The organism is Nocardia sp. NPDC060249, assembly GCF_042728755.1.
Lineage (GTDB): Bacteria > Actinomycetota > Actinomycetes > Mycobacteriales > Mycobacteriaceae > Nocardia.
Map to the genome: position 1 here is coordinate 762,958 of NZ_JBHXAQ010000001.1, position 57,671 is coordinate 820,628.

Genomic DNA, 57,671 nt, shown 5'->3' on the forward strand with positions numbered 1-57,671 from the left:
ACGCCGAGCCTCGGCGGCCACCGCGATTCGGCCGACCCGGTCGAACAGATGCGCAGGCAGCTGGCTCGCCTCGGTATCGAGGTCGAGCCGGAACCGGTCATACCGCCCGCGGTAGGGCGCGGCAGGGGCACGGCCGATGGACTCGTCCGGTCGGCTCGTGACACACGAGCCGACCCGGACGCGGAAAGGATTCGGTCGGGTGCGGGCGATCCGCAGCGCGCGCACCCGACCGGATTCACCGATGGTGACAAACCACCGCATTTCGCTGCGCGGGTTGGTGATGATCATGAAGAGTGGGGGAGCGTGGGTCGGCGACGACCCCGCGGCGCACGACGCGAACGCAAGTCCGCGCGGCGCGACGAAGTCTCCCTGTCGACCGTCGTCGGTGGTGACGACGGACGGCAGGCGGATCCGGTGGCGGCCGGATCCCAGCCGGGAGAGCCCGACAGGCGGGCCGGCACACGCCGGCTCGCCCCGGGCGACCGTCCCGATGCGACCCTGGAACAGGCCAAAGACGTGTGCCTGCGACTGCTCTCGGTGCGTGCTCGCAGCCGCGCCGAATTGGAGAAGCGCCTCGGCGAGAAGGGGTTCCGCCCCGAGGTGACCGAGGCGGCCCTCGAACGGTTCACCGAAGTGGGCCTGATCAACGACACCTCCTTCGCCGAACAGTGGGTGCACGAACGCCACACCTATTCCGGCCGGGGCAAGAAGGCTCTCCAGCGTGAGCTGCGGGAGAAGGGCGTCGCCCCCGGTGCTGCCGAACAGGCACTGTCGATGGTGACCGACGATGCGGAACACGCCCGCGCCGCCGACCTGGTCTGCCGCAAACTCCGTGCCATGCCCGCGGACCTGGACCGCGACAAAGCGGTCCGCCGCCTCGTCGGCATGCTCGCCCGCCGCGGCTACGACCAGTCCACCGCCTTCGCCGTCGTCACCGCCGAACTCGACGAAGCGGGGTTCGAGCGCGCGCCGACCCCACCGCGTCCCGTCGGCACGGCCGGACTGTCCCGTGGCGAGCAGCCGGCGGCGCCGCAGGTGGACGATGCCTCGCCGTGGGCACGTCGCCCACTTTCTCGCGGCGGACGGGGGCAGCGCGCGGTGGACGCCGACGCCGCGCACGGCGACACCGCCGAGACGGCGGGTGTTCGTCGCCCGACTCCCGGCGACGAGCAAGACGCGATCGACCTGGTCCGCCGCAAACTTCGTGCCATGCCCACAGATCTGGACCGTACGAAGGCCACTCGCCGCTTGGTCGACATGCTCTCCCGCCGCGGATACAGCCCATCCACGGCGTTCGCCGTGGTGAAAGCGGAACTGTCGCAGGGGGAACGGTGAGGTGCGCGCGGAGGGGGCCGACCGCACCGACCGGTCCGGGGCCATCGGGTGGCGTCCGAGGGCGAGCGTTGTGATGCGGCGAGGTTTTCGGCGGCGGGGATGAGCGCCGAACTGCCGCAGGGGCCGTGCGCGGCGCGTAGGATGATCACGCTTGGCGAAACCTGGTTTCGCGCAAGCTGATTCGCCCTATCGGTGATCACGCGGGTGTGGGGGCAGGATGTTTCACTCTGATTCGGGGTGGGAAATCCGGGGAGCAGGGCCGTAGGCGGCCGCCGAACGACGGGGAGGTGGACCCTGGACGCGTTGTGGTCGTTCGTGGTGAACCGGCGGGAGCAGTTGCTGGTCGATTCTTATCTGCACGTGTCGGCGGTGGTGCAGTCGCTGGTGCTGGCGACCGCGATCGCGGTGGCGCTCGGGGTGCTCGTGTACCGGAGTCCGCTCGGGTCCGCTGCCGCGACCGCGACGGCGGGGGCGATTCTGACCGTGCCCTCGTTCGCGTTGCTCGGGCTGCTGATCCCGTTTCTCGGGCTCGGTGTCGGTCCGACGATCGTGGCCCTGGTGCTCTACGCGCTGCTGCCGATCCTGCGCAATACGGTGCTCGGGTTGTCGTCGGTGGATCCGGCGGTGACCGATGCCGCGCGCGGTGTCGGGATGAACCGGTTGCGTCTGCTGACCACGATCGAACTGCCCCTGGCCTGGCCGTCCATTCTCACCGGCATGCGGGTCAGCACCCAGATGATCATGGGCATCCTGGCGCTGGCGGCCTACGCGAAGGGCCCCGGTCTCGGCAATCTCATCATCGCCGGGCTCGGTCGCCTCGGTAGCCCGAACGCGGTGCCGCAGGCGCTCACCGGCACCGTCCTCATCGTCGTGCTCGCTCTCGCACTCGACGGCGTCCTGGTTCTGCTCGGACGGCTCACTATTCCGAGGGGAATTCGTGACTGACATCGAAACCACCAAGGCGGCAGGCGCTTCCGCGGTCTCCGGGGTCGAGATCGTCCTCGACCGGGTCACCAAACGCTATCCCGAACAGCCCGAACCCGCGGTCGAGGAGGTCTCCATGACCATCCCGGCCGGGGAGATCGTGGTGCTGGTCGGCCCGTCCGGCTGCGGCAAGACCACCACCATGCGAATGATCAACCGGCTGATCGAACCCACCTCGGGCACCGTTACCATCGGCGGCCGCGACGCCGGCGCCATCGACGCCGACGAATTGCGCCGCGGCATCGGCTATTCGATCCAGCAGGCCGGACTGTTCCCGCACATGACCGTCGCCAAGAACATCGCCACGGTGCCCGGCCTGCTCGGCTGGGACCGCCGCCGCACCGCCGAGCGCACCGACGAGATGCTCACCCTCGTCGGCCTCGACCCCGGCACCTACCGCAACCGCTATCCCCGCCAGCTCTCCGGCGGACAGCAGCAGCGCGTCGGCGTCGCCAGGGCACTGGCCGCCGACCCGCCCGTGCTGCTCATGGACGAACCCTTCGGCGCGGTCGATCCGATCACCCGCGGGCTCCTGCAAGACGAATTGCTCCGGCTGCAAGGTGAACTCGGCAAGACCATCGTCTTCGTCACCCACGACTTCGGGGAAGCGGTGAAACTGGGCGACCGCATCGCCGTCCTCGGCGACCGCTCCCGCATCCTGCAATACGACACCCCCGCCGCCATCCTGGCGGCTCCCGCCGACGAGACGGTCGCCGGCTTCGTCGGCGCCACCGCCACCATCGACCGCCTCGGCCTCACCGTCCTCGCCGACCTCGACCTGGACCAGGGCATCACTGCCACCGACGAGACCACCCCGACGGCCTTCACCACCGCCCTGCGTGACGCGGACCGCGCCTGGGGCATCGTCGTCGACGCCCAGCGCCGCCCGCTCCGGCGAGTGACGACCGACGAACTCGCCCACGCGGATTCGCTGCACGAACTCGGCACCCCGATCGGCGCCACCCTCCCCGCCGACGCCACTCTGCAAGACGCGCTGGCCGCGCTGCTCACCGAACGCACCGCCTCCGCCGTCGTCGTCGACAACACCGGGACCTACGCCGGAACAGTCACTGTCGACACCCTCATCAACCACCTCGCCGCGACCGAATCGGCATCGGCATGAGGACCGAATCGCATCGAAGGCCGATCTCGGGCGAACCCGCGGTGCCTGCGGGCCGGCCCGTGCATGATCGGGGTCCACACAGGGTGTGCCTGGTTCTCGCTGGTCCGGCGAGCCGAACCACCCCGATCCCGGGTGTAGGTGGCGTCGGAGCGCCGTGGTCAGCGCTACATTCGCTGGTCGAATCGGGCCCGGTGGGGAGATCGATATCGTGACGAATTCTGTTGCCGCCTCGCCACGCTCGATCGTCGACGTCCCCGCCGCGACTGCCGTCCCCGCCACCCAGCGGCGCGCGGAATACCTCCGCCTGCTGGCTCAACCGGTACTCGTGCTGATCCTCACCGTCGGGGTGCTGGTCTGGGCGTTCCGGCGCGATCTCACCGTCACCCAGCAGGCCAGCATCAGCGTGAGCAATGTCGCCCAGGTGACCTGGCAGCACATCCTGATCACAGCGGCGGTCGTGCTCATCGTCGTGGCGCTGGCCGTTCCGCTCGGGACAGTGCTCACCAGGCACCGATTCCGCCGTCTCGCACCGTTCTTCGTCGGCATCGCCAATATCGGGGCATCCGCTCCGGCGATCGGGCTGATCGTGCTGTGCTACCTGGTCACCCGCACCACCGGTTTCTGGGTGGGTGTCGCGCCGATCGCGTTCTGCTCGCTGCTGCCGGTGCTGCGCAACACGATCCTGGGCTACCAGGAGGTCGACCCCGCCCTGATCGACGCGGGACGGGGACAGGGCATGTCGGCGGGACTCGTGTTGCGCCGCATCGAATTCCCCCTCGCGGTGCCCTACATCCTGGCAGGACTGAGAACCTCCCTGGTGCTGGCCGTCGGCACCGCCACCCTGTCGTTCATGGTGAGCGCGGGCGGGCTCGGCATTCTCATCGACACCGGCTACAAACTGCGCGACACCGTGACCCTGACGCTCGGCGCGGTGCTCGCCGTCGCGCTGGCGCTGTTCGTCGACTGGCTGGGCGCACTGGCCGAACAGTTCCTCGGCCCGAGGGGGTTGCGGTGAGGTTCACCGGATTGTTGCGCGGGCTCGTCCCGGTGCTGAGCGTGCTGGTGCTCGCGAGCTGTGGTCTGCAGTCGGGCGGTTCGGTGCCGCTGCCCGTGGGGCCGGGCAGTATCGAGCCGGTGCCAGAACTCGACGGCGTGGCGGTCACGGTGGGCTCCAAGGACTTCACCGAGGCCAACATCCTCGGCTACATGATCGAATTCGCGCTGACGGCCGCGGGCGCGAATGTGCGTGACCTGACCAATATCCAAGGCTCCAACAGCCTGCGCGACGCGCAACTGAACGGCCAGATCGACATCGCCTACGACTACACCGGCACCGGCTGGATCAACTATCTCGGCAAGGAGAAGCCGATCCCGACCGAGGCGGCTCAGTTCGATGCGGTCCGCGAGGCCGACCTGGCCGAACACAACATGGTCTGGGCGGCGATGGCACCGATGAACAACACCTACGCCCTCGTCACGAGCAAGGGCACCGCCGAGGAAACCGGCGTGCGCACGCTGTCGGACTACGCGAAACTCCTCGCGAAAGATCCTGGCGCGGCGGCCACCTGTGTGGGCACCGAGTTCAACGTCCGCCCGGACGGCTATCCCGGTCTCGCCGCCGCCTACGGGATCGACCCGGGCAAGGCCCAGCGCCAGATCGTCCAGGACGCGCTCGTCTACCAGGCCACCGCCGACGCGAAGCAGTGCCGCTTCGGCTCGGTCGCCGCCACCGACGGCCGCATCCCCGCCCTCGAATTGGTGCTGCTCGAAGACGACAAGGCCTTCTTCCCGAAGTACAACGCGTCGCTGGTCATGCACCGCGACTTCGCCGACGCGCACCCCCGGGTCGTACAGGTGATGGCGCCGATCTCCGCCCGCCTCACCAATGAGGCGATCACCGAACTCAACCGTCAGGTCGATATCGACGGTCGCGAACCCGCCGATGTCGCCCGTGACTGGATGGTCGCCGAGGGCTTCGTCACGGCCGGCTGACCCCCTGCGCCGGTTTGCCGAACTGTTACCAGCGCCTGCCCGAGATGTCCGGAACGCGTGGGTCGCTCACACCAACGGCTCAGCTTCTCGGGCCATGATGGACGACGGTAGAGACAACCGGAAACCAGGACGCGCAGTGCTGGGGTGCCCGCGTCCAGACTGGGAGGCTGACCCATGACCATCGAATTCCGCAAGGTGACCGTCCTCGGCACGGGGGTGCTCGGATCCCAGATCGCCTTCCAGAGCGCCTTCCACGGGTTCGACGTCACCGCCTACGACATCGACGACGCGGCGCTCACCGCCGCCCGCACCCGATTCGACGAACTCGCCACCGTGTACCAGCAGGACGTGGCAGGCGCCGACGCGAGCAACACCACGGCGACCGCGGCGGGCATCACCCTGACCGCCGACCTGGCCATCGCGGCGGCCGAGGCCGACCTCGTCATCGAGGCGGTGCCGGAGGTACTCGCGATCAAGCGCGACCTGTACGGCAAGCTCGGTGCGCTCGCGCCCGAACGCACCGTGTTCGCGACGAATTCCTCGACGCTGCTGCCCAGCGACATCGTCGACTACACCGGGCGCCCCGATCGGTTCCTGGCGCTGCACTTCGCCAACCACGTCTGGAAGTTCAATACCGCCGAGGTGATGGGCACCGAGCAGACCGATCCGGCGGTGTTCGCCGCCGTGGTCGCGTTCGCGAAGGCGATCGGCATGGTGCCGATCGAGTTGCACAAGGAGAAGGCGGGTTACGTTCTCAACTCGCTGCTGGTGCCGTTCCTGAATTCCGGAATCGAGCTCGCCGCGGGCGGATACGCCGAGCCCGCCGCTGTCGACGAGACCTGGCGCATCGCGACCGGCGCGCCCATGGGCCCGTTCCAGATCCTCGACATCGTCGGCCTGACCACTCCGTACAACATCCTGATCAACGGCAGCGACGCCCACAAGAAGCTCGCGGCCTGGCTCAAGGAGAACTACATCGACAAGGGCAAGCTCGGTGCCGCCACCGGAGAGGGGTTCTACCGCTACAGCGCATAGTCCCGCTCGACCTTGCCGGATCGGACAGAGGAGACGGATGGACTACAGCAGTGGCAATTACGAAGCGTTCGCCCGGCCGCGCAAACCCGAAGGGGTGGACGGCAAATCGGCCTGATTCGCCGGTGCCGGGCTGGCCTCGCTCTCCGGCGCGGCGTTCCAGTTCGCCGAGACCACCCGCGACTGCTCAAGAAGCTCGACGGCACCGAGATCGGACCGCTGCTGCGCGAATTCGGCCTCATCGGCGAGGACTAGGAAACACCGGCGGGGCCCGATCCACCCTGGGATCGGGCCCCGCCGGCGTCGGTGCGCGCCTACTTCTTGGTGATGTCGACGCCCGGCGCGGCGTCGGTGAGAATCGAATCGGCCGCCAGCACCGCGGCGCCGCCCTTCTTCCGGGAACGCAACCGCTTCTCGAGGGCGGTGGCCAGGAAGCTCAGCGCCATGTTGAGCGAGATCATGATCAGCGCGATAACGATCAGCGCGGGGATCGTGTTCTGCAACGACGCGCCCTCTTGCTGACCCGACCGCACCAGTTCCACATAGGTGATCTGGTAACCCAGCGCGGTGTCCTTGAGGACGACGACCATCTGCGAGACCAGTGCGGGCAGCATGGCCGTGATGGCCTGCGGCAGCAGGATCAGCCGCATGAGCTGGTTCTTGCGCAGACCCAGCGCCATGGCGGCTTCGGTTTGCCCCTTGGGCAGGGACTTGATGCCCGCGCGCACGATCTCGGCGATGACCGCGGAGTTGTAGATGATCAGCGCGATGACCACCGCGGCCAGCGCCAGCTGATCCGAGGGGAACAGGTCGTAGTCGCCGAACACCGCGAACAGGAAGATCATCAGGATCAGCACCGGGATCGCCCTGGCGAGCTCGACGATCGTGCCCGCGACCCAGCGCACCCACGCGTGGTCCGACAGGCGCAGGATCCCGAAGATCATGCCGAAGAACACCGAGCCGATGATCGAGATCACGGCGGCGGTGAGGGTGCCTTCGAGACCGGGCAGGAGATAGGTTTCCCAGATCTCGGACTCGAGGAACGGCTTCCACTTGGCCGCGGTGAACTGGCCCTTGTCGGCGAACGCGTCGTAGATCCACCAGCCCGCGCCGACCAGCACGACGACGACCAGAACCGAGTACAGGTTGTGACGCAGCCGCGCGCGGCGCCCGGGAGCGTCGAACAGAACCGAAGCGCCGCTCATCGTGCCACCTCGTATCGCTTGGCCAGCCAGCCGAACAACAGCCCGGTCGGCAGGGTGAGGACGACGAAGCCGAGCGCGAAGATCGCACCGATGGTGAGAATGGCGGCTTCGTTCTCGATCATCGCGCCCATCAGGTACGCGGCTTCGGCGACGCCGATGACGGAGGCGACCGTCGAGTTCTTGGTCAGCGCGATCAGCACACTGCCCAGCGGTGCGATGACGGCCCGGAAGGCTTGGGGCAGCACGATCAAACGGAGGTTCTGGGCGAATCCGAAGCCCAGCGACCGGCCCGCCTCGGATTGGCCGAGCGCGACGGTGTTGATGCCCGAGCGCAGCGATTCGCAGACGAAGGCGGCGGTGTAGACGCTCAGCCCGATGATCGCCCAGCGATAGTTGATGACTTTGATCTCGTCACTGCCGAGTTTCCACCCGAGGGTGCTGTACAGGCCGAGCGAGGTGAATACCAGGATCAGGGTGAGCGGAGTGTTACGGAAGACCGCTACGTACGCCGCGCCGACCCAGCGCGCGACCGGGATCGGGGACACGCGCATGCCGGCGACGACGGTACCGATGACGAGCGCACCGATCGCGGAGAAGAAAGTGAGTTTGATGGTTACCCAGAACGCATCGAGGATTTGGTTGTCATACCTCGAGATCAGGTCGAACACGGACGCGCGTCCTCCGATCGGTGTGAAGGCCAGCAGGACAACACCGCATCGGTGACCCGGGAATCCCCGGGCCACCGATGGTCAGTGGTTGATCAGTAGCGGTCGATGGTCGGCGGCGCGGGCACCGCGATGCCGGTCCCCGCGAAGTTCTTCTCCTGCGACGCCTTCCACGAACCGTCATCGATCATCGCCTGGATGGCGTCGTTGACCTTGCCGCGAAGCTCCGAATCGCCCTTCTTCAGGCCGATGCCGTACTTCTCGGTGGTGAAGGGCTTGTTCACCAGTTTGAAGGTGCCCGGCGACTGCGCGGCGTAACCGGCGAGGATGACGTTGTCGGTGGTGACCGCGTCGATCGCACCGCTACGCATCGCCTCGATGCACAGCGAGTAGGTGTCGTAGGTCTGCAACTGCGCCTGCGGGTAGTTCTTCTCGATGTTCTGAGCCGGGGTGGAGCCCTTCACCGAGCAGACCTTCTTGCCCGCGAGGGAATCGGGGCCGGTGATGTCGGTGTTGGCGGCGGGGACGAGCAGGTCCTGGCCCGCGATGTAGTAGGGGCCACCGAAATCGACCTTCTCCTTGCGCTTGTCGTTGATCGAGTAGGTGGCCACGACGAGGTCGACCTGACCGTTCTCGATCAGCGTCTCGCGCTGCGCCGACGGCGATTCCTTGAAGGTGAGGTTCTCCGGCTTCACGCCGAGCTTGTCGGCGACGTACTTGGCGACGTCGACGTCGAAGCCGCTGTAGGTGCCGTCGGTGTTGCGCAGGCCCAGACCCGGCTGGTCGAACTTGATGCCGATGGTCAGCTTACCGTCCTTGGCGTTGTCCAGGGCCGACTTGTCGCTACCGCCACCACAACCTGCGGTGACGGTGACTGCCAATGCCAGTGCCGCGGCGCCGATTCCGACGCGCATCGCACGATTGATCCTCATGGTTTTCCTTCTCCTTGTGACAATGGTGCTGCGAGTCAGTGACTGAGAATTTTGCCGAGGAAGTCCCTGGCACGTTCGGATTTCGGTGCGGTGAAGAATGTTTCGGGCGCGGTGTCCTCGACGATCTCACCGTCGGCCATGAACAGCACGCGATCGCCCGCACGGCGGGCGAAGCCCATCTCGTGGGTGACCACGAGCATGGTCATGCCTTCTTTGGCCAGCGCCACCATCACGTCGAGCACCTCGTTGACCATCTCGGGGTCCAGCGCCGAGGTCGGCTCGTCGAACAGCATGACCTTGGGATCCATCGCCAGTGAGCGGGCGATCGCCACGCGCTGCTGCTGGCCGCCCGAGAGCTGGGCCGGGTACTTGTCGGCCTGGTTGGCGATGCCGACCCGCTCGAGCAGGGCGAGGGCGTGCTTGCGCGCCTCTTCCTTCTTCTTCCCACGGACCTTCGTCGGCGCCAGCATGACGTTCTCGAGGATGGTCTTGTGCGCGAACAGGTTGAACGACTGGAACACCATGCCCACCTCGGCGCGCAGCGCGGCGAGAGCTTTGCCCTCGTCGGGCAGTGCGACGCCGTCGATGGCGATGTCACCGGAGTCGATCGGTTCGAGGCGATTGATGGTGCGGCACAGGGTGGATTTCCCCGAACCCGACGGGCCCAGGACGATCACGACCTGCCCACGGGGCACTTCGAGGTGGATATCGCGCAGGACATGGAGCTCACCGAAGTGTTTGTCCACGTTGCGCATCGAGATCATCGGCGGAGCAGCGGTGGTGGCTGCGGCGTCGGCGTTCCCGTTCGCGGGTGCGGCGTCGTCGGTCATGGTCAGAAACCTTATGTCCATTCTGGAGAATTGCCCGGCTTTCGAAGACATGCCGTGACGGCACGCCGAAACGACACCTGCTGGTAACCCGGCGGCTGCCCGTTACCTTTGCGTATTATTCCGCGAACGCAACCGTGACGCGCATCACAGTCAGGGCCCCCCGTACCCTGGACTGGTGGATTCGACGGTTCAGAACGCGACTGAGGGCGCGCCTACACGCAGCTATGAGGTTCGCACATTCGGCTGCCAGATGAACGTGCACGACTCCGAACGTTTGTCCGGGCTGCTCGAGGACGCGGGCTATACCAAGGCCGCCACCGGGGAGACGCCCGATCTGATGGTGTTCAACACCTGCGCGGTGCGGGAGAACGCCGACAACAAGCTCTACGGCACGCTCGGTCAGCTGGTCCCGGTCAAGCAGGGCCGCCCCGGCATGCAGATCGCCGTCGGCGGCTGTCTGGCGCAGAAGGATCGCGAGACCGTGGTGCGCAAGGCGCCGTGGGTCGACGTGGTGTTCGGCACCCACAACATCGGCTCGCTGCCGGTGCTGCTCGAGCGGGCCCGCCACAACGAGCAGGCGCAGGTGGAGATCCTCGAATCGCTCGAGGCGTTCCCGTCGACGCTGCCCGCCAAGCGGGAGTCGGCCTACGCGGGCTGGGTGTCGATCTCGGTGGGCTGCAACAACACCTGCACCTTCTGCATCGTGCCCTCGCTGCGCGGCAAGGAAGTGGATCGCCGCCCCGGAGACGTGCTCGCCGAGGTGCAGGCCCTGGTCGACCAAGGCGTGCTGGAAGTGACCCTGCTCGGTCAGAACGTCAACTCCTACGGCGTGAACTTCGTCGATCCCGAGCAGCCGCGCGACCGTGGCGCGTTCGCGCAGCTGCTGCGCGCGACCGGACAGATCGAGGGTCTCGAACGCGTGCGGTTCACCTCACCGCATCCCGCGGAGTTCACCGACGACGTGATCGAGGCGATGGCGGCCACCCCGAACGTCTGCCCGCAGCTGCACATGCCGCTGCAATCGGGTTCGGATCGAGTGTTGAAAGCGATGCGCCGTTCCTACCGCAAGGAGCGCTTCCTCGGCATCATCGACAAGGTGCGCGCCGCGATGCCGCACGCGTCGATCACCACCGACATCATCGTGGGCTTCCCCGGCGAGACCGAGGAGGACTTCCTCGAGACCCTCGACGTGGTCCGTCGCGCCCGCTTCACCAGCGCTTACACCTTCCAGTACTCCAAGCGTCCCGGCACTCCGGCCGCCGACCTGCCCGATCAGCTGCCCAAGCAGGTCGTGCAGGAACGCTTCGAACGGCTGATCGCCCTGCAGGACCAGGTGTCCTGGGAGAACAACCAGGCGCTCATCGGCACCGAGGTGGAACTGCTCGTCGCCGAGGGTGCGGGTAAGAAGAACGCGGTGACCGCGCGGATGAGCGGCCGTGCGCGCGACGGCAGGCTGGTGCACTTCCGGCCCGGCGACGTGACCGGCATCCGTCCAGGCGACATCGTCACCGTCGACATCACCGAGGCGGCGCCGCACCACCTGATCGCCGACAGCGCGGTGAAGTCGCATCGGCGCACCGCCGCCGGTGATGCACACGAACGCGGCATCACGCCCAAAACCGCGCCGATCGGTGTCGGTCTCGGGCTGCCCCGGATCGGCGCACCGGTCATCGAGACGGTCGAGAGCGGCTGTTCGACGGGGTGCGCGTCGTGAGCGACGACGAATCTACTACCGGTCGTAGTGGGTCGGATGCGAACGGTGCGTCCGGTGATGGCACAGTGGGACCCGCCAACGACCAGCCTGTGGACAGGAGCGGACACGCGGTGAACCCGGCGCGCAACGACGAGGATTTCGAACAATTCCGCGGTGAACTCGACGCGGTCGAGCGCCGCATCGCCGGTGAGATCGACCCCGGCGCGCGAGCGCTGGTGGTGGCGGGCGCGGTCTTCGCGCTGCTGATCTCGCTGGTCCTACCGACCGCGGGCACCGCGCGTGGCTTCGACGTGCTGCTCGACACCGACGCCGCGGGGGTCGAACACATCGGCTTGCCGTCGCGGATCTTCGTGTGGCTGGTCATCGTCTTCGGTGTCGGCTTCTCGCTGCTGGCGCTGACCACCCGTCGCTGGGTACTGGCCTGGATCGCCTGCGCGGGATCGGCCGTCGGCTCGGTGTTCGGTGTGCTCTCGATCTGGCACCGCCAGACCCCGGGGCTCGGCAACTACGTGGGCGCGGGTCCGGGTATCGGTCTCATCCTGGGGACCCTGGCGATCATGGTGCTCACCTTCCACTGGGTCCGCGTCGTGTGGAGTCGCACCGCCGTGCAACTGGCCGCGGAGGAACAGCGCCGCACCGCGGCCCGCGAAGCCGAGGATCGCGACCGCAAGCGCCTCAGCGGCGAATAGTCCTGCGAGACAAGAAAACCCCCGACCGGATCGGTCGGGGGTTTCTTGCTGTCCGGCTCAGAGATTGCTGACCGCGCCCTCCGCGGCTTCGGCCCATTCGCGCCACTGCTGTGCCTGCTCGAGCGCCTTCTCCGCGTCACGCTTCTTGCCCGCCGCGGTGGCCTTGGCGGCCTGCTCCTCGAACTGGGCGACCCGCTCACGGAACTGCGCGGCCCGCGCGACGGCCTCGGGATCGGAGCGACGCCACTGCTGATCGGCCGCGTCACGGACCCGCTTCTCGATGGCGCGCAGCTTCGCTTCGAGCTCCTGCATGCGCTCGCGGGGGACCTTGCCGATGGCGTCCCACTTGTCCTGCAGCTCGCGCAGCGCGTTGCGGGCGGCGTCCACGCCGTTGGCCGGGTCGATGTGCTCGTAGGCGGCCAGCAGTTCCAGCTTGGCGGCGGCGTTGTGATCGAACTCGGCGTCGCGCTCGCTGACCGCCGCGTTGCGGGCGGCGAAGAACACGTCCTGGGCGCTCTTGAACCGCCGCCACAGCGACTCGTCAGCCTCGCGCGGTGCCCGGCCCGCGGCCTTCCACTCGGTGAGCAGGTCGCGGAACACCGCGGCGGTGCCGGTCCAGTCGGTGGAGTCGGCCAGCTCCTCGGCGCGCACGCACAGCTCTTCCTTGCGCGTCTTGGCGGTGGCGCGTTCGCGGTCGAGATCGGCGAAGTGGGCGCCGCGCCTGCGGTTGAACGCCTCGCGGGCCTTGGAGTAGCGCTTCCACAGCGCGTCGTCGACCTTGCGGTCGACCCCGCGGATCGACTTCCACTCGTCGAGGATCTCGCGCAGCCGGTCGCCCGCGGCCTTCCACTGGGTGGAATCGGCGGCGATCTGCTCGGCCTCGGCGGCGAGGGCTTCCTTGCGCTCGGTGTGCTCGTGGCGGGCGCGGTCCTTCTCCTCCTTGGCGTGCGCGGCGGCTTCCTCGGAGTGTTCGGTGATCACCTGCAACCGGGCGGCGAGTCCGTCGATATCGCCGATGACGGCCGCCGTCGGCAACGTCTCGGCCAGTGCCAGCGCGGCGGCCTTGGTCTTGCGGGCGTCGGCGCCCGCGGCCAGCCTGGCCTCGAGCAGCGCGACCTCGGTGGCGAGATCGTCGAAGCGGCGGCCGAAATGCGCCAGGCCCTCGGCGACGTCGCCCGCCTGCCAGGAGCCGACGATTCGTTCGCCCTCGGCGGTCCGGACCCAGGCGGTGCCGTCCTCGTCGACGCGACCCCACTTGCTCGGGTCGGTGGCACTCGGCACGATGACGGCGTGCGGGTGCGGTTGATCGGGGCCCGGCGCCGGTTTCACGGCATGGGGTTTCGGCGGACGCGGAGCATTCCCGCCGGGCTTGGGGGTACCGGACGGTCGCGGGGCCGGACCTGGGGTGGGCTTCGCGGTTCCGTTGCTGTCGGTCATTGCTCTCCGTCCCTGCCGCGCGTCACGGCTGCCTGGTTACGCCCTAGCACATCCCATTGAACCCGGTTCGAGCCGCGGAAACCATCGATCCGGAGGATCGAATAGCGGATTTCCTGGGATTTCGTCCCGGACGACGTGGGTAGTCGCACCTGAAAACATTAGCAATCTCGGCGCGCATCACTACGCCGGACACTCGCAGACCCCCGCGCGCTCGCGCCGCGCCGGATGTGGGCCCCGGTGCGCGCTGCGGCTACGGTTACCGCGTGTTCTCGATAGCGGCCCTGGTCCCGTCGCCGCCGATGCTGGTGCCCGAACTGTGTGGGCGAGTCCCGGTGTCCGGCAGCGATCCCGACGATCCGACCGTGGTGCTGCGCGCGGCCGCTCTCGACGCCGCCGCGGCCCTCGCCGCAGCCGCCGATCGGTGGATCGTCGTCGGGGTCGGCAGCCATGACCGAACCTACGGTTCGGCGACCAGGGGGACCTTCCGTGGGTTCGGCGCCGATGTCGTCGTCGGGCTCGGCCCGGTGGGCGAGCAAGCCGGTCCAGCAGACGCTCAGCTTCCCCTTCCGGTACTGGTCGCCGGATGGTTGCGGGAGCAGGTCGCGCCCCGGATCTCGGTGCGGGCCCGGCTGTTCGCCGCGGACACCTCGGCCACCGATTGCGTGGCGGCGGGCGCCGCGCTGCGCGCCGCGCTCGACAGCGAGCAGGACCCCTGCGCGTTGCTCGTCGTCGCGGACGGTGCCGCGACCCTGACGGTCAAGTCGCCCGGCTATCTCGACGAGCGGGCCACCGCGGTTCAGCACGACCTCGACGCCGCGCTGCGCACGGGTTCACGGGCGGGCTTGGCCGCGCTCGAGCCGGACCTGTGTGCGGCGCTGCTGGTCGACGGACGCGCCGCCTACCAGGTACTCGGCGGTCTGTTCGCCGCCGATTCGGCCGATCCGCGGGTCCGTACCCTGTACCAGGGCGCACCCTATGGCGTCGGCTACGACGTGAGCGTGTGGCAACCGGGCGGACGGGAAGGAATCGACGAGTGACGAGCAGACCGATCGCGGTCGTCGGCCCCACCGCCACCGGGAAATCCGACCTCGCACTCGATCTCGCCGGCGAACTCGGCGGCGAGATCGTCAACATCGACGCGATGCAGCTCTATCGCGGCATGGACGTCGGCACCGCGAAACTGCCGCCCGACCAGCGACGCGGCATCCCGCACCACCTGCTCGACGTACTCGACGTCACCGAGACCGCGACCGTCGCCACCTACCAGAGCGCGGCCCGCGCCGTCGTCGAGGACATCATGGCGCGCGAGAAGACCCCGGTCATCGTCGGCGGTTCGATGATGTACGTGCAGGCGCTGCTCGACGAGTGGGATTTCCCGGCCACCGATCCCGAGGTCCGCGCCCGCTGGGAAGCGCTCCTGGACGAGGGCGGGGTGCAGGCGCTGCACGCGGCGCTGCGACAGGCCGACCCGGTCGCCGCGGCGACCATTCTGCCCACCGACGGCCGGCGCATGGTGCGCGCGCTCGAGGTGGTCGAACTGACTGGTCGCCCGTTCGCCGCCTCGGCCCCGACCATCGGCGCCCCACGCTGGAACACCGCGATTCTCGGCGTCGACCGGGAGACCGCCGCGCTCGACGCCCGCATCGAGACCCGCACGGCCCTGATGTTCGAAACCGGTCTGGTCGACGAGGTCCGCGCACTGATCGAGCGGGGCCTGCGCGACGGCCAGACCGCCCGCCGCGCGATCGGCTACGCCCAGGTGCTGGCCTACCTCGATGACGAATACGACCTCGACCACGCCCGCGAACGCACCCTGATCGGCACCCGCCGCTACGTGCGGCGGCAACGGTCGTGGTTTCGCCGCGACCCCCGGGTCTCGTGGGTCGACGGCGCCGATCCCGAGCTCGCCGCGACCGCGCTGGCCCTGCTCTCCGAAGCGAATACCGACCCGATAGGACGGACAGCGCAGTGACCCGACGAGTGAGTACCCGCAACGCCTCGGTGCAGGTGTGGCAGGCCTACCTCAACAACCGGACCAAACGTCATCGTGACGGCCGGTTCCTCGTGCAAGGCGTGCGCCCGATCACGCAGGCGCTGGCCAATGACTGGCCGCTGGAAACCATGCTCTACCGGCTCGGTGGCCCTGAGCTGTCGAGCTGGGCGCGCGAGATCCTCGACACCGCCGACGTGCCGCAGGTGGGCCTCGTCCCCGAACTCATGGCCGAGCTGGGGGAGAAAGCCGCGAGCGCGCCGGAGATCGTGGCGGTCGCGGTGTCGCGACACCCTGACCTGGCCGACTACGCCCCCGGCGAGCCGGGGGAGGATGCCCCGGTCGTCGTCGTGTTCGATCGCCCGAACTCGCCCGGCAACCTCGGCACCCTGATCCGCTCGGCCGACGCGTTCGGCGCGTCCGGCGTGATCGTGACCGGCCACGGTGCCGACCAGTTCGACCCGCAGGCCGTGCGCGCCTCGACCGGCTCGCTGTTCGCCGTACCGGTGCTGCGCGCGGCGGGCCCCGGTCAGGTCCTCGAATTCCGTGACCGTCAGGTCGCGCGCGGCATCCCCACTCGTATCGTCGGCACCGATGAACACGCGCCGGGCACCGTCTACGACCACGACTTCACCGAGGCGACGATCCTGGTCGTCGGCAACGAGACCACCGGCATGAGCTCGGCTTGGGTCGACGCGTGCGACGACCTGGTCACCATCCCGATGGGCGGCACCGCCAGTTCGCTCGGCGCGCCGTCGGCGGGGGCGATCAGCCTCTACGAGATCGCTCGGCAGCGGCGTACCTTCGCCCGGTAACGAACCCGTCGACGGCGCAGAGGACAATGGCGGACGTGTCCGACATCGAATTCAGCAAGGGCCACGGCACCCAGAACGACTTCGTGGTGCTGCCCGACCTCGAGGTGCGCCTCGACCTGACGGCCGACCGCGTCGCCGCACTGTGCGATCGGCAGCGTGGCCTCGGCGCCGACGGGGTGCTGCGCGTGGCGAAGGCCGGTGCGTTGCTCGCCGCCGGTGTGCTGCCAGCGCTGCCCGAGGGTGTCGGCGCCGACGACTGGTTCATGGACTACCGCAACGGTGACGGGTCGATCGCCGAGATGTGCGGCAACGGGGTGCGGGTCTTCGCGCACTACCTCAATGCCACCGGGCTCGAACAGCGCGCCGAGTACGTCGTCGGCAGCCGTGCGGGCGCCCGTCCGGTCGTCGTGCACGCCGCCGGTCCGACCGACGGTGAGGTCACGGTGGACATGGGCGTCGTCCGCGAACTCGGCCCGTCCACCGCGACCCTGGCGGGCTGGGCGCTGGCCGGAATCGGCATCGATGTCGGCAATCCGCATCTGGCCTGCGTGGACGACACCATGACCGTGGACGCGCTCGCCAAGCTCGACCTGAGTGTTTCCCCCGGCTTCGACCCCGACCTGTTCCCGCACGGGGTGAACGTCGAGATCCTCACCGCGCTCGCCGCCGACAACACCGTCGACATGCGCGTGTACGAACGTGGCGTCGGCGAAACCCGTTCCTGCGGCACCGGGACGGTGGCCGCCGCCGCGGCCGCGCTGACCGCCGCAGGTGTGTCGATCGGCACCGGATCCGGCGAGGTCACCGTGCGTGTACCCGGCGGGCAGGTGCGCGTCGGGATCGCTGACGCCCGCGCCTGGCTGCGCGGTCCTTCGGTACTGCTGGCCTCGGGAACGCTGTCGCGGTCCTGGTGGGACGCGCAGGAGCAGCGATAACCGCGTGCACGCTGTCACCCGGACGTGGCAGCATGGAGAACGTATGACGAAACCAGTAGAACCCACAGAATCCACATCGGCCGAGCACCCCACCGCGGCCGATCCCGACGACGCCGCCGAGCGCGGTGACGTCGATGATGCGCTGGCCCGCCACGCGGCCCGCATGAAACAGCCCGGTTGGGCGGCCGATCCGACCGTCGGTGAGATGCAGCTCGACGAGCGCAGCTCGCTGCGACGCGTCGCCGGTCTGTCCACCGAGCTCACCGACATCACCGAGGTCGAGTACCGCCAGCTGCGCCTCGAGCGCGTCGTGCTGGTCGGTGTCTGGACCACCGGCAGTTCCGCTCAGGCGGACGCGAGCATGGTCGAACTGGCCGCGCTCGCCGAAACCGCGGGCTCGGAGGTGCTCGAGGCACTGATCCAGCGCCGTGACAAGCCCGACCCGGCCACCTACATCGGTTCCGGTAAGGCCGAAGAGCTGCGCACGGTCGTTCTCGACACCGGCGCCGACACGGTGATCTGCGACGGTGAACTCACGCCCGCGCAGCTCACCGCGCTGGAGAAGGTCGTCAAGGTGAAGGTCATCGACCGCACCGCGCTGATCCTCGACATCTTCGCCCAGCACGCCACCTCCCGCGAGGGCAAGGCGCAGGTCGCGCTGGCGCAGATGGAGTACATGCTGCCGCGCCTGCGTGGCTGGGGCGAGTCGATGTCCCGTCAGGCAGGCGGCCGGGCGGGCGGCGCCAGCGGTGGCGTCGGCACCCGCGGTCCCGGTGAGACGAAGATCGAAACCGATCGCCGCCGCATCCGCGAGCGGATGGCCAAACTGCGCCGCGAGATCCGGGAGATGAAGACCGCCCGCGACACCATGCGCGCGCGCCGCACCGAGAGCGGAGTGCCCTCGATCGCGATCGTCGGCTACACCAACGCGGGCAAGTCCAGTCTGATGAACGCGCTCACCGGCGCGGGGCTGCTCGTGCAGGACGCGCTGTTCGCCACCCTGGACCCGACCACTCGCCGGGCCGCGCTCGACGACGGCCGCGAGATGGTGTTCACCGACACCGTCGGCTTCGTTCGCCACCTGCCGACCCAGCTGGTCGAGGCCTTCCGCTCGACCCTGGAAGAGGTCACCGGCGCCGATCTGCTGCTGCACGTCGTCGACGGCGCCGACCCGCTGCCGCTCGAACAGATCAGGGCGGTGCGTGAGGTGATCACCGATGTGATCAGGGAGCAGGGCACGCCGGCGCCGCCGGAACTGCTGGTGGTCAACAAGATCGACGCCGCCGATCCGAACGAGCTCACCCGGTTGCGCGGCATGCTGCCGCAGGCGGCCTTCGTCTCCGCGCAGACCGGCGCGGGCGTGGAGGAGTTGCGTGAGCGGCTCTCGGAGGTGCTCGGCGGACTCGATGTCGACATCAGTGTGCTGCTGCCCTACAGCCGTGGCGACCTGCTCGCCCGGATCCACGCGGACGGCCGGATCGTCACCGCCGAGCACGAGGAGGGCGGGACCCGGGTTCGCGCGCGCGTGCCGCACGCGTTGGCCGCGGCCCTGTCCGAATACGCGCACTCCGGGCCGGCGGAGCCGGCACTCAACTGATCTTTTTCGCTGATTTGCCCGCCGGTTGCGGACAAATGCCGATGCGACAGAGGGATTTTCGGACGCTATGGTCGAATATCGACAGCAGGAGGGTGTTATGTCGAACGACCATCAAGGTACGGAAAATGTGACGAAGAACAGGGTTGCGGTGGGCGACCCTGTTCGCTCGGACGGAGCGGTTCTCTCGGACGGAGCGCCGCTGAACCCGGCGCCGAGTGAATGGGACATCCGCGCGTTCGAGGCGGTGCTCGCGCCGCTGCGGGCGTGGACCAGCCCGAAGTTCTACGGGCTGGACAACATTCCGGCCGAAGGGCCGGTGCTGATCGTGGCCAACCACAATCTGCTCGGCGGGATCGACGCACCGCTGATCATGCCGGAGATCCTGCGCGTGCGCGGCAGGCTGGTGCGCGGTCTGGCCGAGCATGTGCTGATGGTGCCCGGCGTGCGGGATTTCCTGCATCATTTCGGCGCGGTCCGCGGGACTCGCTCGAACTGCCTGGCGCTGCTCGAGCGCGGGGAGGCGGTGGTGGTGTTCCCCGGTGGTGGCCGCGAGGCGATCCGCCGCAGCGGCGAGAAGTACGAGCTGAAGTGGGAGGGCCGCACCGGGTTCGCGCGGATGGCGATCCAGGCGGGGGTGCCGATTGTGCCGCTGGCGATGATCGGCATCGACGATGCCTACGACATCGTCTTCGACGGTCAGCACCCGGTGATGTCGCCGCTGCGCTGGACGTGCCGCCTGCTCGGGATCAATCCCGAACTGAGCCCACCGCTGGTCAAGGGCGTCGGCCCGACGCCGCTGCCCCGCCCGGAGCGGTTCTATTTCTCGGCGGGCGCGCCGATCGACCCCACGCCGTGGATGGACGCCGACGACATCGACGGTGCGTCCGCCGATCTGCGTGACGTGGTGCGCAAGGGACTGGAGGAAGAACTGCAGTTCCTGTTCAACGAGCGTGACCGCGACAGCGGTCGCACGCTGGTCGGCCGCCTGCGCGACGCACTGCCCTGGTGACCGGGATCCCCTGATCGGCGGGATCGGCGCCGCGGGATGGACGCGCCCGGGGGGTGTGGAATGCCTGCGGCGCCGATGTCGTTACCCCAGTTATGCGGACTAGGGTCCGGATAACGAGAGGGTGGCGATGATCGTGACGGAACAGGTCCGGGTCGTGCCCGGCGCCGACCGCAGGCACTGGCGCAACGCATGGCTCGACTCGCGCCAGTCGTTCCCGGTCACCGGCAACTTCGTCCTCGAGGACTACGCGCACGGGCTGCTGCTCGTGCACAACGAGGACATCGTCGACCCGGGCGAGGGCTTCGACACCCATCAGCACCGCGACACCGAGATCCTCACCTGGGTCCTGGAAGGCACCGTGGTGCACCAGGACTCGACCGGGCACTCGGGCCTGATCCGTCCCGGCCTCGCGCAGCGGATGAGCGCGGGCACGGGCATCCTGCATTCGGAGCGCAACGGGGCGGGCTACCGGGAGAAGGAGCGCCTGCACGTCGTGCAGATGTGGATTCCGCCGGACACGCCGGGCATCGCCCCGAGTTATCAGGAACTCGATATCGAGGGTGAACTCGCTCGCAATACGCTGGTCGCGGTGGCGTCCGGCATGCCGCGCCATCGTGGGGAGGCGGCGATCGGCATCGGCAACCGTCATGCCGCGTTCCATGTCGCGCGGCTGGATCCGGGTCGGACGATCACGGTCCCCGACGCGCCCTACGGTCACGTCTTCCTCGCTCGTGGCACCGTGGACTACGAGGGCTACGGCACCCTGGAGCAGGGCGACGCCGTCCGCCTGACAGCGACCGGCGGCCACCGCGTGACCGCGTTGACCGCCGCCGAGCTGCTGATCTGGGAGATGACCGCGACCGCGCGCCGCTAGACCTTGCGGATGACGGTGACGACCTTGCCCAGGATTTGCGCGTCGTTGCCGGGGATCGGCTCGAAGTGCGGGTTGTGCGGCATCAGCCACACGTCCTTGCCGCTGCGTTTGAACGTCTTCACGGTGGCTTCGCCATCGATCATCGCGGCGACGATGTCGCCACCCTCGGCGACGTTCTGCTGACGCACCACGACGAAGTCGCCGTCGCAGATGGCCGCGTCGACCATCGACTGGCCGACGACCTTGAGCAGGAACAGTGATCCCTCGCCGACGAGTTCGCGCGGCAGCGGGAACACGTCTTCCACGGCCTGCTCGGCCAGGATCGGGCCACCGGCGGCGATCCGGCCCAGGACCGGGACGAAGGTCGGGGTCGGGCGGTTCGGGTCGACCTCGTCGGTCTGCTGGGGCAGCGTGGTGACCGAGCGGACCGCCTCGTCGAGTCCGCGGACATTCACCGCGCGCGGCCGATTCGGGTCGCGGCGCAGGTAGCCCTTGCGCTCGAGGGCGCGCAGTTGGTGAGCCACCGAGGAGGTGGAGGTGAGGCCGACCGCGTCGCCGATCTCGCGGATGCTGGGCGGGTAGCCCCGTTCGGTCACCGAGGAGCGGATGACATCGAGGACCGTGCGTTGACGCACGGTGAGATCCGTTCCGGATCCCGATGTGACGGTGCCGGTGCCGCTTTCGTCACCCGTGTCGTCTGTGTGGGTCACCGTGTCCCGCCCTTCCAGTTGTCGAATTCGCCATCTCGAGGCTAGTCGTGCCACGCCGAACTATCAAACATCTGTTCGAGCATGTCGGGCGTTTCGTGCTGACAGCGGCGCGGGGATCTGGTAGAAATCGAACATCAGTTCGTCGCACAGGTGTTCGAACAGCGGGAGGCATTGCCGCCTCACCAGTACTTTCTCGCAGCAGCGGAGCACACCACCCCGGAGGTTCTTCCGATGAGCACAGCAACCAGCGCCCTGCGTTCCACCGACCCCACCGCCGCCCCGGAGCCCATGCCTCGTCGGCGCTGGTCCGCCCGTACCCCACGACGTTTCGCTGTGGTCCGGCCGACGATGCCGCGGCCGGCCGGCGTCGAACATCAGGCCGCCGAAGCGCCGTCGACCGCGCTCGTCGCAGGCACTGCTTCGCTTCGCCCGGCCGCGCCCGCGAACGTCGCGCACAACATCGTCCGCTCCGGCGTCTTGTGCCCGCCCGCGAACGGCCTGCCGGTGGCCGAACCCGCCGATATCGTTCGCGCCCCGCGGCGGATCGAACTCACCGACGCCGAACTCGATCTCGCCTTCGCCACGGTGCCCCGCAGCGCACCGGCGCACCGTCCCCGCGAGGTCGTTCGCCTGCCTGCGGATCGCCGCCCGCGCCACCACGCGCCGCACAGCGAGCTCTCGCTCTATACCCGCGGTCCCGTGCGTACCGGCCCCGCGCGGGGCGTCCATCCGCTGCGCCGGGTCGAGCAGGCCAAGGCCGGGTTCGCCGCGCTCGCGGTGACGGCGCTGGTGACCGCGCTGATCGTCGTCGCTTTTCTCGGGCTCGCGCACGTGCGCGCGGGTAGCTTCGCCGACCATGTCGACTCGACGACACCCGGTATCTCGGAGCAGGCGGGATTCGGGCCCGGAGCGCAGCTCGAGCCTGGGCGATGAGTCGGGAATCGCTGCGCGCGAACATTTTCGGCGGGGTTCGACAGCATGCGAGATTATCTGTATCTATGAATCACGCCCTGGAACTAGAACACGTTGCTACGGTGACGGGCATCCTGAATCGGGGCGGGGGCCCCGGTCGAACCCGGATGCGAGGTCTCGGTGCGCCGCTGCTCGATTGCTCTGCTGCTCGGTGTGGTGCTCGGTGCCTTGCTGGCACCCGCCGCGCACGCGGTTCCCGCCTACACCGACTACCTCGACCTCCCCGCGCTCAACGGTGAGGGCGAATACAGCGGCGGGCTGCACCCGGAGCTGCCCACCGCGCAACAACCTCTGCGGGACGCACTGACCCAGGCGCGCGACGACGGCATCGATCCCACGCGATATGCGACCCTGCTGCACCAGTACTGGCTCGTCGTGGCCACCGACAACGCCGCGATCGACCTGGAAGCCTGGGCGCCCGAGCGTGGCGTCGCGGCCAATTCCGCCACCTTCAGCCAGGTGTACGTGAACTACTTCCGCCTCGCCGCCACTCGCTCCGATCTCTACTGGGCGGGTATGGCGGGTATCGCGGGCGCGTCCTTCGCCGCCGGTTTCTTCGACGTCGGTGACGTCGCCGCCGGAGTTTCCGTGGGCGGAATCCACGAACTCGGAAACGTTGTCGCCGACCTGCTGCGGGCCACGCCGCCGGAACTGCTCACCGGCGTCCCGGCCGATATCAACCTACTGGCCGCTCTCGGCCCACGGCTGACCGCCGCCGACCTCGCCTGGTATCAGACCCGGCTGATGATCATGCAGAAGCACATCTTCCTCGATCTGGTCCCGATGCACGAGGCCTACCTCGCCGACGGCATGGCGGGCATCGAGGAGATGTCGGCGGCCGGTCTGCTCGACGACGGCATGCGGGTGGCCTGGACCGGGATCGACGGGGGCACCGAAGCGGGCCGCGGCGCCGCGCTGGTCGCCATGGCGGATCGGGAACAGAACCAGATCATCGCCGACCAGTGGGATGTGACCGCACGCGGTCGCGCCGGGATGGGCCGAGTGCTCACCTACGTCACCACGGTCGCGGGCAAGCCCGCCGTCCCCGGCACCCGGGCTCCCGGCGTATACGCCCCGGTCACGGTGTGGTCGCCGATCGCCGCGGGGCGGCCGCTGGGCCTGCGGACGCCGCTGCCCGCGTTCAACTGGGCCGACCGCGAGACCCGCTGGGACTACATCACCGCCGACCTGCTGCCACGCCATCTCGACCTCGCGACCGACGCGGCACGCGCGGCGACGGTGTATCGCGAACCGTTCGCCGTCAAGCTCGATCGGGGCCGGATGCTCGCCCGGCTACCCGACATCATCGCGGACCTGACCACGCAGTGGCAGGTTGTGCCATCCTGACCGGTATCCTGTCAAGAGCCATGGAATAGAAATGCGCATCGACGAAGGAACCCTCGGATGCATTGCCCGTATTGCCGACACCCCGACTCGCGCGTCGTCGACTCGCGGGAAGTCGAGGAGGGCACCGCGATCCGCCGCCGTCGTTCCTGCCCGAGCTGTGGGCGCCGATTCACCACCGTCGAGACCGCGATCCTGTCGGTGGTCAAGCGCAGTGGCGTGACCGAGCCGTTCAGCCGCGAGAAGGTCATCGTCGGTGTACGCCGGGCCTGCCAGGGCCGGGAAGTCGATGACGACGCCCTGAACCTGCTCGCCCAGCAGGTCGAGGACGCGGTGCGCGCCAAGGGATCACCCGAAGTGCCGAGCCACGAGGTGGGCCTCGCCATCCTCGGCCCCCTGCGCGACCTCGACGAGGTGGCCTACCTGCGCTTCGCCTCGGTGTACCGATCCTTCACCAGCGCGGCCGATTTCGAACGCGAGATCACCGAGATGCGTGCTGCGCGCGCGGTCGCCGCGACCGACTGATCCACGCCCGGCGCCGGTTGGTTCAGCGTCGGATCGAGCTGATCGCCTTCTCGATGCGCTTGGCCGACACCGGATACGGCGTCCCCAGCTTCTGCGCGAACAGGCTGACGCGCAGTTCCTCGATCATCCACCAGATCTCGGTCACGTCGCGCGCGTTCTTGCGCGCCGGGGGCAGTACGGTGACGAGCTTGTCGTAGGCGGCCAGCATCCGGTCCACCTCGACCATCGCCTGCCGGTCTCGCACCGCCGAACCGGGAAGTGATTCCAGGCGCTGGGCCGCCGCGAGGAGGTAGCGCGGCAGTTCGCGCAGCCGCACCCGGCCCCATTCGGCGACGAAGCCGGGGAACAGGAGGTCGTCGAGCTGCTGGCGCACGTCGTCGGCGATATCGGTTTCGAGAGTGTCGGCCAGAGCGGCACGCGCCTGCTGGGCGGCGGCCAGGACGGGCACGACGGTGCGGATCAGCGCGAGGACCGCCGTGGACAGTTGCGGGCGGACGGCGGCCACCAGCTCGTCGAACTCTGCCGGCGAGCGCACCGGGCCGCCTGCCCTGGCGATCAGTTCGTCGGCGGCGGCGATCCGGCAGTCCTCGACCAGCTTGTCCAGGGAACCGTCGGGATTCTGGCTCAGTGCCAGCCGATCGCGGGCGGGCAGTCCGGCGGTGACCGCCCGCGTCGAGGTGGGGATCGCGGCGAGCAGCAGGGTGCGCACACCCGCTCGCATCGCGGCCGCCTGTTCGCCGGGCGAGCTCAGGACCCGCACCGCGACGCCCTCGCCCTCGGGCACGAGTGCCGGGTACCCGGTGACGGTCTGGCCCGCGACCTCGCGGCTCACGGTCGGCGCGAGCGAACCGAGCGACTCCGAGGTCCACACCATGGCGGGCGCACGCTCGGCACCGGCGGTCGCCCGCGCGACCGATGCCGACACCTGATCGGCCAGTGTCGCTTTGAGCTGTTGCAGGCTCTTGTTCTTGGCCAGCACCGTGCCGCTCTGATCGACGGCGGCGAAGGTCATCCGCAGGTGATCGGGCAGCGCGGTGGGGGAGAGGTCGTCGGTGGTGATGGTGACCGAACCCAGCCGGGACAGTTCCCGGGCGAGCCCCGTGCGCAACGGCTCGGCGCGCGGAGTCAGCCCGCGCAACGCCGCCGACGCGAAGTCCGGCGCGGGAACGACCGCGCGCCGCAACGTTTTCGGCAGCGTTTTGATGAACGCGGCGGCCAGTTCCTCCCGCATGCCGGGTACCAGCCAGTCGAAGCCGACCGCTCGCACATGGGCGAGCTGTTCCACCGGGATCCGCGCGGTGACGCCGTCGTCGTCCTGGCCGGGCTCGAACTGGTAGGTCAGTGGGAAGCTGAGTTCACCCTGGCGCCAGGCGTCGGGGAAGTCGGTCGGGTCCAGGGTGGCGACACCGGCGTTGACCACGGTGTCGGTCGAGAAGTCCAGCAGCGCGGGGTCCTCGCGCTCGGTCTTGCGCCACCAGCTGTCGAAATGGCGCACCGACACGATATCGGCGGGGATGCGCTTGTCGTAGAACTCGAACAGCACCTCGTCGTCGACGAGGATGTCGCGGCGCCGCGCGCGATGTTCGAGGTCGGCCACATCGTCGATCAGGGCGCGATTGCGGGCGAAGAACCCGTGCCTGGTCTGCCATTCGCCCTGCACCAGGGCATGACGCAGGAACAGCTCTCGCGACAGTTCCGGGTCGATGCGCCCGAAGTCGACGGGGCGCCCGGTCACCAAAGGCACGCCGTAGAGCGTCGCCCGCTCGTAGGCACGTGCCGAACCGCGTTTGGCCGACCAATGTGGTTCGGAGTAGGTACGTTTCACCAGATCGCCGGCGAGCCGTTCGGCCCACTCCGGCTCTACCTTCGCCGCGATCCGCCCCCACAGCCGTGAGGTCTCCACCAGTTCGGCCGCCATCACCCACCGCGGCGCCTTCTTGGCCAGCGACGACCCGGGGAAGATCATGAACTTCGCATTGCGCGCCCCGAGGAACTCGCGCGATTCCGCCTCGCGCACTCCGATATGCGAGAGCATGCCCGCCAGCAGCGACTGGTGGATCTGTGCGCTCGGCCACGGCATCGCGTCGTCGTCGGCCGAATCCGCCGCCCCGCCGACAGCTTTCGTGGACGTTGCGGGCCGGCCACGTCGAGCCCCGTCGCCGCCACGTCGAGACCGTCCGCCTGCCGGGCGCGCGCCTTCGCCGGTGTCCGCACGGTCGGAGGTAGTCGACTCCGCCACCGCGCGTTGGGAATTCCCACGGCCACGACCACGGCGTCCGCGAGTGCTCCCTGAGCCCTCGGCAGCCACGGTGCGCCGGTCCTCGGCCGACTCTCCGAGCGTTGGGGTGTCGGAGTTCGCCTGTCCCCGGCTCGCGCCCGCGTCGTTCCAGCCCATCCCGCGGGCGATGGTGCGCAACTGGCCGTGCAGGTCCTGCCATTCCCTGATACGCAGATAATGCAGGAACTCGTCGCGGCACATCCGGCGGAACTGGTTGGACGACAGCGACTTGCGCTGCTCGGTGAGGTAGTCCCACAGCCGCAGGTAAGCCAGGAAGTCCGAGCCCTCGACGACGAAACGCGCGTGCTGGGTGTCGGCTGCCTGCTGATGCTCGACGGGACGTTCGCGCACATCCTGGATCGACAGCGCCGCGACGATGATCAGCACCTCGTCGAGGCACCCGTTGCGCCGCGCTTCGACGAGCATGCGCGCCATCCGCGGATCCACCGGCAGCTGCGCCATCTCCCGCCCGATCGGCGTGAGCGTGAGATGCTTGCCCGAATCAGGCTCGCCGTCGACAGATTTCGTGCTGCCGTGCGCCAGCGCGCCCAGCTCCTCGAGCAGGGCGATGCCGTCGCGGATGGCGCGGCGGTCGGGGGCCTCCACGAACGGGAAACTCTCGATATCGCCCAACCCCAGCGCCGTCATCTGCAGGATGACCGCGGCGAGGTTGGTGCGCAGGATCTCCGGCTCGGTGAACGCGGGCCGCGCCTCGAAGTCGTCCTCGGAATACAGCCGGATGCAGATACCGTCCGCCACACGGCCACAGCGACCCGATCGCTGCCGCGCCGAGGCCTGCGAGACCTCTTCGATCGGCAGGCGCTGCACCTTCGTGCGCATCGAATAGCGCGAGATGCGGGCAGTGCCGGGGTCGATGACATAGCGGATACCCGGCACGGTCAGCGAGGTCTCGGCGACGTTGGTGGCCAGCACCACCCGGCGACCGGTGTGCGGGGCGAACACCTTGTGCTGCTCGGCGGCCGACAGGCGCGCGTAGAGCGGCACGATCTCGGTGCGGGGCAGTTTCAGGTCGCGCAAAGCGTCGGCGGTGTCGCGGATCTCGCGTTCGCCCGACAGGAACACCAGCACATCGCCGTCGCCCTCGGCGAACAGTTCGACGACCCCGTCGGCGATGGCGTCGGTGGGGTCGCGGTCGACGACGCGGGTGTCCTCGTCGTCGTCGGATCCGGGCAGTTCCAGCGACAGCGGCCGGTACCGCAACTCCACCGGATACGACCGGCCCGACACTTCGACGATCGGGGCGGGCGTGCCGTGCGCGTCGGCGAAATGGCGGGCGAACAGTTCGGGATCGATCGTCGCCGAGGTGATGATCACCTTGAGGTCGGGCCGCTGTGGCAGCAACTGCTTCAGGTAGCCGAGCAGGAAGTCGATATTGAGGCTGCGTTCGTGGGCCTCGTCGATGATGATCGTGTCGTAGCGGCGCAGCATCCGGTCGCGCTGGATCTCGGCGAGCAGGATGCCGTCGGTCATGAGTTTGACCAGCGTGCGATCCGACGCCTGATCGGTGAAGCGGACCGTATAGCCGATCACGTCACCGAGTTCGGTGCCCAGTTCCTCGGCGATGCGTTCGGCCACGGTGCGGGCGGCGAGCCTGCGCGGCTGGGTGTGTCCGATGGTGCCGCGGATTCCGCGACCGAGTTCGAGGCAGATCTTCGGGATCTGGGTGGTCTTGCCCGAGCCCGTCTCACCGGCCACGATCACGACCTGATTGGCCGCGATGGCCGCGGCGATGTCGTCGCGGCGCGCGGAAACCGGGAGTTGTTCCGGGTAGTTGATCTGCGGAAGCGCCGCGCGGCGATTGGCCACGCGGGTCTCGGCGGTGGCGATCTCGGCCTCGACGGCGGGCAGATCGTCGGGGCGCGCACGGTCGAGCTTGCGCCGGAGCCGATGTTCATCGCGCAGCGAGACCTCCGCCAGGCGGGTGCGCAGCGCGCGGGTTCCGGTGCTAGCTGTCCTGGTCATTGCGCCTACCAGCCTAGCGAAGCCCGCCACCGGTTTTCCCCCGCGTCGCCCGCTCGCGCCGTCGCGGAGACCAACGACACACCACGACACCCGCCCGTCACGGTCCGCGCGTCCGGTCGGCGCCGCGCGACGCGACGACCGTGCGCACACGAACTCCCGGTCAGCGGGGGCCGGTCGTGCGAGGATCCGGGCATGAGCGGTCAGCGGGCACCTCGCCTCGCCTCGCGGGTCGCCCGACCATGCGAAAGGGACACGGCATGAGCGCTTCGGTGCGAACAGCGTGGTGGATCCGGGCCTATCGGCTCGGTTTCGGAGTGCTCGGGGTTGTCGTGCTGCTGTGGATCCCGGTGCGCAACATCGACTCGGCGACCTTCTCGCTCACGAACTATCTGAGCTACTTCACCATCGAGTCCAACATCCTGGGTGCGTTCGTGCTGCTCATCGGTGGTCTGGTCGCACCGCAGGGCCGCGGCTGGCAGCTGTTCCGTGGCGCTGTCACGCTCTACATGCTCATCACGATGGTCGTCTACGCGGTGCTGCTGTCGCGGATCGACGTGATGCTCAACGACAAGTGGATCAACGACCTCATGCACCGCTACCTGCCGTTGATCCTGGTGCTGGACTGGATGTTCGTCGCGATGGCGCAGCGACTGCGGCCGAGTCCGGCCCTGATCGGGCAGTGGTTGGCCTTCCCGCTCGTCTACGGCGTCTACAGCCTGATCCGTGGTGCGATCGTCGACTGGTACCCCTACCCCTTCATCAATCCCACCGACCAGGGCTATCTGTCGATGGCGATCGGGCTGGTCGTCCTCACGCTGGTGTTCGCGGTGCTGGCGGTAGCCATGGCGTCACTGGGCGACCTGCCCGCGTGGTGGCGGGAACGCAGGTCCGAGGACTGACCCTGTGACGGGCCCGGTGCGCGCGTCGCGCCCGGGTGGGGTAAATGTGGAGCCATGAATGCGCTCTGGCATGGATTCGCCGATATGGGTGCCGTCGATCGTGACGGCGCGTTCGTTGTCGCTCGCGGCGAGGGCGCCTACGTCTTCGACACCGCGGGCAAGCGGTACCTCGACGCCACCGCCGGGCTGTGGTTCGCCAATGTCGGGCACGGTCGCGGCGAGATCGCCGACGCCGTCGCCGACCAGTTGCGCACCATCGCGCACTACTCCAACTTCGGCGACATCACCGAAGCGCCCACCCAGGAACTCGCCGAGAAACTCTCGTCGATCGCCCCGGTGCCGGGCAGCAAGATCTTCTTCACCTCCGGCGGTTCCGACTCGGTGGAGACCGCGGCGAAACTGGCCCGCCGCTACTGGCACGAGCAGGGCCGCACCGACAAGAAGATCCTGGTCGGGCGACGTCTGGCCTATCACGGCATGCACTACGCGAGCACCGCGCTCGGCGGTCTGGCGCCGAACAAGGAGGGCTACGGCGTGCTGGTGGACGACACCCGCACCGTCGAATGGAACGACGCGAAGTCCCTGCTCGCCCTGATCGAAGAGGTCGGCGCCGAGCGGATCGCCGCGTTCTTCTGCGAACCGATCATCGGCGCGGGCGGGGTGTATCCGCCGCCGCAGGGCTACCTGGCCGAGGTCCGCCAGATCTGCCGAGACCACGACATCCTGTTCGTCGCCGACGAGGTCGTCACCGGTTTCGGCCGCATCGGCGGTTCCTGGTTCGCCTCCACCCGCTTCGACCTGCAGCCTGACCTGATGACCACCGCCAAGGGCCTCACCTCCGGCTACCTTCCGATGGGTGCGGTCTTCATCGCCCCCCACCTGGCCGAACCCTTCTACGCCGGCGGCACCTGGTTCCGCCACGGCTACACCTACGGCGGCCACGCAGGCGCGGCCGCCGCGGCCCTGGCCAACCTCGCCATCGTGGAACGCGAAGGCCTCCTGGAAGAAGCCGCCCGTCTCGAATCCACCCTCCACACCGTGTTGGCGCCGCTGGCCGACCACCCCCGCGTCGCTGAAGTCCGGAGCGGACTCGGCGCCGTGGCGGCCGTGCAGCTCGCCGACCCGACCGAGGGCCCTGCCCTGGTGAAAACCCTGCGCGAACACGGCATCTCGGGCCGCGCAGCCGGAGCGGGCGCGATGCAGATCTCGCCGTCGTTCGTCATGACCGACGCCCAGGTCGCGGAACTCGCCGACGGATTCGCCCGCGCCCTGGGCTGATTCGGGAGTCGATCGACACCGGGCCCGTCGGCGAAACTCGCTGGCGGGCCCGCTGCCGTGCGGGCTAGCCTGCCTCTGTTCTGATCGAACAGGGGGAGGACCTGCGTGCAAGCATCGGTGACCGTGACACCGGACCAACTACCCGAAGTGCTGCTGCATGTCGCGGTGGTGCGGCCGGTATTCCTGTGGGGTGCACCGGGAATCGGCAAGAGCTCGCTCGTGCGGACCTTCGCCGATTCGCTCGGCCTCGAGTGCGTCACCCTCCTCGGCACCCAGCTCGCCCCCGAAGACCTGATCGGTGTCCCGCAGATCGTCGATGATCGCAGCCGCTTCGCACCGCCGGAGCTGATCGCGCGACCGGAGCCGTACTGCCTGTTCCTCGACGAACTCAACGCCGCCGCACCGGAGGTGCAGAAGTCGTTCTATTCGCTGATCCTGGACCGCCGGATCGGGACCTACGAACTGCCCGCCGGTTCGGTGGTGATCGGCGCGGGCAATCGCGCCACCGACAACGCGCTCGCCCGGCCGATGGCGTCGGCACTGGTCAACCGGATGGTGCACCTGCACCTGCGCGCCGATGTCGACGACTGGCTGAAGTGGGCCGCTACCCACGACATCCACCCCTGGATCATCCGCTACCTCACCCAGCGCCCCGACCACCTGTGGTCGGCGCCGCCCAAAACCGAGGCGCCGTTCTCCACCCCGCGCGGCTGGCACATGCTCTCCGACGCCCTGCACTCCTGCGGCGACGACATCGACGACACGACCCTGCAGGTCCTCGCCGCGGGCACCCTCACCCTCGGCCACAGTTCCGGCTTTCGCGCCTTCGTGAAGACGATCCGCCACGCCTTCGACCTGGACGCGGTGCTCAAGGGCGACGCCGGGTGGCCGCGCGACCCGGCCGACCGTGACCTGCTCTATTTCCTGTCCGAGACGATGCGCGCCCGGCTGATCAAAGATCTCCCCGGCGACCGCGCGCACACCTCGCCGACGGTGCAGCGCTTCGTGATGCGCGCCAAGTCGCTGCTGGTGGAACTCGCCGAGATCTCGGTGGAATGCGCGCAACTGGTGATCGCCTCCGATGCCGACGGGATGCCGGTGCTGCCGTCGTGGTTCCTCATCGAGGTGTCGCGAGATCTGCCGCGTCTGGCCGCGCGGCGCTGAGCGTGGCCACCACACGCAAGCGCCGCACGGTCGCCGATCCGTGGCAGCAGGCCGTCGACGACGGCTGGAAGGCGACGTGCGCCCACCCGGCGTTGCGGCCGCTGGCCACCCAGCTGTACCGCCTCGACGAGCGGACGCCGCGTGCGGTGTGGGCCCGGCTGAGCGGCAGCTATGTGGGCTATCACCCGAAACGCCGTGCCACCGCCCAGGAATGGACATGGGTGTTCGCGCATTGCTTGCTGCACGCCGGATTCGGTCACCTCGATCCACGAAACACGGTTCCCGACAACATCATCGGCCTCGATCCGGGAGACCCCGAAGGCCGGCGAGAGGTGCGCGCACCGCATCCGGCCTATCGTGCGGCCTGCTGCGCCGCCGTCGACACCTACCTGACGACGATGAAGATAGGCACCCGCCCCACCGACATGCCACCGACGCCCGCGTTGGCCGACGAGCACGCTGCCGCTGCCCGGTGGCGCGATACGGCAGTGCCGGATGCCTTCGCGCGCACCGGGTTCGCCGACTTCCTGCTCCACTCGGCCGAGATCGCGAAACGCGTCGACAACCCCGCCCGGTTCGGGAGGGGTATCGCGGACGCCGCCCGTGCGGCCTTGGCCACCGCGGGCGGTGAGCGCACCGCCGAGGGCGTATTGCGCCACCGCGGCCCGTGGGACAGCGCCCTCGGCTGGTTCGTGTCGTCGTTCCCGTTGCTCGGTGCCCTCGCCGCGGGCATGACCGTCGTCGCCGACGCGGACCTGGCACGCAGCTGGAATATTTCGATCGCCGCCGTGAACGCCGAGGCCGCCGAGATCTACGTCAACCCGCTGATCGGCTTCGGTGAGGAGCAGTGGCGGTTCGTGCTCGCCCACGAAATGCTGCATGCCGCACTGCGTCACGGCGAACGCGCCGACTGGCGCGACCACTACCTGTTCAACATCGCCTGCGACTACGTGGTCAACGGCTGGCTGGTCGAGATGAATGTCGGTCAGATGCCGGAGGGCCTGCTCTACGACCCGGCGCTGACAGGCTGTTCCGCCGAAGAGATCTACGACCGGATCGCCGTCGACCTGCGCAGGCTCCGCAAACTGGCCACCCTGCGCGGCCGCGGTCTCGGTGATGTCCTCGGTGAACCGCTGGCCCACCCCGGCAGCGCGGGCCGCTATGTCGACCTCGACGAGTACTACCGCGGCGCGCTGATGACGGGGCTGGCCTACCACACCGACAGCGGCCGCGGGTACGTCCCGGCCGCGCTGGAACAGGCGATCCGCGCACTCGACCAGCCACCGCTGCCGTGGGACGCGCAACTGGCCCAGTGGTTCGACGAACACGTTCCCACCCTCGACAAACGGCGCAGTTACGCCCGCGCCTCGCGCCGGCAGGCCTCGACACCCGACATCGCGCGACCGGCGTGGGTCCGCCCCGAGGAGAACGTGCGGCTACCGACCTTCGGCGTAGTCCTCGATACTTCGGGTTCGATGGACGTGACCCTGCTCGGCAAAGGGCTCGGCGCGATCGCGTCCTACGCGCTGGCCAGAGACGTGCCGCGAGCCAGAGTCGTCTACTGCGATGCGGCCGCCTACGACGCGGGCTACCTGCCGGTGGAGGAAATCGCCGCCGGCGTGCGGGTCCGCGGACGAGGCGGCACGATCTTGCAGCCCGGCATCCGCCTGCTCGAACGCGCCGAGGACTTCCCGGTCGACGGCCCGATTCTGGTGATCACCGACGGGCAGTGCGACGCACTACGGATCCGCCGCGAACACGCGTTCCTCGTCCCCGCGGGTGCTGCCCTGCCGTTCGCCCCCAAGGGACCGGTCTTCCGCTTGCGCTGAGCCGGCATCCTGTGCCGGGTCTTCGGAGGTGGTGCTGGTCAGGCGGCATCGACCCCGGGACGCGCGGGATCAGGCAGGATCGAGCCGCAGCGTGAAGAATCGGCTCAGCGGGTCGGTGGAGTAGCTGCCGAACGGGCCGCATTCGGCGAACCCGTGGCGCAGGTAGAGGCGGCGGGCCGGAGCGAAGAAGTCCTCGGCGCCGGTTTCCAGGCTCAGCCGCCGGTACCGGCGGTCTCGGCCGACCGCGACCAGATGCGCGAGCACGGCGGCGGCTACGCCACGGCCGGTATACCCGTCGGCGGTGCGCATGGACTTGATCTCGGCGTGCTCGGCGTCGAGTTCCTTCAGCGCGCCGCACCCGACGAGGTCGTCGCCGGACCACGCGCTCCACACCGTGACCGCGGGATTGCGCAGGGCGGTGAGATCGAGGGCGTGCATGCTGCAGGCGGGGGTGGTGTCCGCCATTTCCGCGTGATGGGCGGCCAGCAGGCTCCGGATTTCCGCGCCGGTGAGGTCGTCGGCCACCACGCGAAGCTGGTCGACCGCAGCAGTCGGGTTATCGGTCATAAGTCCAGTTTGCCGATCGCTGCCGCGGCCCATCGATCCGCGTCGGCCACGGTGGCAGTGCGCCCGCCGTGCCGAGCGCGCGGTGCCGAGGGCACGGCGCGAGGGTCGCGCGGTGGTGTCCGCCTCCGCGAGGCCTCGGGACGAGGTACGCCCTGACCGCGGAAAACGCCCCGGGGCACCAGCGCGAGTGCGAGCATGGTGCTGCGGGTGTCGACTCGAAAGTGGTGGGGTGTGGCCGATTTCGTGGAGCAGTATGCGTTCGTGCGGTGGCCGGTGGTCGCCGCGTTCGTGCTGGCATCGCTGATCGTGGCGACCCGGCTCACCGGGCGAACCCGGTCGGCGCACCGGATCGATACCGCCTCCGACAGCGCGCACCTGCTCATGTGCCTGGTGATGTTGGCCATGCTGGTGTTCCCCGCCGCGACCGACCCGCACGCGATGCGCGCGATACTCACCGCCCTCACCGTGGCGTTCGCGATCCTGCTCGCCGAACGCGTCATGGGGTGGCGCACCGGTGCGGCGCCCGACGGTGTGCTGGCGCTGGGTTATCACACCGTCGCCGCCGCGGCGATGCTGTACGCGATGGCCGGGCACGGGGCCGTGCACGGCGCCGGCGGGGCGAGCTGGCCCGCTGTCGTGCTGGCGGTGCTGTTCGGCCTCGACGCGCTGCTCGCGCTCGGTACGGCCGGTCACCGTTCATGCTGGCACCGCTTCGTTCATCCCGCCGGTTCCCACCCGCTGACCTCGGCGCTGGTGCCCCATGTGGTGATGGATATCGGGACCGCGTTCATGCTGATCGCCGCGATCGGCCGGTGAATACCGATCCACAACCGCTCGCGCTGCGAATTGCCTTAGTGCGGGCAGGAATTCGACGATGAGTGGGCAGCGCGGTCCCCAACCGCCGCCGGGGTCGCGCGGCGGCGGTGCGCGGATCCCCCCGATCGTGGCCGGTGCCGACGATCGCGAGGAGATGCGTGCGCTCTACCGCGCCACCGGCGCGGCGGCGTTCGGGCTGGCGCTGCGGGTGCTGCACCGTCGCGGTGCCGCCGAAGACGTTGTCCGCGAAGGCTATCGGCGTGCGAGATCGCCGCAGTGGATCGTCGACGAGGACGACACCGGCCGGGAACCCGATTCCGCAACCGCGGAATCCGGGGACGACGTCTCGGCGGCCCCGCTGTCGCGTCCTGGGCCGGACCTCGGGACACCGTGGGGGCGTTCGGCGTTCGTCGCGACCGAACAGCGTTCCGACCTGGCCCCCCACACCGACGGTTCGATGGACGCCGCCTTCGGTCGCGGCGTCGCCTACTCCCACGACGGTTCCCGTCTGCCCGACCGGGTGAGCACTGACGCCGACTCGTGTTCCGAGGCCCCGGATCGCCTCGGGGACCTGCGCCGCGGGGATGCCGACGACGCGGTCCATGGTCTCCCCGGTCCCCACCCGGACCACCCCTCCGATGTCAGCGGCCCGGGCACTGCCGGCAGCGACCGTGTCGGCGCCGACCAACGGGCCTTCGGCTACTTCGATGTCGATCGATGGGGCGTGGTCGGCATCGACACCGAACGTCCCGGGACGGACCCGCTCGGCGCGCCGTCCCCGATCGCCCACGACAGCCCGGCGTTCACCCCCGACCAGTCCTGGCTGCTGGCGCAGATCCATCGCCTCGCGGTGCAGCGCCTACGCCTCGACCGCCGCGGCGGCGACGACCTGCCGTGGCTGGCGGCCGCGGCCAGACTCGGGTTCGACGACCCACTCGACAGCCACTGCGAGGTCTTCGTCCTCGCCTACTACGGCGGACGCACCTACCGCGCCATCGGCCGTGAACTGGGCCTGCGGGTACCGATGGTCACGAGGCTGCTGGCCGAGGGCATCGAACGGCTCGCCGAACAGCGGATCCCCCGGTGGACGGCCAGGCAGTCGTGGTGCCCGCCCGGCTCGGTCCTGTCCCTGGCCGACGCCTACGCGCTCGACGCGGTCGCCGAGCTCGAACACCACCACATCGAGAACAAACTCAGCGCCACCACCCCGAACAGTCTGACGCAGTTCGCCACCCGCGTGCGCGGTGTGCACGACGTGCTCGCGCTGCTGGCCGCCGACGACCAGCAGACCCCGCCCCGCGCGCTCGAAACCCGCATCCTCGCCGACCTGGGCGCCGCGCCACAGCGCCGCGGCCACTGGTCGGCCAGACCGCCCTGGCTGCGTCGCTTCGCCGGTCAACCGGAGAGTTAGAGCACCACCACGTGGTCTTCGGCGACCCGTCCGCCGAGGCGAACCCACCCGTCGGAGTCCCACTCGGTATAGAGCTGCGAGCCCTGCCCCTGGGTGATGATCAGCCCGCGGCGCAGCTGCGCGGTGAGCGCGACCGCCGCCGCCCCGGTGGCCTCGTCCTCGGCGATGCCCATCGCGGGCGCGAACATCCTGGCGCGCAGCGCGCCCCGTGACTCGTCGATCCAGGCCCAGAAGAAATGCTGGCCGTCGGTGAAGTCGACGGGCGCCAAGGCGGCCAGCTCCTGCACCGACTCCAGCTGCTGGAAGTCGAATTTCGGAGTCCACTCGGCGCGCGCCGTGATCCAGGTCAGCCCGTCGGTTCGGTTGACGGCCACCGGCCCCGCGGGCACTCGCAGGGTGTGCACGGGCGTGCGCTGCACATCCAGCCACCACGCGGTGCCGACGGTGGGATGCCCGGCGAAGGGCAACTCGACGGCCGGGGTGTAGATGCGGACGTCGGCGACGCCGTCGACCGGATCGGAGACGACCGTGGTTTCGCTGAAACCCAGCCGTGCCGCCAATTCCTGCTTGTCGAGGGCGACGACATCGCCCGCGCGGGCGATGCCGAGCGCGTTGCCGAGATTTCCGGCCGGATCGGTGAACACTCGGACGACCTCGACCTGGATGTCCGGGGCATCGGGCACATCATGTGCGTTCATGATCGCGAGCCTACCGGGCCGCCGCGCGGGGCCCACCGACCCACGAGCGCCCCGACCTGGCCGGTACCGGCACGGCAACGGCCCCGATCCGGAATCCGGATCGGGGCCGCCGGCGCCTCGACGGCAGGCGCGAAGCCGACGAATCAGACGGCCGCCGGGGCCAGCGCCTCGGTGGACGCCACCGCCTGGCCGACACCGGCGACGATCGCCGCCGCACGCAGCGACTCGAAGATCACCTCGCGCGACACACCGGCCTCACGCAGTGTCTTCTCGTGCGCCTCGAGGCAGTGCGCGCAGCCGTTGATCGAGGACACCGCGAACGACCACAGCTCGAAGTCGGCCTTGTCGACGCCGGGGTTGCCGATGATGTTCATCCGCAGACCCGCGCGCAGATCGTCGTAGCGACCGTCCAGGAACGCCTTGCCGCGGTAGAACACGTTGTTCATGCCCATGATCGACGCGGCGCCCAGCGCGGCGTCGTACGCCTCGGCCGAGAGCAGGTCGGCGGCCTCGTCGGCGATCTCGCGCAGGGTGGTCGCCGAACGGGTGGCGGCGGCCGACGCCAGCAGGGTGCCCCACAGCTGCTGCTCGGTGAGCACCGTGGTGCGTGCCAGCGAGGACAGATTGAGCTTGAGGTCCTTGGCGTACTCGGGAAGAGAGTTCTTCAGGTTCTCGATGCTCATGACAGTGGGGCTCCTCTGGGGTGTTCCGGTGGGAAAGGGTGAATCAGACGCTGGCCGAAAGGAGTTCGCCCGCGTCGATGGTCGGGTCGCCCTTCTTCCAGTTGCAGGCGCACAGCTCGTCGGACTGCAGCGCGTCGAGCACGCGCAGTACCTCGTCGACATTGCGGCCGACCGAACCGGCGGTCACCGAGACGAACTGCACCTCGTTGTTCGGGTCGACGATGAAGGTGGCGCGATCGGCGACGCCGTCGGCGTTGAGAACGCCGGTGGCGGTGGCCAGTTCACGCTTGAGGTCGGACAGGATCGGGAAGGGGAGGGTCTTGAGATCCTCGTGCTGTGCGCGCCACTGGAAGTGCACGAACTCGTTGTCGACGGAGGCGCCGAGCACCTGCGCGTCACGATCGGCGAACTCCTCGTTCAGCTTGCCGAACGCGGCGATCTCGGTCGGGCACACGAAGGTGAAGTCCTTGGGCCAGAAGAACACGATGCGCCACTTGCCCGCGTGGTCGTCACTGGTGATCTGGGTGAAGTAATCGTCGGGCTGCTGCGCGTCGACCTTGGAGAGGTCGCCTCCGATGACGGCCTTGAGGTTGTATGCCGGGAACTGGTCGCCGATGGTCAGCAGAGCCATGCTTCGTCTCCTCATTGGTGGTGTGTTGATGTCAGCCTACTGAAAGGTAAAGCCGATTGCTGGACGTACACTGATAGGTGTGAGTGATCAGACTTATCAGCCAACCCTGTCGCAGCTGCGTGCGTTCGTGGCCGTCGCCGAATACCGGCATTTCGGCACCGCCGCAGCGCGTTTGACTGTGAGTCAACCCACGTTATCGCAGGCACTGGCATCACTGGAAAACGGTCTCGGGCTCCAGCTGATCGAGCGCAGCACCCGCCGCGTGCTGGTGACCGCCGCCGGGATGCGACTGCTGCCACAGGCCATCGCGACACTGGAAGCCGCCGATCGATTCGTCGCCTCGGCGACCGGCGACACCCTCGGCGGCACGCTGCGCGTGGGCATCATTCCGACCGTGGCCCCGTACGTGCTGCCCGAACTGCTGCCCGAGTTACGCCGCAAACTGCCCGGGGTGCTACCCCAGGTGGTGGAGGATCAGACCGCGCGGCTGCTGGACGGGTTGCGCACCGGTGTGCTCGATGTGGCGGTGCTCGCCTTGCCGACCGAAGCCAACGGCTTGGTCGAGATCCCGCTCTACAGCGAGGAATTCGTGCTGGTCACGCCGCGCGGCCACGAGCTCGCCGGCCGCACCGACCTGGCCGCCCCCGCTCTCGCCGACCTCCCACTGTTGCTGCTCGACGAGGGTCATTGCCTGCGCGATCAGACCCTGGACCTGTGCCGCTCCGCCGACGTGCAACCCGGGACGGTCGGCGACACCCGCGCCGCCTCGCTGACCACGGTCGTGCAGTGCGTGGCCGGCGGGCTCGGCGTGACGCTCATCCCGGAAATGGCGGTGGCCACCGAGACCGCGCGCGCGAGCCTGGACACCGCGCGCTTCGCGGCCCCCGCTCCCGGTCGCACGATCGGGCTCGCCTATCGAGGATCGTCCGCGCGAGCCGCGGATTACGAATACCTCGCCGCGGTCGTCCGATCCAAACGCCCATTCTGATCGCCGGGCGGATTGCACCAATTCTGGCCCCTAGGGGCAAAAAGATACTTTACGTCGTAAATCAAACGGCACTTTTATGGCTCGATAATCCAGTGATGTGCAGACCGCTGCGCTCGGCCAGAAAATTTACACAGCTAACTATCGGCATTCCTCTGTTCGGGGAATCCCGTAGACGGGTGGGGAGTTCTGGGTCTCCCGCTGGATTCGATGTCCAGTTTGGTGCTGAAGTGTTTGAAACAGGGCGCGCACCAGTTCGAAGATTCCGAGGCTCACCGTGGGGTGGTTGACCTGTCGGCAGACCGGCCATGACGCCTGTTCGCCGACTTATCGCCGGTATGCAGGTTTGGACCGTTCGCTCGTGTTCCCGCAGCCCCCACGACACGGTATAGCGATCCCGGCTGCGCGGCAAGGGTCTGTGGCACATTCATGAATCGATTCTGAATCGTGCTGAATTCGGTATCTGATCCATGCCCTGCGGGCGACCTCGCGATGGGCGGACGGCCGAGATGGCCCACCGGCGAGAACGCCATGAACTCGTCCGCGGGGTCGAGTGTCCGATCTGCCTGGATGCGACTTTCTAAACCTCCGAACCAGTCTTCGTGACCATGTTGAAAGGTTCCAGCAAGGGGATCGGGCAACTTTACGGCTATATAATCGACGTCTTGAAACGAGCGTTATCAAGGGAGGTCGAAATGGGCCGAACGAGTCGCATCGATGAGAGTCCGGGCGGGTCGAAGTGGCTGGAAATCGGGTCATTCCGTTCTTCCCGAAACGTGGATTCGGGCAACGGCTCCGGCGCCGGCTCCCACGGCAATGGACACCCGCCATTCGATCTTTTTCCGCTGACTGCGGCCCAGCGGGGGATCTGGTTTGCCCAGCACCTCACGGAATCGTCACCGATTTCGGTGGCCCAATATGTCGAGATCGTGGGCGAGGTGGACGCCGAACTGCTCGCCGAAGCCTGCAGAACCGCCAGTCGGGAGTTCGGATCCGGACATACCCGGCTGATCGAGGTCGACGGAGAGCCACGTCAGTTCGTCGACGACGACCGTGGAGCTCCGGTGTCGGTCATGGACTTGCGCCATCACGCCGACCCGGTGGCGACGGCGCGCACCATGATGACTCAGGATTACTCCGCTCCGCTGGACGTGCTGAACGACGCCCTCGTCACGAGCATCGTGTTCCAGGTCGGCGAGGATCACTTCCTGTGGTACCAGCGCGCGCACCACATCGCGCTCGACGGATTCGCCGCGGTAACGATGCTGCACCGGATGACCGAGCTGTACAACGCTTGGGTGAAATCCGAGGAACCGGCATCGTGCGCGGCGCAGGACCTGGGGGTCATCGTCGAGCAGGATCTGGCGTACCGGGGTTCGACGCGTTTCGACAACGACCGCAGATACTGGCTGGAGCACCTGGCCGGCGCGCCGCCCGCCGTCAGCCTGGCCGGTCGCGTCGGTAAGCCGACCATTCACCCGGCGCTGGTCAGCACAGAACTGCCTGACGTCACCGCACGTCTGCTCGACAGCGTCGCGCTCGAACACGGTCAGAGCGTGGCGCCGATCATCGTCGCGGCGTTCGCCGCCTATCTCGCGCGGATGACCGGAAGCGATGAAGTCATGCTGAGCCTGCCGGTGTCGGGCAGGCACTCTGCCGTGCTGCGCCGTTCCGGGGGGATGGTGGCCAATGTGGTCCCGCTGCGGGTGCGGGTCGCCGGGCGCAGCGTCGGTGAGCTGATCGCCGCTGTGCAAAGTGAGTTGACCAGTGCGCTGCGCCGCCAGCGCTACCGCCAAGAGGACATATTCCACGATATGGGGATCGCGCGCGACGAGGCCGCCTCCTTCGGGCCGGCCGTGAACCTGATGATGATCGAGAACGAGGTCGTGCTCGGCAACACGACGGGCCGCCTCAACGTCCTCACATCGGGCCCTACCGCCGACCTCTTCGTCAATATCTACCCGGGTGCGGGCAAGGACAGTACGCACATCGACTTCCAGGGAAATCCGAACGCCTACAGCCAGGACGAGCTCGCCGGTCACCACCGGCGGTTCCGCATGTTCCTGCACGAATTCCTCGACGGGGGAGCGGGATGCCCGGTCAACAGCCTGTCGCTGCTCGACGTCGAGGAGCGGTCCGCGCTGCCGCGGGTGCAGGGGCCGAGCGGGGTGGAAACACGGCTGCTTCCCGACATTCTGACCGAGAGCGCGCGCCGGAATCATCGCGCGAGCGCGATCATGTCGGCCGGGCAGACGATGACGTACGGCGAGCTGGACGCCAGATCCTCCCAGCTGGCCCGCCATCTCATCGCGCTGGGTTGTGGGCCGGACACGGCCGTGGCGATCATGCTGCGACGCTCGGTCGAATCTGTCGTGGCGACATGGGCGGTCGCGAAATGTGGGGCCGCGTTTGTCCAGTTGGCCCCCGAGTACCCGCGCAAGCGGATCGACCATATGGTCGCCGACAGCGGCGCGACCGTGGCGATCACGATCGACAACTTACGCGGGCTGCTTCCGTCGGCGATGCGCTGTGTGGTGCTCGATGATCCCGCGACCCGGTCAGAAGGCGGCGCCGCGAGCGACCCGATCTCCGACTACGACCGTATCCGTCCACTACGGCCGTCCAATACCGCCTATATCACCTACACCTCGGGATCCACCGGAGCGCCGAAAGGCGTCCAGGTCACCCACACCGGCCTCGCGAACCTGGTTGCCGACCGCGCGGCCACCTACGGCATCGACACGACCTCCCGGGTGTCCTACGCCCTCTCGCCCAGTTTTGATGCCTCCATGGAACAGTTTCTGACCTGCTTCGCGAGCGGATCCACGCTGGTGATCGTGCCGCCCGAGGTGACCGGCGGCGAGCCGCTCACGCGACTGCTGGCCGACGAGCACGTGACCCACCTGACGCTGACGCCCACGATGCTGGCAACCGTGGACCCGCATTCGGCGAGCGACTTGCGCGTGCTCGTGGTCGGCGGCGACGTGTGTCCACCGCACGTGATCGAGCGGTGGACACCGGCGTTGTCGATGTACAACGAATACGGTCCCACCGAGGCCACCGTGACCGCCGTCGGCGCCTCGCTCAGACCCGACCACGCCAACCTGGTCGGTGGCCCCATTCGCGGCGTCTCGGCGATGGTGCTGGACCGAACGCTGCAAGCGGTGCCCAAGGGCACCGTGGGTGAGCTGTACCTCGCCGGGCCGGGACTGGCCCGCGGATACAGCCATCTGTTCGTCGAAACCGCCGCCCGCTTCGTCGCGGACCCGTACGGTGACGCCGGCGAGCGGATGTACCGCACCGGCGACATCGCACGCTGGACCGGCGACAACGCCGATATGACGCTGGAATTGACGGGGCGCAGCGACTTCCAGGTCAAGATCCGTGGATACCGGATCGAACCGGGCGAGATCGACGCCGTGCTCACCACCCACGAGGACGTGGACCTTTCCGTGACGGTGCCGGTGCGCAACAACGCGGGGACGACCGTGCTGGCGTCGTATGTGGTCCCGGTCGGCGGCCGTCGGATCGAACTGCCCGAGCTCCAGCGCTTCGCCGTTGATGCGCTGCCGCCGCATATGGTCCCGGCGGTGATCCTCGTGTTGGACAGCCTCCCGGTGAACGCCTTCGGCAAACTCGATCGCAGCGCGCTGCCGAAGCCGGAATTCGGGACCGCGCCCGTCGGCCGGGCGCCGGCCACCGCCCGGGAGAAGGCGGTCGCCAGGCTGTTCTCCGAGGTGCTCGGCGTGCCTCTGGTCGGCGCGGACGACAGCTTCTTCGCCCTGGGCGGCGACAGCATCCTGTCGATCCAGCTGGTGGCGCGGGCCAAGGCCGACGGCCTGAGTTTCACCACACAGGACGTGTTCGTGCACAAGACCGTCGCGGGCCTGGCGGCCACGGCGACGCAAGCCAGCGATACCCCCGAGCTGGACGAGTTGCCCGGCGGCGGCGTAGGACCGATGCCGTTGACGCCGATCATGTGCGCGATGCTCGATCGGGGTCACTACGACCGATTCGCGCAGGCCGCGCTCGTGCAGCTCCCCGACGGGGTCGATCGAGCGGGCCTCGTGCGCGCCGTGGGATCCCTGCTGAACCGCCACGACATGCTGCGCGCGGTATTGCACGGCGATGCGGCTGACCGCTACGTCGAGGTACTCGAACCCGAATCGGTCGACCCGGACGCCGCGCTCGTCGATATTCGGCTCGAGCGACGTGACGCCGCCGAAGTCGACCTGCACCTGCAGAAGGCCGCGGATCGGTTGGACCCGGGCAAGGGTGTGCTCGTGCAAGCCGTCTGGATGCAGGATGGCAACGGCTCGGGACCAGACCTGCTGTGGCTGGTGATCCACCATCTGGCCGTCGACGTGGTCTCGTGGCGCATCATCCTCGCCGACCTCGCACAGGCCTGGTCGCAGATCCGCGACGGTGGCGAACCGCGTTTCGGCACGGTCACCACCTCGTTCCGGCGGTGGGCACACGGCCTGGCCGAGCGGGCGCCGGGCACGCGGCCCGCGGAGCTCGACCGGTGGAAAGATGTCCTCGCGCGAGGTGATCAGCTTCTCGGATCGCGCCGTCTGATCGCCGATCGCGACGTCGGGGCCACGGCGGGCCGGGTCCATCAGCGCATCCCGGCAGCGGTCACCGAGGCGGTTCTCACCACCATTCCGGACCGCTTCCACTGCAGCGCCAACGATCCGCTGCTCGCCGCCCTGGCACTGGCACTGGGTGAGTGGCGACGCAGGCGCGGTACGGCAGCGAGTGCCGGTGAGCTGATCTCGCTGGAGGGGCACGGCCGCGAGGAGCGGGCCGTGCCCGGCGCTGATCTCAGCGGCACCGTGGGCTGGTTCACCACCCGCTTCCCGGTCCGGATCGAGTGGGACGATGTCGATCTCGATGATGCGCTGGCCGGCGGCCTGAGTGCGGGCCGGGCGATCAAGCAGGTGAAGGAGCAGTTACGCGCGGTGCCGGGCAACGGCATCGGCTACCAGGTGCTGCGACATCTCGATTCCCAGGGCAGTGCCGAACTCGCGGACCTGCCCGAACCTCAGATCAGTTTCAACTATCTCGGGCGGGTGAGTGGCGGTGAGCGCTCGATGCCCTGGGCACCCACCACCGAGTTCACCGCACTGACCGCGACGAGCGACCCGGGGATGACGCTGCCGGCCGTGCTCGATGTCAACGCGATCGCCGAGGAAGGCAGCGACGGGCTCGAACTCGACGTGACCTGGGAGTTCGCCTCGCAGATAGTGGGCAGCGAGGAGGTCGACGAGCTCACCGGGCTGTGGGCTCGCGCCCTGGGAGCACTCGCCGATCACGTCCGCTCCGACACCGGCTACGGCTTCACGCCCTCCGACTTCCCGCTCGCCGCCCTGTCGCAGGACGATGTCGACCACTGGCTGGCGGAGTACCCGTCGATGATCGATGTCTGGCCGCTCACCGCGTTGCAGTCCGGGCTGCTGTTCCACACCGTCTACGACCGGGACGGCGACGACGGCTACATCGTGCAGGTCGGGCTGACCCTCGCCGGGCAGGTGGACGGGGCGCGGATGCGGCGGGCCGCGCAGGTGCTCCTCGACCGGCACGACAGCCTGCGGACCGCCTTCGTGGGTAGTGCCGACGGGCCACGACAGATCGTCCTGCGCGAGGCCGGGGTCGATTGGGGCGAGTCGAGTATCACCGATATCAGCGATGCCGGGCAGCGGGGGCAAGAACTTCGGCGACTCGCGACGGCGGCCGCGGCTCCGTTCGACCCGGCCCGCCCGCCGCTGGTGCGTTTTCATCTCGTGCGCACCGGCGCCGATGACTTCCAGTTGCTGGTCACCAACCACCACCTCGTGCTCGACGGCTGGTCGATGCCGCTGCTGATCCACGAGTTGCTCTCGTTGTACGCGTCCGACGGCGATACCGCCGAGCTCGCGCCCCCGCGGTCGTACCGTGAGTATCTGCAGTGGCTGCAGGCTCAGGACCGCGACGCCGCAATCGCCGCGTGGCAGCAGGCGCTCGCCGGAATCGACGGTCCGACGCGGGTCACCGCCGGTCCGGATCGGTCCGTCACCGCGCACGCCGGTGAAGTCGGCCTGAACCTGGATGCTGCGACCACCGCCGCGCTTCTCGATCTGGGCCGCACGCACGGCGTCACTGCCAACACGGCCCTGCAGGTGGCGTGGGCATTGCTGGTGGCCGCGCTGACCGGACGGTCGGACGTGGTGTTCGGCAACACGATCGCGCACCGCCCGCCGCAGATTCCGGATATCGAGCGCATGGTCGGGCTGCTCGTCAACACGTTACCCGTCCGGGTCCGCCTCGACGCCGGCGAAACCGCCGGCGATCTGCTCGTCCGCGTGCAGTCCGAGCAGGCCGCCATGCTGGATCACCAGTACATCGGCTTGGCGGAGCTGCAACGGGCCACCGGAATCACCGATATGTTCGACACCGCGACTGTGCTCGAGTCCTATCCGCTCGACCGGGAACTGCTGGCGGGCAATCTCTCCGACGCCGGCTTGCGGTTCGTCGACATCGACGCACACGATGCCACGCCGTATCCGCTGAGTCTGCAGGTGTCCCCGCCGAGGCCGCGGCGCGACCGGCCATCGGACGCCGCCGACGAGCCCGCCACCTACATGGTGGCGCTGAAATTCGCCACCGACCGATTCGATGCGGACGAGGTCCGCACCCTGCTCGAACGCTTCGAGCTGCTTCTCACCCAGATCGTCGGACATCCCGACCGGAAGGTCGCCGCGATCTCCGCCTGCTGGGATTCCGAACGCGCGGAACTGCTTTCGGTCGGCAGCGAGGAACCCGCCGCCGACGAGCGCGTGCTGCGCGACATCCTGTGGGGGACCGCGCGGACGTATCCGGATGCCGTGGCCGTGCGGTGCGGTGACACCACGTGGACCTATCGTGAGCTGGAGCGCCGCGCCGACAGGTTCGCCCAGCTGCTGGCCCGCCATGGCGCTCGCGCCGAGTCGATCGTCGCGTTGGCCGTTCCCCGTTCGGCCGAACTGATGGTCGCGATCTGGGCGGTGGCGAAGACCGGCGCCGCCTTCCTGCCGCTGGATCCGGGCAATCCCGACGCGCGGATCGCGGAGTTGCTGGCCGACTCCCGGACCCGTCTGGGCGTGACGACCAGCGATGTCGCGCTGCGTCTTCCGGAAACTGTCGACTGGGTGATTCTGGATGCTTCGGCGTCGGACGCCGACGAGGGTCTGCCACCTCCGGCCGGTTTCTCGGCAGGGGCCGATCGGCTGTCGGCCGACAACGCGGCATACGTGATCTATACGTCGGGATCGACCGGCAAGCCGAAGGCGGTGCACCTCAGCCACCGCGGCCTGGCCGGACTCGTCTCGGCGCATACCGATGCCTTCGGCGCCGGTCCGGATTCGGTGGTGTTGCAGGTCGCGTCGCCGGGTTTCGACGCCTGCCTGTCGGAGTTGCTGTTGGCGCACGGCAGCGGCGCCGCGCTCGTGGTGGCGCCGCCGGAGGTGTACGCCGGGACCGACCTCGAGGAATTGCTTCGTGCGCAGCACGTGTCGCACGCGATCATCACCCCGTCGGTGCTGAAAACCATGGATCCGTCCCGGACGCCGTCGTTGACCTCGCTCGCGGTCGTCGGCGAAGCGACCGAGCCGGACACCGTGAACCGGTGGGCCCATGGGCGACGGCTGATGAATCACTACGGACCCACCGAGTGCACGATCTGGGCGACGGGCTCGGACGCTCTCGTACCCGGCGAGCTGGTGACGATCGGCGCCCCGATCCCTGGCGCGTCCGCGATGGTTCTCGACACGTGGCTGCGACCGGTGCCGGTCGGTGTCGCGGGCGAGCTCTATCTCGGTGGGCCCGGACTTGCCCGCGGATACATCGACCGACCGGGCGTGACCGCGGCACGCTTCGTGGCGGATCCGCGATCCACCCGCGGTGAGCGGATCTACCGCACCGGTGATTCCGTGCGCTGGGTCCGCGGACACGCCGGACCGGCACTGGAATATCTGGGCCGCTGTGATCAGCAGGTCAAGATTCACGGCCTGCGGATCGAGCCAGGGGAAATCGATGCCCACCTGGCTCGGCACCCGGATGTGGCGAGCGTCGCCACCGTCGTGGTCAAGGGGCCTGCCGACGAACCGATTCTGGTGTCCTACTTCGTGTCCCCCTCGGGCGCCGCGGTAGATGTGGCGGCACTCGGCGACGATCTCTCGGGCACGCTGCCGCGGTATATGAATCCCGCGGCGATCGTGCAGCTCGAGGAGATGCCGCGCACGCCTACGGGAAAACTCGATCGGAAAGCCTTGCGGCAGCGGGCCTTCGAGTCCGGCGCCGCGGGCGGCAGAGCGCCGTCGACGCAGACCGAACAGGTGGTGGCGAAGCTGTTCGCCGAGGTGCTCCATCTCGACAGCGTGTCCGCCGACAGCAACTTCTTCGCGCTCGGCGGGGACAGCATCGTCTCGATGCGACTGGTGGCGCTGGCGCGGGCCGCCGGGCTCACGCTCACGCCGCGAGATGTCTTCGAAGGCAAGACCGTTGCCGCCCTGGCCGCGATGGCCGGCGGCGAGGCGCCTGCGGCGGCGGACCCCGCCTCGGATTCTCCGCTCGTCACGCTCACCCCACCCGATATCGCCCGGCTCGAGCAGCAGTACCACGGCCTGTCCGACGTATGGCCGTTGTCGCCCATGCAGTCCGGGGTGCATTTCCATTCGACGTTCGACCCGGCTGCCGGGGACACCTACACCGTCCAGACGATGATCGGATTCTCCGGCGCGGTCGACGGTGCGCGCCTGCGCCGTGCCGCTCAGGCCGTGGTCGACCGGCACGATATCCTGCGCGCCGCGTTTGTGGAGACCGCGGCCGGGCCGCGCCAGATCGTGCTGGACCACGCCGAGATCGCGTTCCGGGAGATCGATCTCGCCGTGACCGGCAATGGGCAGTCCCCGACCGACCCGGGAGCTATTGCCGCGGCGGACGCGGCGGCGGGATTCGATCTGTCGGCTCCGCCGCTCCTGCGCTTGACGCTGATCCGTCTCGACGCGGGGTCCTTCCGGCTGCTCGTCACGAATCACCATGTGATCCTGGACGGCTGGTCGATGCCGCTGCTGATGCGAGAACTGCTCGACTACTACGGTTCTCCCGCCCATATCGACGCCGCCGGACCCGCTCCCTCCTACCGTGACTATCTGTCCTGGCTGGGGCGGCAGGACAGTGCCGCGTCCAAGGCGGCATGGGCGCAAGCCTTCTCGGATGTCGAGGCACCCACCCGGGTCTCGCGCGACGGGGGCGCGGCGGGTTCGGTTTCCGCCGCCGAGGTCGGTGCCGAGCTGACGGCAGATCGTTTCGGCGAACTGCGTCGGGTGGCGGCGGAGGCGGCCGTCACCATCAACACGGCGGTCGCCGCGGCCTGGGCCCTGAATCTGCGCGTCCTGACCGGCGAGACCGATGTGATCTTCGGATCCGCGGTATCGGGACGGCCACCGGAGTTGCCGCTGGTCGACCAGACGCTCGGCATGTTCCTGACCACGATTCCCGTGCGGGTCCCACTCGAACCCAGCATGACGGTGCGCGATTTGCTGACCGGCATTCAGGCACGGCACGCCCGCATGCTCGATCATCACCATATCGGCCTGCCCGAGATTCACCGCAGCGTCGGCCTGCCCGAACTCTTCGACACCGCCATCACCTTCCAGTCGTTCCCCGTCGATCGGACGGCTCTGCAGCAACTCGTCGATTCGGCGGGTCTGCGGGTGGACGAACTCAGCGGTATCGACGCGACGCCGTACCCGCTGAGCCTGGTCGTGGAACCGACACAGTCCGAGCACGGCGATGCGCAGGGACTGCGGGTCACCCTCCGATTCCACGACCGCGCAGTCGACACCGCGGCGGCACGCCGGATCCTCGACCGCTTCGTCGCGTTGCTCGGCCGGATCGCCGCGAACGCCGACATTCGGCTGGGCGAGCTGCCGCTCGACGAGGAACCGGGACCGACGTGGCCGGCTTCGGATGCGCAACCGGCGATCCCGGACACGCTGGACCGCATACTGGCCGCCGGTGCTGCCGCCGAACCCGACGCGATCGCCGTGCGATGCGGTGCGACCGCCATGACATACCGGCAGCTCGACGAGCGATCCACCCGGCTGGCCCGGGTCCTGCTCGGCCACGGTGCCCGGCGGGGACAGGTCGTGGCCGCTGTGCTTCCGCGATCCCTGGCGGCGACGGTCACCCTGTGGGCCGTGGCGAAGACCGGTGCCGCGTTCCTGCCGATAGATCCGACGCTGCCGGCGGACCGGATCGAATTTCTGCTGTCGGATTCGAAAACCGTGCTCGCGCTGACCGACACATCATCCGCCGGCAAGCATCGCCCCGACGGCGTCGACTGGCTGATCCTGGACCAGGACCGGATGCTCGGCGCGGTGGACTCGGTTCCCGCTGTGCCGATCACCGATGCCGAGCGCGGCGGACCGATTCGGCGCGACCAGACCGTGTACGTGAGCTACACCTCCGGGTCGACCGGTGTGCCCAAGGGCGTACTCGTCAGCCATCGCGGCCTGGCCGACATCGTCGCGGCGCAACGGCGGATACTCGGCGTCGACCCGGCGTCGGTGGTGCTGCAGGTCGCCTCGCCCAGCTTCGACGCCTCGGTGTTCGAATTGCTGATGGCGCACGGCTCGGGCGGCCGGCTGGTCGTCTCGCCTGCCGATGTCTACGCCGGACCCGAGCTGGCGGATCTGATCGGGCGCGAACAGGTTTCGCATGCGGTGATCACTCCCTCGGCGCTGGCGACCGTCTCGTGCGACGGTCTAGAGGGGCTGCGCGTGCTGGCGACAGCCGGTGAGCCGGTCGGGCCGGAACTGGTCGATCGGTGGGCGCCGCATCGCACGATGGTCAATCTGTACGGGCCGAGCGAAAGCACGATCTGGGCTACCGCCAGCGACGCGCTGGCGGCCGATGCCGCGATCACGATCGGCAGGCCGGTCGGCCCGGTCGCGGTCGTCGTCCTGGATACCTGGTTGCGGCCTGTGCCGGACGGCGTCGTGGGCGAGCTGTACCTGATCGGCGCCGGCCTGGCCGACGGGTACGCCGCCAGGATGGGGTTGACCGCGGCGCGGTTCGTCGCGAGCCCGTTCGCGGAGCCGGGTCAGCGCATGTACCGCACCGGTGACGTGGTGCGCCGCAGCGCCGATGGCGAGTGGGAGTTCTTGGGGCGCAACGATTTCCAGGTGAAGGTCCACGGCACCAGGATCGAGCTGGGGGAGATCGACGCGGTGCTCGACGCGCGAGCGGATGTGGCGTACGCGGTCACGGTGCCGCGCCGCGACGGCGATCGACCGGTGCTGCTGGTGTCCTATGTCGTGCCCACGCCCGGGACGGAGGTGTCGGGCGAGGAATTGCGCGCGGCACTGGCCGACGCGCTACCCCGGCACACGGTGCCGTCCGCGGTGATGGTGCTCGACGAGGTGCCGCTGACCGTCAACGGGAAGCTGGATCGCGAGCGGTTGCCCGAGCCGGTCGCTGTCACGCGAGAATTCCGGGCGCCCTCGCCCGGGGTGGAAGAGTTGGTCGCGCGGACCTTCGAGCAGGTGCTCGACGTGGACCGGGTCGGAGTCGACGACGACTTCTTCGCGCTGGGCGGTGATTCGCTGAGCGCCTCGATGGTGGTGGCGCGCATCGGCGCGGCCCTGGGCGCGCGCGTGCCGGTGCGGTCGGTCTTCGAGGCGCCGACCGTCGGCGGACTGGCCGGGCTGGCAGCGGCGGCCCGCGGTGGGGGCAGGTTGCCGCTGCTGCCGGGCGTGCACCCCGACTCCGTGCCGCTGTCGCTGGCACAGCAGCGGATGTGGTTCCTGAACCGCTTGGAGCCGGACTCCGCGGTGCACAACATTCCGGTGATGCTGCGGTTGTCCGGACGGCTGGACACCGAAGCGCTGGGCGCCGCGCTCACCGATGTGGTCGGACGGCACGAGGTGTTGCGCACGATCTATCCGGAAGCGGACGGTGAAGCGCGGCAGGTCGTTCTCGACGAACACGTGGTGCCGGTGGCGCCGGTGCGAGTGCCTGCGGAATCGGTCCCGGATGTGGTGGGCGAGTTCGTGCGGCGTGGATTCGATGTGACCGCCCGAGCGCCGATGCGCGTGGGCTTGTTCGAGCTGGGCGCCGAGGGCGACAGTGACACAGGAGAATTCCTGCTGGTGCTGGTGGTCCATCACATCGCCGGCGATGGTCAGTCGATGGGGCCACTGGCCCGTGACGTGATGGTGGCCTATGCCGCGCGACGGGCCGGTCAGACCCCGCAGTGGGAGCCGCTGGCGGTGCAGTACGCGGACTTCGCGTGGTGGCAACGGCAGATGCTGGGGGCCGCGGACGATCCGGCGTCGTTGATGTCGGAGCAGTTGGAGTTCTGGCGCTCGACGCTCGCGGGCGCACCGGACCGGCTGGAACTACCGGCGGACCGCCCACGTCCGGCCGTCTCGTCGCTGTCGGGCGGCCGGGTACCGGTGGAGATCGACGCGAGGCTGCACGAGCGGCTGGTCGCGCTGGCAGCGTCGAGGGGGTCGTCGCTGTTCATGGTGATGCATGCCGCGCTGGCAACGGTACTGGGGCGGCTCAGTGCCAGCGACGACATCGTGATCGGCACCCCGGTCGCGGGACGGAGCGAGCCGGGTCTGGACGATCTGGTGGGGATGTTCGTGAACACGCTGGCACTGCGAACCCGGGTGGACACGGGCGAGCCGTTCGCCGAGTTGCTGAGGCGTACCCGGGAGACGGACCTGCTGGCGTTCGAGCACGCGGACGTACCGTTCGAGCGGATCGTGGAGGAGCTGAACCCGGAGCGATCGGCGGCTCGGCACCCGTTGTTCCAGGTGGCCTTGGCGTTCCAGAACGTGTCGGCGGTCGACGTGGCGCTGCCCGACGTCACCGTTGCGCGAGCGGATGTGGACACCGGGGCGATCCAGTTCGACCTGCAACTGGCGCTGTCCGATTCAACCGGCAACGGCGCGGTGGCGCAGGGTCTGTCGGGAATGCTGACCTACGCTCGGGATCTGTTCGACGAGGCGACCGCGGCGGCGATCGTCCGGCGGCTGGTGCGGGTACTGGAAGCCGTCGCCGACGATCCGGCCGTGGTGGTCGGGGACATCGACTGGCTGGAAGCCGACGAGCGCTCGGCGCTCACGTCGCGGGTCGGGGCGCGCACCGTGCGGGCGCTGGAGCCGTCCGGATTGCTGCCGGAGGTGTTCGCCTCGGCCGTCCGGGACAACGGCGAGGGGATCGCCGTCGTCGCGGGGGACGCCACGCTGTCGTACGCGCAACTGGACGAACGATCGAGCCGACTGGCGAGGGTGCTGATCCGCCGTGGCGCCGGACCGGAGCATCCGGTGCTGGTGGCGGCGGCGCGGTCGACGGAGTCCGTCGTCGCGTGGTGGGCGGTGGTGCGGTCGGGTGCGGCCTACGTGCCGGTCGACCCGGGCTATCCCGAAGGCCGGATCACGCAGATGGTGTCGGATTCCGGTGCGACGCTCGGGGTTACGGTGTCGTCGGTGCGTGCCCAGCTGCCCGATTCGGTGGACTGGATCGTGCTCGACGACCCGGCCGTCGCCGCGCAGATCGACGCGGCGGCGAGCGGCCCGATCGGTGACGACGAGCGGACGCGGCCGCTACGGGCCTCGGATATCGCCTACGTGGTCTTCACCTCCGGATCCACGGGAGTGCCCAAGGGCGTGGCTATCACGCATTCCGGCATCGCCGACTTCGTCTCGGGGCGGCGCGCCGACCCCGAGCTCCGGCACACGTCCAGGGTGCTGCATTTCGCGTCGCCGTCCTTCGACGCCGCGCTGATGGAGATCCTGATCGCGGTCAGCAGGGCCGCGACGTTGATCGTGGCGCCGACGGGGATCTACGGCGGCGGTGAGCTGGCCGGGTTCTTGCGCGCGCAGCGGGTCACCCACGCCTTCATCACCCCGGCCGCGCTCGCGTCGGTGGATCCGGCCGGGCTCGACGACTTGCGGATGGTGCTGTCCGGTGGTGACGAGGTCCCGGCGGATCTGGTGCATCGCTGGGCGGGCACCGACATCGCGGGTGCCCGGAAGTTCCGGGTGCTGTACGGGCCGACCGAGGCCACGATGCTCGCCACGGAGACGGGCGCGCTGCGACCGGATGATCGGCCGACGATCGGTGCCCCGCTGCCGGGGATACAGGCGCTGGTCCTGGACTCCCGGCTGCACGCGGTCCCGGTGGGGGTGGCGGGGGAGCTGTATCTGGCGGGTCCGGCGCTGGCGCGCGGATACCTGAACAAGGCGGTGACCGATGCGGCGCGGTTCGTGGCGCATCCGTTCGGGGAACCGGGACGCCGCATGTACCGGACCGGCGATGTGGTGCGCTGGAATTCCGGTGGCGATCTGGAGTTCTTGGGGCGCAACGACTTCCAGGTGAAGATCCGTGGTTTCCGGGTGGAGCTGGGCGAGATCGACGCGGTGCTGAGCGCGCAGGAGCAGGTGGCATACGCGGTCACCGTGCCGTGGCGGGGGGACACCGGCCCGGCGCAATTGGTGTCCTACGCGGTACCCGAAACCGGGGCGAGCCTCTCGGGCGAACAGTTGCGTGCGGCGTTGGTCGAGGTGCTGCCGTCGTATCTGGTGCCCGCCGCGGTGATGATCCTCGACGCGATGCCCCTGTCGCCGAACGGAAAGCTCGACCGCTCGGCCCTGCCCGCACCCGTTGTCCAGGCCAAGCGATTCCGGGCGCCGGAGACACCGGTGGAGGAAATAGTGGCAGGCGTCTTCGCCGACGTCCTCGGGATCGACGGTCCCGTAGGCGCCGACGACGACTTCTTCGACCTCGGTGGCAACAGCCTGGTGGCCACCCGGGTCGCCGCGCGGATCGGTGCCGCGCTCGAGGTGACCGTCCCGGTGTCGATGATCTTCGAAGCGCCGACCGTCGCGAGGTTGGCCGCGTGCGCCGAATCGCAGGCCGACACCGGCCGGGTAGCGCTGGCCGCGCGGCCGCGGCCGCAGCGAATCCCCCTGTCGTCCGCACAGCAGCGGATGTGGTTCCTGAACCGGCTCGAGCCCAGCTCGGCCGCCTACAGCATTCCGATCGTGCTCCGGCTGTCCGGACAGCTGGATCTCGACGCGCTGCGCGCGGCGTTCGAGGATGTGCTGAACCGGCACGAAGTACTGCGGACCGTCTACCCGTATGCCGAGGGTGAGCCGTCGCAGGTCGTCCTTCCGGCCGCGCAGGCATGTGCGCCGATCACGGTGACCTCGCTCACGGAACCGGAACTGGCCGAGTCGTTGTCGGCGTTCGTCTCGACGGTGTTCGATGTGACGGTCGACGCGCCGGTGCGGGTGCGGTTGTTCGATCTCGGGCGCGACGAATGGGTCCTGGCCGTGGTGGTGCACCACATCGCCTGCGACGGGTCCTCGCTCGGCCCGCTGGCTCGGGACATGATGACCGCGTACTCGGCTCACCTGGCCGGGAAGACGCCGAGTTTGCCGCTGCTGCCGGTGCAGTACGCCGACTACGCGATCTGGCAGCGGACGGTGCTGGGGGCCGACGACGATCCAGAATCGCTGCTGCGTGCCCAGATCGACTACTGGACACTCGAATTGGCGGAGCTCCCGGTGTTGCTGGGCCTGCCGACCGACCGACCGCGTCCGCCCGTGCAGACCTATGCGGGCGCGAGCGTACCGATCACCGTCGGTGCCGATCTGCATGCGCGATTGCAGCAGGTCGCGCGAGCGCACAACACGACGCTGTTCATGGTCTTCCACGCTGCGCTGGCGGCCACGCTGGCCCGGCTCGCCGATACCGACGACATAGCGATCGGCACTCCGTTCGCGGGACGCGGCGAGCCCGAACTCGACGATCTGGTCGGGATGTTCGTCAACACCCTGGTGCTGCGGACCCGGTTGACACCGGAGATGACATTCACCCAGCTGCTCGAACACCAGCGTGGAACCGATCTGGCCGCGTTCGGGCACGCCGATGTTCCGTTCGAGCGGCTGGTGCAGGAATTGAACCCGGTGCGCTCGCACGCCCACCATCCACTGTTCCAGGTGATGCTGGCGTTCCAGAACGTCGCCGGGGCCCAGTTCGAACTTCCGGGGCTCTCGGCGTCGGCCATGACGGCCGATACCGACATCGCGCTGTTCGATCTGCTGATCACGATGACCGATTCCTACGACTCCGCCGGTGACCCGGCCGGCATCAGCGGCGGGGTGATCTACGCGAGTGATCTCTTCGACGCGACGACCGCGACAGCGATCGTCGATCGCCTGCTGCGCATGCTCGGCGCGCTGGTGGCCGATTCGGCACAGCTGGTGCGCGAGGTGGATCTGCTCGGCGCCGACGAACGGGAAACCGTTCTGACGCAGTGGAATGCGACCGATCACAGCCTCCGCCCGGACGAGACGCTCGCCTCGGTCTTCGCCGACTCCGTGCGGGCGTACGCGGATCGGCCCGCGGTGACCGCCGGAGAACAGACGCTGACCTATGCCGAATTCGCGTCCCGGGTCCACCGGCTGGCGCGGTGGATGATCTCGCGCGGCGTGGGTCCGGAGTCGTTGGTGGCGCTGCGGATGCGGCGTTCGCTGGACCAGGTCGTGGCCGTCTACGCGGTGCACGCCGCCGGCGGCGGGTACGTGCCGGTCGATCCGGACCTGCCGGCAGACCGTATCGCCTACATGCTGTCCATCGCCGCACCGGCGCTGGAACTGTCGTCGCTCGACGGTCTGGAGCTGTCCGGATTCGAGGACGGGCCGGTCACCGACGCCGATCGGCTCGCACCGCTGCGATCGCACAATGTCGCGTACGTGATCTTCACCTCGGGGTCGACCGGTCGACCGAAAGGTGTTGCGGTATCGCATACTTCGGTCGTCAACCAGATACGCTGGCTCAGCGGGGCCTACGCGCTGACGCCGAACGACGTCGTGCTGCAGAAGTCCCCGGCGACGTTCGACATGTCGGTGTGGGAGCTGTTCGCGCCACTGGCGGTGGGCGCCCGGCTGATGATCGCGCGGGCCTACGGGCATACCGACCCCGCTTATCTCGCCGAAACCATTGCTGCCCAGCGGGTCACGTTCACCGCCCTCGTGCCGTCGATGCTGGCGGTGCTCGCCGACATGGCGCCCGCGGAGTCGCTCGAGTCGGTGCGCACGCTGCTGGTGGGTGGTGAGGCATTCGGCCCCGAGACAGTGGCCGCGGCCCGGCGAATAGTGCCCGGGGTCGAGTTGCACAATCTGTACGGGCCGACCGAGTGCACCGTGTGCGCGACCGCGCATCGGGTGACCGAAGCCGAGAGCGGGAACATGCCGATGGGTTCACCGGTATGGAACACGCGGGCATACGTCCTCGACAACCGGTTGCATCCGGTACCGCCCGGCGTCGCCGGGGAGCTGTACCTGGCGGGCAACCAGCTCGCGCGCGGCTACCAGTCCCGTCCGGGCCTCACCGCGGAACGGTTCGTGCCCGATCCCTATGCCGACGGCCGGCGCCTGTACCGCACCGGCGACTTGGTGCGCTGGCGCGAAACCGGCGAACTGGATTACCTGGGCCGCACCGATTTCCAGGTGAAGCTGCGCGGCCTGCGTATCGAACTCGGCGAAATCGAGGCGGTACTCGCCGAGCATCCCAGCATCGCGCGGGCGATCGTGGTGGTGCGCCCCATCGGTGTGATGGAGCACCTCGTCGCCTACCTCGTGCCCGCCGCGGGCGCCACGGTCGATACCGCGGCGGTGTCGGCGCACGTGGCGACCAAACTGCC

Annotated in this window: 36 protein-coding genes and 1 pseudogene (1 of these 37 running past the window's edge); 26 read left to right on the top strand and 11 right to left on the bottom strand. The window is 68.9% G+C overall.

Features of this window, described 5'->3' with window-relative positions:
- Positions 1-414 precede the first annotated feature (414 nt).
- From recX to ACFWFP_RS03440, 6 genes and pseudogenes are all read left to right on the top strand, one after another.
- Positions 415-963: pseudogene (gene recX / locus ACFWFP_RS03415) on the top strand (recombination regulator RecX); the annotation flags it as partial.
- A gap of 666 nt (positions 964-1,629) precedes the next feature.
- A complete protein-coding gene (locus ACFWFP_RS03420) occupies positions 1,630-2,280 on the top strand; it encodes an ABC transporter permease (RefSeq protein ID WP_379293740.1) in 651 nt (216 codons plus the stop codon).
- A complete protein-coding gene (locus ACFWFP_RS03425) occupies positions 2,273-3,442 on the top strand; it encodes an ABC transporter ATP-binding protein (RefSeq protein ID WP_379292906.1) in 1,170 nt (389 codons plus the stop codon). Before ACFWFP_RS03420 ends, ACFWFP_RS03425 begins: the two co-directional genes overlap by 8 nt.
- Positions 3,443-3,683: 241 nt before the next feature.
- Positions 3,684-4,457, top strand: a complete 774-nt coding sequence (locus ACFWFP_RS03430) for an ABC transporter permease (RefSeq protein WP_379293741.1) — start codon at positions 3,684-3,686, stop codon at positions 4,455-4,457.
- Positions 4,454-5,434 (top strand): glycine betaine ABC transporter substrate-binding protein, encoded by a 981-nt coding sequence (locus ACFWFP_RS03435; RefSeq protein ID WP_379292907.1) that lies wholly within the window; start codon positions 4,454-4,456, stop codon positions 5,432-5,434. The genes ACFWFP_RS03430 and ACFWFP_RS03435 overlap by 4 nt, the downstream gene beginning before the upstream one ends.
- Positions 5,435-5,608: 174 nt before the next feature.
- Complete coding sequence (locus ACFWFP_RS03440; RefSeq protein WP_379292908.1) at positions 5,609-6,469, top strand: 3-hydroxyacyl-CoA dehydrogenase; 861 nt, start codon at positions 5,609-5,611, stop codon at positions 6,467-6,469.
- 311 nt (positions 6,470-6,780) lie between these two features.
- On the opposite strand, the gene ACFWFP_RS03445 is transcribed toward ACFWFP_RS03440, so the two are convergent.
- From ACFWFP_RS03445 to ACFWFP_RS03460, 4 genes are all read right to left on the bottom strand, one after another.
- Positions 6,781-7,671, bottom strand: coding sequence for an amino acid ABC transporter permease (locus ACFWFP_RS03445; protein WP_379292909.1), 891 nt, complete (start codon positions 7,669-7,671; stop codon positions 6,781-6,783).
- A complete protein-coding gene (locus ACFWFP_RS03450) occupies positions 7,668-8,339 on the bottom strand; it encodes an amino acid ABC transporter permease (protein WP_378626608.1) in 672 nt (223 codons plus the stop codon). Before ACFWFP_RS03450 ends, ACFWFP_RS03445 begins: the two co-directional genes overlap by 4 nt.
- 92 nt (positions 8,340-8,431) lie before the next feature.
- Positions 8,432-9,268 carry a glutamate ABC transporter substrate-binding protein gene (locus ACFWFP_RS03455; protein WP_379292910.1) on the bottom strand — a complete coding sequence of 279 codons (837 nt, stop codon included), beginning with the start codon at positions 9,266-9,268 and terminating at the stop codon, positions 8,432-8,434.
- Positions 9,269-9,303: 35 nt separating this feature from the next.
- Entirely contained in the window at positions 9,304-10,032 is a 729-nt protein-coding gene (locus tag ACFWFP_RS03460; protein ID WP_358072185.1) for an amino acid ABC transporter ATP-binding protein, read from the bottom strand.
- A gap of 241 nt (positions 10,033-10,273) precedes the next feature.
- On the opposite strand from ACFWFP_RS03460, the gene miaB reads away from it, so the two are divergent.
- Positions 10,274-11,812, top strand: coding sequence for a tRNA (N6-isopentenyl adenosine(37)-C2)-methylthiotransferase MiaB (gene miaB, locus ACFWFP_RS03465; RefSeq protein ID WP_379292912.1), 1,539 nt, complete (start codon positions 10,274-10,276; stop codon positions 11,810-11,812).
- Positions 11,813-11,901: 89 nt separating this feature from the next.
- Positions 11,902-12,501 (top strand): hypothetical protein, encoded by a 600-nt coding sequence (locus ACFWFP_RS03470; protein ID WP_379292913.1) that lies wholly within the window; start codon positions 11,902-11,904, stop codon positions 12,499-12,501.
- A 57-nt stretch (positions 12,502-12,558) separates the two neighbouring features.
- Here ACFWFP_RS03470 and ACFWFP_RS03475 read toward each other — a convergent pair whose 3' ends face one another.
- Positions 12,559-13,938, bottom strand: coding sequence for a DUF349 domain-containing protein (locus ACFWFP_RS03475; protein WP_379292914.1), 1,380 nt, complete (start codon positions 13,936-13,938; stop codon positions 12,559-12,561).
- Positions 13,939-14,201: 263 nt separating this feature from the next.
- On the opposite strand from ACFWFP_RS03475, the gene ACFWFP_RS03480 reads away from it, so the two are divergent.
- The 7 genes from ACFWFP_RS03480 to ACFWFP_RS03510 all read left to right on the top strand — a co-directional run bounded on the left by ACFWFP_RS03480 (position 14,202) and on the right by ACFWFP_RS03510 (position 21,158).
- Entirely contained in the window at positions 14,202-14,975 is a 774-nt protein-coding gene (locus ACFWFP_RS03480; protein ID WP_379292915.1) for a hypothetical protein, read from the top strand.
- On the top strand, positions 14,972-15,910 hold the full coding sequence (gene miaA, locus ACFWFP_RS03485; RefSeq protein ID WP_379292916.1) for a tRNA (adenosine(37)-N6)-dimethylallyltransferase MiaA: 939 nt from the start codon (positions 14,972-14,974) through the stop codon (positions 15,908-15,910). The genes ACFWFP_RS03480 and miaA overlap by 4 nt, the downstream gene beginning before the upstream one ends.
- Complete coding sequence (locus ACFWFP_RS03490) at positions 15,907-16,743, top strand: TrmH family RNA methyltransferase (protein WP_379292917.1); 837 nt, start codon at positions 15,907-15,909, stop codon at positions 16,741-16,743. The genes miaA and ACFWFP_RS03490 overlap by 4 nt, the downstream gene beginning before the upstream one ends.
- A 44-nt stretch (positions 16,744-16,787) precedes the next feature.
- A complete protein-coding gene (gene dapF / locus ACFWFP_RS03495) occupies positions 16,788-17,678 on the top strand; it encodes a diaminopimelate epimerase (protein WP_379293742.1) in 891 nt (296 codons plus the stop codon).
- Between the two features lie 163 nt (positions 17,679-17,841).
- On the top strand, positions 17,842-19,275 hold the full coding sequence (hflX, locus tag ACFWFP_RS03500; RefSeq protein WP_379293743.1) for a GTPase HflX: 1,434 nt from the start codon (positions 17,842-17,844) through the stop codon (positions 19,273-19,275).
- 127 nt (positions 19,276-19,402) lie between these two features.
- Positions 19,403-20,284 carry a lysophospholipid acyltransferase family protein gene (locus ACFWFP_RS03505; RefSeq protein WP_379292918.1) on the top strand — a complete coding sequence of 294 codons (882 nt, stop codon included), beginning with the start codon at positions 19,403-19,405 and terminating at the stop codon, positions 20,282-20,284.
- Between the two features lie 127 nt (positions 20,285-20,411).
- Entirely contained in the window at positions 20,412-21,158 is a 747-nt protein-coding gene (locus ACFWFP_RS03510; protein ID WP_379292919.1) for a pirin family protein, read from the top strand.
- Here ACFWFP_RS03510 and lexA read toward each other — a convergent pair.
- Complete coding sequence (gene lexA / locus ACFWFP_RS03515) at positions 21,155-21,793, bottom strand: transcriptional repressor LexA (protein ID WP_379293744.1); 639 nt, start codon at positions 21,791-21,793, stop codon at positions 21,155-21,157. The genes ACFWFP_RS03510 and lexA overlap by 4 nt on opposite strands.
- Before the next feature lie 306 nt (positions 21,794-22,099).
- On the opposite strand from lexA, the gene ACFWFP_RS03520 reads away from it, so the two are divergent.
- From ACFWFP_RS03520 to nrdR, 3 genes are all read left to right on the top strand, one after another.
- Positions 22,100-22,801, top strand: coding sequence for a hypothetical protein (locus ACFWFP_RS03520; protein WP_379292921.1), 702 nt, complete (start codon positions 22,100-22,102; stop codon positions 22,799-22,801).
- Positions 22,802-22,960: 159 nt separating this feature from the next.
- Positions 22,961-24,187 carry a hypothetical protein gene (locus tag ACFWFP_RS03525; protein ID WP_379292922.1) on the top strand — a complete coding sequence of 409 codons (1,227 nt, stop codon included), beginning with the start codon at positions 22,961-22,963 and terminating at the stop codon, positions 24,185-24,187.
- A gap of 57 nt (positions 24,188-24,244) precedes the next feature.
- Complete coding sequence (nrdR, locus tag ACFWFP_RS03530) at positions 24,245-24,709, top strand: transcriptional regulator NrdR (protein WP_379292923.1); 465 nt, start codon at positions 24,245-24,247, stop codon at positions 24,707-24,709.
- Between the two features lie 22 nt (positions 24,710-24,731).
- Here the strand turns inward: nrdR and hrpA are convergent, their stop codons facing one another.
- Complete coding sequence (gene hrpA, locus ACFWFP_RS03535; protein ID WP_379292924.1) at positions 24,732-28,970, bottom strand: ATP-dependent RNA helicase HrpA; 4,239 nt, start codon at positions 28,968-28,970, stop codon at positions 24,732-24,734.
- Between the two features lie 257 nt (positions 28,971-29,227).
- Here hrpA and ACFWFP_RS03540 point away from each other — a divergent pair, with 257 nt between their 5' ends.
- From ACFWFP_RS03540 to ACFWFP_RS03555, 4 genes are all read left to right on the top strand, one after another.
- Positions 29,228-29,869, top strand: a complete 642-nt coding sequence (locus ACFWFP_RS03540) for a Pr6Pr family membrane protein (protein ID WP_379292925.1) — start codon at positions 29,228-29,230, stop codon at positions 29,867-29,869.
- A 54-nt stretch (positions 29,870-29,923) separates the two neighbouring features.
- On the top strand, positions 29,924-31,147 hold the full coding sequence (locus ACFWFP_RS03545; protein ID WP_379292926.1) for an aspartate aminotransferase family protein: 1,224 nt from the start codon (positions 29,924-29,926) through the stop codon (positions 31,145-31,147).
- Between the two features lie 105 nt (positions 31,148-31,252).
- The gene (locus ACFWFP_RS03550; RefSeq protein WP_379292927.1) at positions 31,253-32,311 is read left to right on the top strand and encodes an AAA family ATPase; all 1,059 of its coding nucleotides are present in this window, start codon (positions 31,253-31,255) and stop codon (positions 32,309-32,311) included.
- Between the two features lie 2 nt (positions 32,312-32,313).
- Positions 32,314-34,140, top strand: coding sequence for a hypothetical protein (locus ACFWFP_RS03555; RefSeq protein WP_379292928.1), 1,827 nt, complete (start codon positions 32,314-32,316; stop codon positions 34,138-34,140).
- 69 nt (positions 34,141-34,209) lie between these two features.
- On the opposite strand, the gene ACFWFP_RS03560 is transcribed toward ACFWFP_RS03555, so the two are convergent.
- Complete coding sequence (locus ACFWFP_RS03560) at positions 34,210-34,707, bottom strand: GNAT family N-acetyltransferase (protein ID WP_379292929.1); 498 nt, start codon at positions 34,705-34,707, stop codon at positions 34,210-34,212.
- A 207-nt stretch (positions 34,708-34,914) separates the two neighbouring features.
- Here ACFWFP_RS03560 and ACFWFP_RS03565 point away from each other — a divergent pair, with 207 nt between their 5' ends.
- A complete protein-coding gene (locus ACFWFP_RS03565) occupies positions 34,915-35,523 on the top strand; it encodes a DUF5134 domain-containing protein (protein ID WP_379292930.1) in 609 nt (202 codons plus the stop codon).
- A gap of 58 nt (positions 35,524-35,581) precedes the next feature.
- Positions 35,582-36,934, top strand: coding sequence for a hypothetical protein (locus ACFWFP_RS03570; protein ID WP_379292931.1), 1,353 nt, complete (start codon positions 35,582-35,584; stop codon positions 36,932-36,934).
- On the opposite strand, the gene ACFWFP_RS03575 is transcribed toward ACFWFP_RS03570, so the two are convergent.
- The 3 genes from ACFWFP_RS03575 to ACFWFP_RS03585 form a co-directional block, all read right to left on the bottom strand.
- Positions 36,931-37,632: a PhzF family phenazine biosynthesis protein gene (locus tag ACFWFP_RS03575; protein ID WP_379292932.1), complete on the bottom strand. Its 702-nt coding sequence runs from the start codon at positions 37,630-37,632 to the stop codon at positions 36,931-36,933. The two genes, ACFWFP_RS03570 and ACFWFP_RS03575, sit on opposite strands and share 4 nt — an antisense overlap.
- Before the next feature lie 143 nt (positions 37,633-37,775).
- Entirely contained in the window at positions 37,776-38,315 is a 540-nt protein-coding gene (locus ACFWFP_RS03580; RefSeq protein WP_379292933.1) for a carboxymuconolactone decarboxylase family protein, read from the bottom strand.
- Between the two features lie 43 nt (positions 38,316-38,358).
- Positions 38,359-38,946 (bottom strand): peroxiredoxin, encoded by a 588-nt coding sequence (locus tag ACFWFP_RS03585; protein WP_375929089.1) that lies wholly within the window; start codon positions 38,944-38,946, stop codon positions 38,359-38,361.
- A gap of 79 nt (positions 38,947-39,025) precedes the next feature.
- Here ACFWFP_RS03585 and ACFWFP_RS03590 point away from each other — a divergent pair, with 79 nt between their 5' ends.
- Entirely contained in the window at positions 39,026-39,934 is a 909-nt protein-coding gene (locus ACFWFP_RS03590) for a hydrogen peroxide-inducible genes activator (RefSeq protein ID WP_379292934.1), read from the top strand.
- A gap of 605 nt (positions 39,935-40,539) precedes the next feature.
- Positions 40,540-57,671, top strand: the 5' portion of a protein-coding gene (locus ACFWFP_RS03595; RefSeq protein WP_379293746.1) for an amino acid adenylation domain-containing protein. 1,153 nt of this gene lie beyond the right edge of the window; 17,132 of the gene's 18,285 nt are visible here — the first part of the coding sequence; it begins with the start codon at positions 40,540-40,542; its stop codon lies beyond the right edge, outside the window.

Bases quoted from the DNA above. Each gene is read 5' to 3' on its own strand.
- ACFWFP_RS03475 (WP_379292914.1), bottom strand. From the start codon at position 13,938: ATGACCGACAGCAACGGAACCGCGAAGCCCACCCCAGGTCCGGCCCCG.
- ACFWFP_RS03520 (WP_379292921.1), top strand. From the start codon at position 22,100: ATGAGCACAGCAACCAGCGCCCTGCGTTCCACCGACCCCACCGCCGCC.
- ACFWFP_RS03455 (WP_379292910.1), bottom strand. From the start codon at position 9,268: ATGAGGATCAATCGTGCGATGCGCGTCGGAATCGGCGCCGCGGCACTG.
- ACFWFP_RS03460 (WP_358072185.1), bottom strand. From the start codon at position 10,032: ATGATCTCGATGCGCAACGTGGACAAACACTTCGGTGAGCTCCATGTC.
- ACFWFP_RS03575 (WP_379292932.1), bottom strand. From the start codon at position 37,632: ATGAACGCACATGATGTGCCCGATGCCCCGGACATCCAGGTCGAGGTC.
- ACFWFP_RS03445 (WP_379292909.1), bottom strand. From the start codon at position 7,671: ATGAGCGGCGCTTCGGTTCTGTTCGACGCTCCCGGGCGCCGCGCGCGG.
- nrdR (WP_379292923.1), top strand. From the start codon at position 24,245: ATGCATTGCCCGTATTGCCGACACCCCGACTCGCGCGTCGTCGACTCG.
- ACFWFP_RS03585 (WP_375929089.1), bottom strand. From the start codon at position 38,946: ATGGCTCTGCTGACCATCGGCGACCAGTTCCCGGCATACAACCTCAAG.
- ACFWFP_RS03570 (WP_379292931.1), top strand. From the start codon at position 35,582: ATGAGTGGGCAGCGCGGTCCCCAACCGCCGCCGGGGTCGCGCGGCGGC.
- ACFWFP_RS03580 (WP_379292933.1), bottom strand. From the start codon at position 38,315: ATGAGCATCGAGAACCTGAAGAACTCTCTTCCCGAGTACGCCAAGGAC.
- ACFWFP_RS03510 (WP_379292919.1), top strand. From the start codon at position 20,412: ATGATCGTGACGGAACAGGTCCGGGTCGTGCCCGGCGCCGACCGCAGG.
- ACFWFP_RS03540 (WP_379292925.1), top strand. From the start codon at position 29,228: ATGAGCGCTTCGGTGCGAACAGCGTGGTGGATCCGGGCCTATCGGCTC.
- ACFWFP_RS03440 (WP_379292908.1), top strand. From the start codon at position 5,609: ATGACCATCGAATTCCGCAAGGTGACCGTCCTCGGCACGGGGGTGCTC.
- hrpA (WP_379292924.1), bottom strand. From the start codon at position 28,970: ATGACCAGGACAGCTAGCACCGGAACCCGCGCGCTGCGCACCCGCCTG.
- ACFWFP_RS03560 (WP_379292929.1), bottom strand. From the start codon at position 34,707: ATGACCGATAACCCGACTGCTGCGGTCGACCAGCTTCGCGTGGTGGCC.
- hflX (WP_379293743.1), top strand. From the start codon at position 17,842: ATGAAACAGCCCGGTTGGGCGGCCGATCCGACCGTCGGTGAGATGCAG.
- ACFWFP_RS03545 (WP_379292926.1), top strand. From the start codon at position 29,924: ATGAATGCGCTCTGGCATGGATTCGCCGATATGGGTGCCGTCGATCGT.